General features: G+C 62.0%; 59 protein-coding genes (2 of these 59 cut by a window edge). 9 read left to right on the top strand and 50 right to left on the bottom strand.

The window, feature by feature from the left end:
• The 16 genes from fliQ to IB263_RS02995 all read right to left on the bottom strand — a co-directional run.
• Positions 1-152, bottom strand: partial view of a flagellar biosynthesis protein FliQ gene (fliQ, locus tag IB263_RS03070; RefSeq protein ID WP_034800750.1) — the 5' portion only. It extends 115 nt beyond the left edge of the window; the window shows 152 of its 267 coding nt (coding positions 1-152); it begins with the start codon at positions 150-152; its stop codon lies beyond the left edge, outside the window.
• Between the two features lie 7 nt (positions 153-159).
• The gene (flgD, locus tag IB263_RS03065; protein WP_034800748.1) at positions 160-570 is read right to left on the bottom strand and encodes a flagellar hook assembly protein FlgD; all 411 of its coding nucleotides are present in this window, start codon (positions 568-570) and stop codon (positions 160-162) included.
• A complete protein-coding gene (gene flbT / locus IB263_RS03060; protein ID WP_034800746.1) occupies positions 561-1,010 on the bottom strand; it encodes a flagellar biosynthesis repressor FlbT in 450 nt (149 codons plus the stop codon). Before flbT ends, flgD begins: the two co-directional genes overlap by 10 nt.
• Complete coding sequence (flaF, locus tag IB263_RS03055; protein ID WP_034800744.1) at positions 1,007-1,354, bottom strand: flagellar biosynthesis regulator FlaF; 348 nt, start codon at positions 1,352-1,354, stop codon at positions 1,007-1,009. Before flaF ends, flbT begins: the two co-directional genes overlap by 4 nt.
• 34 nt (positions 1,355-1,388) lie before the next feature.
• On the bottom strand, positions 1,389-2,435 hold the full coding sequence (locus IB263_RS03050) for a flagellar hook-associated family protein (protein ID WP_060516522.1): 1,047 nt from the start codon (positions 2,433-2,435) through the stop codon (positions 1,389-1,391).
• A gap of 2 nt (positions 2,436-2,437) precedes the next feature.
• On the bottom strand, positions 2,438-3,895 hold the full coding sequence (gene flgK, locus IB263_RS03045; RefSeq protein ID WP_113554008.1) for a flagellar hook-associated protein FlgK: 1,458 nt from the start codon (positions 3,893-3,895) through the stop codon (positions 2,438-2,440).
• Positions 3,896-3,918: 23 nt separating this feature from the next.
• Positions 3,919-5,130 carry a flagellar hook protein FlgE gene (locus IB263_RS03040; RefSeq protein ID WP_034800738.1) on the bottom strand — a complete coding sequence of 404 codons (1,212 nt, stop codon included), beginning with the start codon at positions 5,128-5,130 and terminating at the stop codon, positions 3,919-3,921.
• A gap of 91 nt (positions 5,131-5,221) precedes the next feature.
• Positions 5,222-5,893 (bottom strand): transcriptional activator Rem, encoded by a 672-nt coding sequence (gene rem / locus IB263_RS03035; protein ID WP_034800735.1) that lies wholly within the window; start codon positions 5,891-5,893, stop codon positions 5,222-5,224.
• Between the two features lie 269 nt (positions 5,894-6,162).
• Positions 6,163-6,720 carry a transglycosylase SLT domain-containing protein gene (locus tag IB263_RS03030; RefSeq protein WP_034800733.1) on the bottom strand — a complete coding sequence of 186 codons (558 nt, stop codon included), beginning with the start codon at positions 6,718-6,720 and terminating at the stop codon, positions 6,163-6,165.
• Positions 6,671-8,086 (bottom strand): flagellar hook-length control protein FliK, encoded by a 1,416-nt coding sequence (locus tag IB263_RS03025; RefSeq protein WP_192437572.1) that lies wholly within the window; start codon positions 8,084-8,086, stop codon positions 6,671-6,673. The genes IB263_RS03030 and IB263_RS03025 overlap by 50 nt, the downstream gene beginning before the upstream one ends.
• Positions 8,083-9,384, bottom strand: a complete 1,302-nt coding sequence (motC, locus tag IB263_RS03020; protein WP_034800729.1) for a chemotaxis protein MotC — start codon at positions 9,382-9,384, stop codon at positions 8,083-8,085. Before motC ends, IB263_RS03025 begins: the two co-directional genes overlap by 4 nt.
• Positions 9,385-9,389: 5 nt before the next feature.
• The gene (locus IB263_RS03015) at positions 9,390-10,661 is read right to left on the bottom strand and encodes a MotB family protein (RefSeq protein ID WP_192437570.1); all 1,272 of its coding nucleotides are present in this window, start codon (positions 10,659-10,661) and stop codon (positions 9,390-9,392) included.
• The gene (locus IB263_RS03010; RefSeq protein ID WP_060602188.1) at positions 10,658-11,311 is read right to left on the bottom strand and encodes a hypothetical protein; all 654 of its coding nucleotides are present in this window, start codon (positions 11,309-11,311) and stop codon (positions 10,658-10,660) included. The genes IB263_RS03015 and IB263_RS03010 overlap by 4 nt, the downstream gene beginning before the upstream one ends.
• A 451-nt stretch (positions 11,312-11,762) precedes the next feature.
• Positions 11,763-12,737, bottom strand: a complete 975-nt coding sequence (locus tag IB263_RS03005; RefSeq protein WP_034800723.1) for a flagellin — start codon at positions 12,735-12,737, stop codon at positions 11,763-11,765.
• A gap of 377 nt (positions 12,738-13,114) precedes the next feature.
• Positions 13,115-14,056 (bottom strand): flagellin, encoded by a 942-nt coding sequence (locus IB263_RS03000; protein ID WP_064816980.1) that lies wholly within the window; start codon positions 14,054-14,056, stop codon positions 13,115-13,117.
• Between the two features lie 288 nt (positions 14,057-14,344).
• Positions 14,345-15,286 (bottom strand): flagellin, encoded by a 942-nt coding sequence (locus tag IB263_RS02995; protein ID WP_064816979.1) that lies wholly within the window; start codon positions 15,284-15,286, stop codon positions 14,345-14,347.
• 369 nt (positions 15,287-15,655) lie between these two features.
• On the opposite strand from IB263_RS02995, the gene IB263_RS02990 reads away from it, so the two are divergent.
• The gene (locus tag IB263_RS02990) at positions 15,656-17,569 is read left to right on the top strand and encodes a glycosyltransferase family 41 protein (protein ID WP_089043331.1); all 1,914 of its coding nucleotides are present in this window, start codon (positions 15,656-15,658) and stop codon (positions 17,567-17,569) included.
• Positions 17,570-17,781: 212 nt separating this feature from the next.
• Here IB263_RS02990 and fliP read toward each other — a convergent pair whose 3' ends face one another.
• The 14 genes from fliP to IB263_RS02920 form a co-directional block, all read right to left on the bottom strand.
• Entirely contained in the window at positions 17,782-18,519 is a 738-nt protein-coding gene (gene fliP, locus IB263_RS02985; RefSeq protein WP_034796894.1) for a flagellar type III secretion system pore protein FliP, read from the bottom strand.
• Positions 18,520-18,527: 8 nt separating this feature from the next.
• Complete coding sequence (locus IB263_RS02980; protein WP_089043330.1) at positions 18,528-19,022, bottom strand: flagellar basal body-associated FliL family protein; 495 nt, start codon at positions 19,020-19,022, stop codon at positions 18,528-18,530.
• 18 nt (positions 19,023-19,040) lie between these two features.
• Positions 19,041-19,754, bottom strand: coding sequence for a flagellar basal body L-ring protein FlgH (gene flgH, locus IB263_RS02975; RefSeq protein ID WP_034796898.1), 714 nt, complete (start codon positions 19,752-19,754; stop codon positions 19,041-19,043).
• Positions 19,751-20,290 carry a MotE family protein gene (locus IB263_RS02970; protein ID WP_089043329.1) on the bottom strand — a complete coding sequence of 180 codons (540 nt, stop codon included), beginning with the start codon at positions 20,288-20,290 and terminating at the stop codon, positions 19,751-19,753. Before IB263_RS02970 ends, flgH begins: the two co-directional genes overlap by 4 nt.
• Entirely contained in the window at positions 20,287-21,402 is a 1,116-nt protein-coding gene (locus IB263_RS02965) for a flagellar basal body P-ring protein FlgI (RefSeq protein ID WP_043613025.1), read from the bottom strand. Before IB263_RS02965 ends, IB263_RS02970 begins: the two co-directional genes overlap by 4 nt.
• A complete protein-coding gene (gene flgA / locus IB263_RS02960) occupies positions 21,399-21,908 on the bottom strand; it encodes a flagellar basal body P-ring formation chaperone FlgA (RefSeq protein WP_051659364.1) in 510 nt (169 codons plus the stop codon). Before flgA ends, IB263_RS02965 begins: the two co-directional genes overlap by 4 nt.
• A gap of 17 nt (positions 21,909-21,925) precedes the next feature.
• A complete protein-coding gene (gene flgG / locus IB263_RS02955) occupies positions 21,926-22,714 on the bottom strand; it encodes a flagellar basal-body rod protein FlgG (RefSeq protein WP_034796905.1) in 789 nt (262 codons plus the stop codon).
• Positions 22,715-22,725: 11 nt separating this feature from the next.
• Entirely contained in the window at positions 22,726-23,067 is a 342-nt protein-coding gene (locus IB263_RS02950) for a flagellar hook-basal body complex protein FliE (RefSeq protein ID WP_034796908.1), read from the bottom strand.
• Positions 23,067-23,486, bottom strand: coding sequence for a flagellar basal body rod protein FlgC (gene flgC, locus IB263_RS02945; RefSeq protein ID WP_034796910.1), 420 nt, complete (start codon positions 23,484-23,486; stop codon positions 23,067-23,069). Before flgC ends, IB263_RS02950 begins: the two co-directional genes overlap by 1 nt.
• 5 nt (positions 23,487-23,491) lie before the next feature.
• Positions 23,492-23,872, bottom strand: coding sequence for a flagellar basal body rod protein FlgB (flgB, locus tag IB263_RS02940; RefSeq protein WP_034797574.1), 381 nt, complete (start codon positions 23,870-23,872; stop codon positions 23,492-23,494).
• Positions 23,873-24,051: 179 nt separating this feature from the next.
• Positions 24,052-24,606: a hypothetical protein gene (locus tag IB263_RS02935; RefSeq protein WP_060581897.1), complete on the bottom strand. Its 555-nt coding sequence runs from the start codon at positions 24,604-24,606 to the stop codon at positions 24,052-24,054.
• Positions 24,606-25,997 (bottom strand): flagellar protein export ATPase FliI, encoded by a 1,392-nt coding sequence (fliI, locus tag IB263_RS02930; RefSeq protein WP_060522361.1) that lies wholly within the window; start codon positions 25,995-25,997, stop codon positions 24,606-24,608. The genes IB263_RS02935 and fliI overlap by 1 nt, the downstream gene beginning before the upstream one ends.
• 18 nt (positions 25,998-26,015) lie before the next feature.
• Entirely contained in the window at positions 26,016-26,741 is a 726-nt protein-coding gene (gene flgF, locus IB263_RS02925) for a flagellar basal-body rod protein FlgF (RefSeq protein ID WP_034796916.1), read from the bottom strand.
• A 2-nt stretch (positions 26,742-26,743) separates the two neighbouring features.
• The gene (locus IB263_RS02920; protein WP_034796919.1) at positions 26,744-27,523 is read right to left on the bottom strand and encodes a DUF1217 domain-containing protein; all 780 of its coding nucleotides are present in this window, start codon (positions 27,521-27,523) and stop codon (positions 26,744-26,746) included.
• Positions 27,524-27,705: 182 nt separating this feature from the next.
• Here IB263_RS02920 and motA point away from each other — a divergent pair, with 182 nt between their 5' ends.
• From motA to IB263_RS02890, 6 genes are all read left to right on the top strand, one after another.
• Complete coding sequence (gene motA, locus IB263_RS02915) at positions 27,706-28,584, top strand: flagellar motor stator protein MotA (protein ID WP_034796921.1); 879 nt, start codon at positions 27,706-27,708, stop codon at positions 28,582-28,584.
• Positions 28,585-28,588: 4 nt separating this feature from the next.
• A complete protein-coding gene (locus IB263_RS02910) occupies positions 28,589-29,524 on the top strand; it encodes a FliM/FliN family flagellar motor switch protein (protein WP_192437568.1) in 936 nt (311 codons plus the stop codon).
• 60 nt (positions 29,525-29,584) lie between these two features.
• Positions 29,585-30,193 carry a flagellar motor switch protein FliN gene (fliN, locus tag IB263_RS02905; protein ID WP_034796923.1) on the top strand — a complete coding sequence of 203 codons (609 nt, stop codon included), beginning with the start codon at positions 29,585-29,587 and terminating at the stop codon, positions 30,191-30,193.
• A 29-nt stretch (positions 30,194-30,222) separates the two neighbouring features.
• Positions 30,223-31,254 (top strand): flagellar motor switch protein FliG, encoded by a 1,032-nt coding sequence (fliG, locus tag IB263_RS02900; protein ID WP_034796925.1) that lies wholly within the window; start codon positions 30,223-30,225, stop codon positions 31,252-31,254.
• A gap of 198 nt (positions 31,255-31,452) precedes the next feature.
• Complete coding sequence (flhB, locus tag IB263_RS02895) at positions 31,453-32,529, top strand: flagellar biosynthesis protein FlhB (protein WP_034796927.1); 1,077 nt, start codon at positions 31,453-31,455, stop codon at positions 32,527-32,529.
• Between the two features lie 5 nt (positions 32,530-32,534).
• Complete coding sequence (locus IB263_RS02890; RefSeq protein WP_043613045.1) at positions 32,535-32,975, top strand: hypothetical protein; 441 nt, start codon at positions 32,535-32,537, stop codon at positions 32,973-32,975.
• A gap of 106 nt (positions 32,976-33,081) precedes the next feature.
• Here the strand turns inward: IB263_RS02890 and visR are convergent, their stop codons facing one another.
• The 13 genes from visR to IB263_RS02825 form a co-directional block, all read right to left on the bottom strand.
• Positions 33,082-33,828: a transcriptional regulator VisR gene (gene visR, locus IB263_RS02885; RefSeq protein ID WP_060522253.1), complete on the bottom strand. Its 747-nt coding sequence runs from the start codon at positions 33,826-33,828 to the stop codon at positions 33,082-33,084.
• Positions 33,829-33,840: 12 nt separating this feature from the next.
• Positions 33,841-34,581 carry a transcriptional regulator VisN gene (gene visN, locus IB263_RS02880; RefSeq protein WP_034796931.1) on the bottom strand — a complete coding sequence of 247 codons (741 nt, stop codon included), beginning with the start codon at positions 34,579-34,581 and terminating at the stop codon, positions 33,841-33,843.
• Between the two features lie 842 nt (positions 34,582-35,423).
• Positions 35,424-37,100, bottom strand: coding sequence for a flagellar basal-body MS-ring/collar protein FliF (gene fliF, locus IB263_RS02875; protein ID WP_034796933.1), 1,677 nt, complete (start codon positions 37,098-37,100; stop codon positions 35,424-35,426).
• Positions 37,101-37,459: 359 nt separating this feature from the next.
• Entirely contained in the window at positions 37,460-37,852 is a 393-nt protein-coding gene (locus IB263_RS02870) for a hypothetical protein (protein ID WP_034796935.1), read from the bottom strand.
• 73 nt (positions 37,853-37,925) lie between these two features.
• The gene (gene cheD / locus IB263_RS02865; RefSeq protein WP_034796938.1) at positions 37,926-38,480 is read right to left on the bottom strand and encodes a chemoreceptor glutamine deamidase CheD; all 555 of its coding nucleotides are present in this window, start codon (positions 38,478-38,480) and stop codon (positions 37,926-37,928) included.
• Complete coding sequence (locus tag IB263_RS02860) at positions 38,477-38,866, bottom strand: response regulator (protein WP_025425902.1); 390 nt, start codon at positions 38,864-38,866, stop codon at positions 38,477-38,479. Before IB263_RS02860 ends, cheD begins: the two co-directional genes overlap by 4 nt.
• Complete coding sequence (locus IB263_RS02855; RefSeq protein WP_034796943.1) at positions 38,866-39,924, bottom strand: chemotaxis response regulator protein-glutamate methylesterase; 1,059 nt, start codon at positions 39,922-39,924, stop codon at positions 38,866-38,868. Before IB263_RS02855 ends, IB263_RS02860 begins: the two co-directional genes overlap by 1 nt.
• Entirely contained in the window at positions 39,921-40,829 is a 909-nt protein-coding gene (locus tag IB263_RS02850; protein WP_060581896.1) for a protein-glutamate O-methyltransferase, read from the bottom strand. Before IB263_RS02850 ends, IB263_RS02855 begins: the two co-directional genes overlap by 4 nt.
• On the bottom strand, positions 40,826-41,296 hold the full coding sequence (locus IB263_RS02845; protein ID WP_034796948.1) for a chemotaxis protein CheW: 471 nt from the start codon (positions 41,294-41,296) through the stop codon (positions 40,826-40,828). Before IB263_RS02845 ends, IB263_RS02850 begins: the two co-directional genes overlap by 4 nt.
• Positions 41,297-41,301: 5 nt before the next feature.
• The gene (locus tag IB263_RS02840) at positions 41,302-43,593 is read right to left on the bottom strand and encodes a chemotaxis protein CheA (RefSeq protein WP_192437565.1); all 2,292 of its coding nucleotides are present in this window, start codon (positions 43,591-43,593) and stop codon (positions 41,302-41,304) included.
• Positions 43,594-43,612: 19 nt separating this feature from the next.
• On the bottom strand, positions 43,613-43,978 hold the full coding sequence (locus tag IB263_RS02835; RefSeq protein ID WP_025425897.1) for a response regulator: 366 nt from the start codon (positions 43,976-43,978) through the stop codon (positions 43,613-43,615).
• A 4-nt stretch (positions 43,979-43,982) separates the two neighbouring features.
• Entirely contained in the window at positions 43,983-44,276 is a 294-nt protein-coding gene (locus IB263_RS02830) for an STAS domain-containing protein (RefSeq protein ID WP_192437563.1), read from the bottom strand.
• Positions 44,277-44,317: 41 nt separating this feature from the next.
• Positions 44,318-45,934: a globin-coupled sensor protein gene (locus tag IB263_RS02825; RefSeq protein ID WP_192437561.1), complete on the bottom strand. Its 1,617-nt coding sequence runs from the start codon at positions 45,932-45,934 to the stop codon at positions 44,318-44,320.
• Positions 45,935-46,329: 395 nt separating this feature from the next.
• Here IB263_RS02825 and IB263_RS02820 point away from each other — a divergent pair, with 395 nt between their 5' ends.
• On the top strand, positions 46,330-46,572 hold the full coding sequence (locus IB263_RS02820; RefSeq protein WP_156552927.1) for a hypothetical protein: 243 nt from the start codon (positions 46,330-46,332) through the stop codon (positions 46,570-46,572).
• A 51-nt stretch (positions 46,573-46,623) separates the two neighbouring features.
• Here the strand turns inward: IB263_RS02820 and IB263_RS02815 are convergent, their stop codons facing one another.
• From IB263_RS02815 to IB263_RS02785, 7 genes are all read right to left on the bottom strand, one after another.
• A complete protein-coding gene (locus IB263_RS02815) occupies positions 46,624-48,012 on the bottom strand; it encodes an FGGY-family carbohydrate kinase (protein WP_192437559.1) in 1,389 nt (462 codons plus the stop codon).
• 4 nt (positions 48,013-48,016) lie between these two features.
• Entirely contained in the window at positions 48,017-48,331 is a 315-nt protein-coding gene (gene rhaM, locus IB263_RS02810; RefSeq protein ID WP_192437557.1) for an L-rhamnose mutarotase, read from the bottom strand.
• Between the two features lie 7 nt (positions 48,332-48,338).
• A complete protein-coding gene (locus IB263_RS02805; protein ID WP_060522257.1) occupies positions 48,339-49,343 on the bottom strand; it encodes an ABC transporter permease in 1,005 nt (334 codons plus the stop codon).
• Positions 49,343-50,323 carry an ABC transporter permease gene (locus tag IB263_RS02800; protein ID WP_089043323.1) on the bottom strand — a complete coding sequence of 327 codons (981 nt, stop codon included), beginning with the start codon at positions 50,321-50,323 and terminating at the stop codon, positions 49,343-49,345. The genes IB263_RS02805 and IB263_RS02800 overlap by 1 nt, the downstream gene beginning before the upstream one ends.
• The gene (locus IB263_RS02795; RefSeq protein WP_060522259.1) at positions 50,320-51,816 is read right to left on the bottom strand and encodes a sugar ABC transporter ATP-binding protein; all 1,497 of its coding nucleotides are present in this window, start codon (positions 51,814-51,816) and stop codon (positions 50,320-50,322) included. The genes IB263_RS02800 and IB263_RS02795 overlap by 4 nt, the downstream gene beginning before the upstream one ends.
• 266 nt (positions 51,817-52,082) lie before the next feature.
• Positions 52,083-53,072, bottom strand: a complete 990-nt coding sequence (gene rhaS / locus IB263_RS02790; protein WP_060522260.1) for a rhamnose ABC transporter substrate-binding protein — start codon at positions 53,070-53,072, stop codon at positions 52,083-52,085.
• 117 nt (positions 53,073-53,189) lie between these two features.
• The gene (locus tag IB263_RS02785) at positions 53,190-54,002 is read right to left on the bottom strand and encodes a DeoR/GlpR family DNA-binding transcription regulator (RefSeq protein WP_192437555.1); all 813 of its coding nucleotides are present in this window, start codon (positions 54,000-54,002) and stop codon (positions 53,190-53,192) included.
• A 203-nt stretch (positions 54,003-54,205) separates the two neighbouring features.
• Here IB263_RS02785 and IB263_RS02780 point away from each other — a divergent pair, with 203 nt between their 5' ends.
• A protein-coding gene (locus tag IB263_RS02780; RefSeq protein ID WP_034796967.1) for a bifunctional rhamnulose-1-phosphate aldolase/short-chain dehydrogenase crosses the window boundary here: on the top strand, positions 54,206-55,830 show its 5' portion. The gene runs 475 nt beyond the window's last position; the window shows 1,625 of its 2,100 coding nt (coding positions 1-1,625); the start codon lies at positions 54,206-54,208; its stop codon lies off the right edge, out of view.

The following is a 55,830-nucleotide window of genomic DNA, read 5'->3' as shown; positions in this document are numbered from 1 at the left end:
AAGGTCAGCGTCATTTCCTGGACCTGGGTCAGCGCCTGAATGAAGGCGATGACGACGCCGACAACCATGGCGGCGAGAACGGCGGGCCCTGAGGCCACGATCACGGTCCAGATCGCGGCCTGTACAATATCGAGGGCATCCGCCTCATTCATGGAGTTATCACTTCACCTTGACGCCCGGGCCGATAACAAGCTCCTTGCCGTTATCCAGCACCGCAATGATTCCGTCAGAGTATAGTTTCACTTCCTTAACCACGCCAGTGGTCTTGCCGTCTTCGCTGGTGACGGTGCGCCCGATGACGGCGTCCGCCTCGCTCAGCGACGTGCGCTGCAGCAGGCTTTCAAGGTTCTTGTTGGTCTTGATCGTCTGCTCCACCTGCGAGAAGGTCGCAAGCTGGGCGATCTGCTGCGTCGCATCCATCGGCTGCGTCGGATCCTGATTCTTCATCTGGGCGACGAGCAGCTTCAGGAAGCTCTCGTAGTTGAGCGATGCCTTGGCGGCGTCGCCGCCCGAATCCTGGGCCGAAACATTCGGGGTGTAGCCGTTGTTGCTGACGCCGCTTACCGCCATGGTGCGATCTCCTTGCGAATCTGCTCGACTGTTGCCGGCGTGATTTCCTGCGTGTTGAGAATGCGGTCTTCGATTGCATAGAGGCCGCGGATCGCCTTGAGCGCTTCGAAGGCGCGGCCGTTGGTCACCAGCCCGTCGACGCGCTTCAGCTCGGCAAGGATCTCTTCGTTCTTGAAGCAGTTGAGCAGCATGACGATCGACTTGCGGAACATCGCGGTCGATTGCTCGGCGCCTTCCGGATTGATGAGGATCATCTGCGCGATGAAATAGAGCTGCTTCAGCGGCGTCGTTGCGTCTTCGGGCTGCAGCACGTGGTTTTCGAGCAGGAACGTCACATCGTTCAGGAACTCGACCGCGACCTTCCGGTCCACGCGCAGCACCGCGCCGTTTACAAAAATCCGTTCGCCCGACTTCAGCGAGATACGCAGTGTGCTCTTCATTTCAGTCCATCCCTGATGATGGTGGTAATGTCAATTATGCCCTGGAAGTTGGAGGATTCGCGTTTGCGGATCTTTTCCGTCTCGTTGAGTATCCAGATGGCGATCGAAATCAGATTGGCGCGCAGCTCTTCGTTCAGCTGGTTCTCCGGTGCACGCAGATCCTCGATGAAACGGATCCACAGGCGCCGGGTAAAGTAGATGGCCTCGATGGCCTCTCTCGAATACCCTTTCTGCTGTTTCGCTGCTTCCATGAGCGCGATCGAGCGATCGAGTACCTGCCGTTCTCGATTCTTGGAGTCGGCGACGCCGTCCTCCATGATCTCGGCATAGGAAAATTGGTACATTCAGACATCCTTCATGTTTGTCCGGCTCCTCACACTAGAGGAAATTGAGCAAGCTCATCTGCTGTAGTCGCGACGTTAGTGTATAGGACGTTTCCAACTGCACCTTGAGCGTGTTGATCCGGGTCGATGTCTCGATCGGATCGATGCCTTCGAGGTCGGCGACATGCGTGTTGACCAGCTTGAGCTGCGCGTCGATCGAGGTGTTCGCCTTCTTCACCCGCGATTCCGAAATACCGAGCTGGCTGCGCTCTGCATTGAGGCCGGCGATGCCCTGCTCTGCATACTGCAACGCCTCGACACCGATCGCCGCCCGCACCTCGGGGGTCACGTTCTTGTCCATCAGCTCGGCCGTGATTACGCTTGCCATGGCGAACATGCGGAAGCCGTTGGTATTGGCGTTGGTCGAGCTTTCGATGACTTCGCTGGCGCTGATCCGGCTCGTCATGTTCTGGCTGGATGCGTCCGACCAATTTGCATCCCAGCCCGTACCGGTGAACATCGGCTCGACCGTATTCTTGATGAAGTCCTGCATCTGGGTGACGGTGATCTGGTCGTCGGACGTGATGCTGTTGGCGGTCTTGAACGCCGTAAACGCAGCGTCGAAGGCAGTCTTTGCCGCCGACGTAGCGGTGTAGTCGGCGAGAGGCTTGGCGTCGGTATTGATGCCCGAAAACAGGAACTCGCCGTTGAAGGACGTGTTTGCGGCGGCAGTGAAGGTCTGCAGCGCGCCCAAGATCTCGGTCTTCTGGATCTTAAGCTGGCTCGCGGCATCGTTGCCCTTGTAGGTAACGAGCGTGTCGCGCACCTTTTCGGCCGCTTTCGCCATCGTTTCCAGCGCACCCTGCGAGCCGGAGAGGCGCTGGGTTACGACCGAGTTGGTGCTCTTCATCGAGTTCAGCCGGTCGATCTCGCGCTGAAGGTTGAGCGAGCGCGACGCCGTCGCACCAAGCGTCAAGCCGACGTCGTAGTGCCGACCCGTCGTCTGCTCCTGGGTCGCCTTCAGCAGATCCATCTGGTTCTGCTGAATCGTCATGCGCATGGCGGTCTGGATCGCCAGATTAGAAACGTAGGACGTCTTCATGATTACCTCACAGCTTCCATCAAGGCCGCCATCATGGCGTCCACGGTACTCACCAGCTTGGCCGATGCTTTGTAGGATTGTTCGAGATCGAGCAGCAGCGACAGTTCCTCGTCAATGCTGACCCCGGTCTGCTTGCTGAGCGCTTCCTGGGTGCGCGACAGCATAGCGCGCTTGTTGTCGTCGGCGGTCGATGCCGTCTTTCGGGTCTGCTCCAGCCAGCCGACCGACCCGGTCGCGAAGTTCAGCAGGCTGCTGGTTCCGTCGAGACCGGTCGACGGGTCGAACGTCATGTTCTCGCCCATCTTGTTGATGAAGCCGTCGAGAAGGCCCGTGTAGCCGGGGCTCGGATTTGCCGCACCGCCAGGGTTCGACACAACGCCGTTGAAGCCGCCGTCACGCAAAAGAAGCGGGTTGGCCTTGGCCAGAGCGTTGACGGTGATCTTCGATGCCAGTCCGGGAACGACGGTGCCGGCAGCCGGCACACCCGCGCTTCCCCAGGTAAAGAGGCCCGGTTGGTAGGGAACCGGCGGCACCCCGCTGGGGTTGCCTTCCTTGAAAAGCTCGACGAGACCACGGGCGATCTCGTCCAGCTGCGACTGGAACTTCGGCCCAATGTCGTCGCGCAGCTGCACGAGGCTCGCAAGCTTGCCCTTGGCGGTCGTATCTGCGCCACTTCCAGGGGCGATCGGTACGCCGTCGACGAAGATCTTGTTGCCGGTGACGGTGGCGTCATAGGTCGTTGTCGGCGCGAACGTCACCTGGCGCGGAATGTTCTCGAAAAGCACCGTGCCGTCGGTGGTGAAGATCACCGTATCGTTGTTGCCGCGCGTAACGGTGGAGATGCCGACGATCTCCGAAATCTGCTTCAGGATCTTGTCGCGCTGGTCAAGCGCATCGTTCGCATCGCCACCGGATGCAGTCGCCGACTTGACCTCGTTGTTCACCCGCTCGAAGTCCGCAAGCAGGCTGTTCAGCTTGTCGACCTCAAGAGCGATTTCCTTGTCGGCATCTTCGCGCATGTTCTGCACGGTGCCAGAGGTCTTGTTCAGGGAATCGGCAAGGTCCTGGGCGCTGGTGACCGCTGCCGCCGCAATCGTCTTGTTGCCCGGGGTCGAGGCCAGCGTCTGCAGGCTGTTGCGAAACTCCGACAGCAGCTTTGACGGCGCAGTCTCGTAGTTGTTACCGCCGAGAGCCGATTTCAGGAGTTCCAGGCCATCGCGAAGCCGCGCCTGGCCGGAGGCTTCGCCGATGCTGGCGATGCTCTGCTTGAGCAGCGCCTCGTTCTGTGCCCGGTAGATGGATACGACCTGCGCGCCGTTGCCGGTGCTGCCCAAGAGGGCAAGGCGACGCGAATAATCCGCATTGCCCGCATTCGCGATGTTCTTCGACACGATCGCGGTCTGTTGCGCCGTGTTGCTGAAGGCCTGCTGTGCGATGGATATTGCGGAGGACAGCGACATGACGCGGACCGTATCTCTTTCAATTACCGTTTCAGGTTGACAAGCACGTCAAGCAGGTCCGAGGCGGTCTGGAACACCTTGGAGTTTGCCGTGTAGTTGCGCTGCGCCTCGATCATCGAGGTCAGCTCGTTGGCGATGTCGACGTTGGAGTTTTCGAGCGCCTTGGACTGGATGTTGCCGAAAGCGCCAGAGCCGGCAAAACCGGTGACAATAACGCCTGAATCCGCCCCTTGCGAGTAGACGTTGCCGGACTGCGGCTGCAGCTTGTCCGGGCTCTGGACGGTCGCAAGGGCGATCCGGAACTTGGGGATGAGGTTGCCGTCGCCATACTTGACGTAAACGATGCCTTCCTTGTCGATCTCGAAGCCCGACATCTTGCTCGGCTTGCTGCCGTCGATGCCACCGCCGGTGCTGCTGAAGTCGCCGCCGAGCTGCGTGGTCTTGGAGGTGTCGATCGTGATCGCACCAAGGTTGGCGCCGGTGCCGGGCAGGTTGTTGATGGCCGTCGTCGTCAGCGTCGCGGGGACGGCGCCGATGCGCTTGCCGGCCGCGTCGAACGTCATGGTCTGGGTACCGACTGTAGTGCCCGATGTGCGATCGACGACGCTCAGGCCCCAGGCGTTCGGACCTGTCTTGGTGTAGGTGAAATCGAGGATGCGGGTGTTGCCCTGGCTGTCGTAAACAACCATCGAGGTCTTCGATTGATCGTTGACGGCCGCGCCCGACGGCAGGTTTGCTTCCATCGTACCCTTGGTCGAGCCGGCGGCGACCAGGCCCTCGTCCTTGAGCTGGACCGGTACCAGGCCGTCAAAACCGTTTACGACGACGGTCGGATCGACGCCGGCCTTGTACTCGTAGCCCATCAGCGTGAAGCCGGCGGTGTTGACGAGGTTGCCGTTCTTGTCCGGAACGAAGGAGCCGGCACGCGTCAGGAAGTTCTCACCGCCATTGCCCGAAACGATGAAGAAGCCGCCGCCGTTGATCGCAAGGTCGCTCGCCGACGTCGTATAGCTGGTGCCGCCTTGCTGGGAGATGCTGTAGCGCACCTGCGTTTCGACACCGCCGGAATTGTAGTTGCCGCCGCCCGAAGGCAGGATCATCGACGAGAACTCCGTGGAGGCGCGCTTGTAGCCGGTCGTGTTGGCGTTCGCGATGTTTTCGGCGACCGTGCCCAGACGGTTCGACTGGGCGTTCATACCGGACACACCCGTTCTCATGCTGCCATAGAGACTCATATCGGATCCTCATTTCCTTGTTACGGCGACACTAGGAAGCGGGCCTTGCGTGAACCTGTCTTGGTTCAGTGCCCGCCCATCGGCGTGGCGCTCAGTTCCAGTCGATGCAGTAGCCAAGGAAACGCTTCGAATCGATCGGGTCGAAACCGAGCTTCTTGCGCAGTTTCTTGCGCAGTTTGCTGATGTGGCTTTCGACGACGTTTTCCTCGACGTCCTCGTCGAAGATCCCGTAGATCGCGTTGAAGATCTGCGACTTGGAGACGCGACGGCCGCGGTTTGCGACCAAATACTCGAGAATGCGGCGCTCGCGGCGCGGCAGGGCGAAGACATCGCCGTTGATTTCCGGATCGCGGCCGTCGGCAAAAACGCGGATCGGACCAATGTCGGTAAAGTTGGCGATCGCCTTCAGGCGCCGGCGGATCGCAGCGACGCGGGCAAGGATTTCGCGGGGGTGGATAGGCTTGCGCACAACGTCGTCGACGCCGCAATCAAAGAGTGCAAGCGTGTTTTCGAGGGACGGCGTGTCGCTCATCGCGATGACCGGTGCCATCGAGCGATCGCGGATGGCCCGCGGCAGCGTGAAGGTGGTGTCGCCCTGCCCGATCAGGAAGGCTTCCACGGCATCGATATCCGAATCGGCAGCCGCGTTTACCCACTCTCCAAACTCCCTGGGATCGAAACCCGTCGAGGGAATACCTTCACGTCCGAAGAGGGACGTATACCCGTCCTTCACCAGCTCTCTTTCATCAACCACTACGATCATTCGCCCGCCTCCGAATCAGTATGGCTCCGCACTGATTGAGAGGTACGAATCGAGGGATTCATGAACAACTAGAGGAAGTTACTGGGTGGAATTAATAATTGATTAACCATGTTTCGCCGATTTGATCTATATCTAGTAGCACCCGCCTCAAGGCGGCACTAAAATAATGTGGAAAAGTTAACGGACTACGACAAATCGCTTGCGGTCACATTGTCCGCGCATTGTCGCCACAATGCGGCAAATGGAACGCTAATACAATTGATGGTTGCTTATTGGCAAAACTGCGTGGCGTTCGGCGTCCACTTGCCGTAGCCGGTCGCGACGAGATTCGCGATCACCCGGCAGACATATTTCTTCTGCGCCGGGTCGTTGTTCGGGCCTGCGTGATAGCGCGCAACGGCCATTGTCCAGGTCTCGTGCCTCGCATGGAGATTGGCCAGGAAGCGCGCGGCATATTCGACATTCTTGCGCGGGTCAAGCATCTCCTGCGGCGAGCTGAAATGCTCGCCATGGAAGTAATAGTTGATCTGCATGCAGCCGAGATCGATGAGCTTGGCACCCTGTGCCCGCGCGTTGCCGAACTGGGTTAGAACGTCCTGCTCGCTGCTACCGAAATAGGCCTTGCCTTCGATGTTCATCGCGTAGGGTTGAAGCGATCCCTTGCGGCCGGTTTCGGTCAGCCCGACCGAATAGAGGATCCCGGCCGGGATATCGTACTTCGCCGCTGCGCTGATGATCTCGCGCTCGCAGACGCCTGCGTCCGCGCTGGCAAAAGCGCTACATGTAGACGTGACCAGTACGAGAGCGCTCAGTGCCGGCAGCCGCATCGTCCGTCCCGCCATTGCCAACCCACCTTTCCGCCGCCGAAGACTGGCTGTCGTCCTGTCGCTGCTGTCGTCCCTGGCCGTTGCCATCGGCGCGTTCTCGGCCCTGCTGCCCGGCCTGGGCTTGGGCCTGCGCCTGCGAGCCGCCGCCGGACGACGTGTCGCCGCCGGAGTTGAACACGATGTTCACCTGATCGACCGCAAAGCCCTGAGCGCGCAGCGCCTTGACCAAGTCGTTCTGGTCGTCGCGCAACTGCCGGAAGGCGTCGCCGTTCTCGACCTTCAGCTCGACCTGCAGTTCGTCATCCTTCAGGCGCAGCGTGGCCGTGACGAGGCCAAGCTCGATCGGGTGAAGCTGGATCTTCAGGGTGTTGAGCGTTTTTCCGGCCTGCGTCCACGCGCCCGGCTGACCGAGTGCAGCACTTGGCTGCAGGGAAGTGGTGGCCTCACCGGCGATGGCGTCTGCCACGGCGCTGGTGTTCGGGCTCATCGAGATGCCGAGATAACGCCGGGCCTCGAGCACGGTGACATTCTCGACCTTGGCGGAAGCTTGCGAACGGGCAGCGTCGAACGCCGCATCACCGTCCTTCGAGAGGCTCATGGAAACGGCCTGTCCCTTGCCGTCAGCCCGGGCGAAGCGGAAGAGCCGGTCTGGGTCGTTCTCGCCCGCCTGTGCCTCGGCTTTCGCGCCATGCTCGCTGCCACCGGCAACGGGCGCCGCGCCTTCAATCTGGCCATCCGCTGCCTGGCGCGCGGCCGCCGTCTGTCCCTGAGGCTGCGTCGCCTGGGCACCGCCCAGCAGCGTCAGCAGATCGTCCATCGCTGTCGGTGTCTGCTTGGCTTCTGCGCTCTCGCCGCCGGCGTGGACGTCGCCATCGACCGAGGCGCCATCTGCCGTCGCTTTGCCAATGCCTTTCGTCAAGGCGGCAATGCGCTTGGCGAGGTCTTCATCGGCCTCCACTTGAGCCAGATCATCGGACACGGCAGCCGATTTGGCCGGATCGGTCTTGTCGACGGCACGTTTGCCGCCAACGCCGCGCTCGGCCGCCTGGAAATGGTCGCGCAGCGCGTGTTCGTCGAACTGGTCGTTGCGACCAAGGCTGATGCTGCGTGTCACGGCCCTGCCCGCAGCCTTGGCAATATTGTCCTTGTCGATCAAGGCTACCGCCTCCGCGTCGCTGCCGGCAGCGGCGTCGTTGCCGCCTTTGCCTGAACCCGGCTGGTCGTTGTTTCTTTGCCGCCCGGCATTGGCCACGGCATCTTCAAACGCGCCGGCCGATGCACCACCAGCCTGCTCCTTGCCGCCCGCTCGTCCGCTTCCCGTGCCGACAGGTGTCGGGGGCATGCGCAGGGTGTCCTCAGCCCTCATTTGTCTTCTCCCTTCAGGAGAGCGTCGATCTCTTCGATCTTCGATCGTCCTTTCGCCACGAAGCCATCGTGCTTCGGGTCCGCCACCTCGTCAGCGCCGGATGCGGCCACGGTCTCCGGCGCAACCGCCGGGGTCTGCCCGCTACCAAAGGGGCTCATGCCGCTGCCAGTTTCCTCGCTTGCGGCCGACGCGTTCGCCTCAACCGGTCTATCGGGTTTAGACGCAAACGCTTGCGTGAGGCTTTCACCGACAGGTGGCCGGACGACGGCGTCCGCAACCGCCTTTGCAGCGTCGCGCAAGGCGCGGTCGCGCGGCGAAAGCTCCGCATCCGATATCGCCGCCAGGCTCGCCGTCGCGGCAAACACGTCATTGGAAGGCACCGAGGCCAATCCGGCATAGAAGCTGGCAAGCAGTTTCGGCTGCGGCGCGCCGTCTGCGCCGAGCGCCTCGGCGCGTTCAGACGCGAGCTTTGCGAGTTCTTGCTTGCCGGCGATCGCCGCGCGGCGGGCGACGCGAAGGAAGACTTCGCGCTGGCGCGGCGCGTCCATGAAACCCAGGATCTCCGAAATTCGCCCCTGCGCCCCGCCATCGAAATGGGCGACGGCGAGTTCGACGAAGACATCCGCGAACTGGCTGGCATAGGGGGAGGTCAGGTAGCGGCGGGCATAGGTCAGCGCATAGCGGAAGCCCTTGTCCGCGTCGCCCGCCTGAACCGCGAGGAAAACCGAGCGACGCAGGGCAGCCTCTTCGATGATCGTACCCGGGGCCGCGAGACGGGCCCAGTCGTAGTACTTCATCGCGCCCACAGGATCCTGCTGCGATGTCGCGTTGCCGAGGATGAGGTAGAGATAGGGGCCGATGCGGGCGCTGCGGTACTCAGGCGCGGCCTTGGACAGGCTCTCGACGATCAGGCCGCCCTTGCCATTCAGATATTGCGTCAGCGCCTCGGTGACGCGGGAATCGAAGTTCCCGGCCACATCGTGATCCGCAAGGTACTTCAGCGTCTCCGGATTGCCGCCGCTCATGGCATAGACCAGCGCCGCATCGACGTTGCGCGGATCACGGAAGACCGCCGCGTCGGCCGCACGCAGGCGCTTGTCGATGGCGCCCAGCATGAAGCGCTGCATTTCGATCGCCGAATGGTCGCCAAGGACGACCGAGTCCTGCACATATTGCAGCGACCGGATCATCTTGAAAGGTGCGAGCTCCTCGATATCGTTCGCCCTGGCACCCCCGGTTAAAACGGGGGTCGCCAGCACACAGCAGGCCATCAGAGCGGTTCGCAGGCGTCTCAGCATGGCGCTTAACCCGGAGCCGATTGCAAGAGGATCTCGATGCGGCGGTTGCCCGGGGCGTAGGGATCGCCGGGGATCTGCAGCCGCCGGTCGGCGAAGCCGCTGATCTGGCTGACGCGATCTTCCTTCAGGCCACCGCGGACGAGCATGTAATAGGCGCTCTGGGCGCGGGCGGCGGAGAGGCGCCAGTTATCATAAGTGCCATCCTTGAAGGGACGGCCGTCGGTATGGCCGCGGATTGCAACCGCGCCCTGACGCTCAGCCAACAGATGGCCGATCTTTTCCATCGCCAGTACCAGTTCCTTCTGCGGCACGGCCGAGCCGATGGCAAACATCTGCGCATCGGTCCGCTCGCTGATCGTCACCATCAGGCCGCCTTCAGCGGGTGTCACGACAAGTCCCTCGGCCAGCTGACCCGCCTCGCCGGCAAGCTGCTTCTTCAGCTCGGCCTGGAGTTCGGCCGCCTGCTCCTTGGCGTCGGCCTCGGCGGCCTCGGTCTTCGGCTTTTCGCCGGCTGCGGCGTCCGCCGGGTCCTTGCCAGCTCCCGTATCGGTGTCCTTGCCGTCAGCGGCCTGCTTGTCGGCCGCTTCATGCGGCTCCTGCGACGCGTCCGCCTCAGACTTCTTGACGACCGGCGTCGCGCCTGCGGGCTCCGTCGACTTGTCGGCAAGGGCAGCAACGGTTTCGGCCGTGTTGCCGGCGTCCTTCACTTCGACCTGCTTGGTCCAGAAGTCCGGATCGAACGGGTCACGATAGGCTTCGCCGCCATCGGCGCCGGTGGCCGGGCCGGACTGGGCCGCACCGCCCTCGCCCTTGACGCTGATGTTGGCCTGCTGGCCGACCTCGCGCGCAATCTCGGAAAGAACGGAATAGGGGTTTTCGAAGAAGTCGGCGTCGGAGTACTTCGTCTCTTCGCCCGACGTCGCCGTCAGCTGATCGCCGGTTTTGGCCGAGCCACCGGACTTTTCCTGCTCGCCGTCAACCTTCGAACGTTGCTGCGTTTCTTCGCCCTGCGCATCCTTGGCCGGGTCCTTCAGGCCACGTTCGGCAGGCTTCTGGTCGGTCAATTGCACCGGGTTGAAATAGGAAGCGATCGCCGCCTTCGTCTCTTCGTTGGCGGCATTGATCAGCCACATCACGAGGAAGAAGGCCATCATCGCCGTCATGAAGTCGGCATAGGCGATCTTCCAGGAGCCGCCGTGGTGACCATCATGGCTGCCGCTGTGGCGCTTGACGATGATGATCTCGTGCTTGCCGTTGTGGTGGTTTTCGTCGCTCATGCGAGAACTTTCCGAACTGTATCGGCCCAGGCGGCCATGCGCGTCACGAGGATGGTGCCATCCATCTCGACGGCGAGATCGACATCGTCGGATTCGACGTGCCGCAAGGACGGCATGTCTTCTCCGAGCTGGCGCTTCAGCGCCTCGAAGAGAGACGCCGGGCCTTTGACGACGATGGTGCAGCCTTCGCCGGCCACAAGTCCCTGGCGCAGCATCTGCGCCATATCGGCAACGGCGCGCTGCATGAGGGCATCGCCCATGACGGGCGCGAGCACGCGGGCGGCCTGATCGCCGAGTGCGACGGCAAGCCCCTCGGTCATTTCGTCGATGCGCAGCGCGAGACGGTTCGCGGTTTCCTCTTCGAAGCGCCGCGTCAGCGCCTCGAGTTCGGCCGCGTGCGCCGCCTGAAGTTCGGCTATCTGCTTTTCGTGTTCGAAGACGAGTTCGGCGGTCGCCTCGGCCCGCCCTTCGGCGAAGGCGCGCCGGCGTTCGGCGTCGATATCGATTTCCGGCATGGCTGGTCTCGCGCCGAGGCGCTCGCCATCGGCATAGTCGGTATCCAGATCGGGGAAATACTTCGGAGGCATCAGCGACAGCTCGACTTTCGGTGCGCTGAAGTCCTTGAGATAACGGGAGAGCATTGCACTCATGGCCGGCCCCCTGCAGCGGACCTGCGGCAATGCGGCGATCCCCATCTGCTTGAGAGGCGGCGCTCCCTGGCGCGGACTTCCATTGCTCCTGGCACTGCTGACATGTCTCCCTCGGGCCCGACCGTCGGATACGGCAGACCCAGCATTCTTGACGTACATCAGCGTGATCCGGGGTCGGTTGTTCCCGGAGCGATCTGATGCAGGCGGCGGCGCAAAGGTCATTTTGGCCGGCAGTCATCCGACAGGACTGCGAGGGAAGGCTATTCGGTCAAACTTGTGCGAAAATGAATGTGTTGGACCGCGCCAGGGCAATTAGCGCGGTCCAACCGTTTCCACCGGGTGCCGTGACCGACGACGTGGCAGAACTCAAAGTGCCGTTACCCGCATACGGGGTGATGGGCTCAGTTTGGCGGATCGGCGGCCGGTTCCGGCCGCTGTCCGCCGCTGCGCCTTACTGCTGGAACAGGCGCAGGATGTTTTCGGAATTGGTGTTGGCGATCGAGAGCGCCTGGATGCCCAGTTGCTGCTGCGTCTGCAGCGCCTTCAGCCGTGTCGATTCCTCGTTCATGTCGGCATCGACGAGACGACCGACGCCCTTGTCGATCGTATCCATCAGGTTGGCGATGAAGCCCTCCTGCAACTCGATGCGCTTGGTGATGGCGCCGAGCGTGGAGCCGGCGTCCGTCAGCTGGTTGAGGATACGTTCGACGACGCTGATCATATCGGCCATTTCGGCAGGCGTCGTCGATGCGGTCAGCTTGACTTCCGCCGTCGTACCGATTGGCGTCGTCGCCGGTGCGCCGATCAGGTGGTACAGGCGCGCGCCCGCCGTGCCGGGCGGAGAGGTGAGCTGGGAGGCGTCGTAGTTCCTGGTCAGGATGCCTCGGCTCGCATTCTGCTTGTCGATCAGCATCGACTGCGAGGTGTCGAAGTCGAGCGTCGTGACCGACACATTGCCGTTGGCGTCACGGTTGAACGAGGCCACGACGGACTTCGTGCCGACCGGAGCTGTGGCGGCGTTGTAGAGCCAGTTTTCGCTGGAGAAGGATGCGGACTGGGCGGCCGAGATAAGCTGGTTCTTGAGCTCGGTGATTTCCTTGTCGATCTTCAGCTTGTCGACGCCCGGCTCACTCGCCGCGACGAGCTTGCTCTTGATCGCGCTGACGACCTCGATCGACGAATTCATTGCCGCATAGGCCGTGTCGATCTTGGCGGCGCCGAGGCCGAGGGCGTCCTGAACGGTGGAGAGCGCGGCATTGTCGGAGCGCATGGTGGTCGCGATCGACCAATAGGCGGCGTTGTCGGCAGCCGTCTGCACGCGGTAGCCCGAGGAGATGCGGTCCTGGACTTCCGCCATGTCGGAGTTGATCGAACGCAATGTCTGGAGAGCCGCCATGGCGGCGGTGTTGGTCATGATGCTTGTCATTGGTCACCTGTCCCGAATGAATTCCTAAGGACATTCCGGAGTGTTACCGGCAGCGATGGGACTGGCATCATGCGAATCGCCCCTGTTTTGCCCTGGAGGCGACCCTTCGCTCTTAACCAAGATGTAACGATCTCATAGTTAACAAATGGTTAATGCCGTTAGGAAGTCGGTAACAAAGGTGAACAAAAATAAGGGAAGATGGACGAAGCGTTAAGATGCGTACCGTCACCCATGGAACGAATGCCGGCGGCATGCGGCACGCCTAGCGGCCATGGAATACCGGAGCGCAAAACGAAAAAGCCGCACGATCCACGGGGGATGTGCGGCTTCTTTTCGAAGTGACGGGCGAAGATCGCCCGTCATGTTCGGTCGATCGATTAACGGAACAGCGACAGGATGTTCTGCGAGTTGGTGTTAGCGATCGTGAGTGCCTGGATGCCGAGCTGCTGCTGCGTCTGCAGAGCCTTCAGGCGGGTCGATTCCTCGTTCATGTCAGCGTCGACGAGACGGCCAACGCCCTTCTCGATCGAGTCCGAGAGGTTTTCGACGAAGCCCTTCTGCAGATCGATACGGCTGTTGAGCGCACCGAGGTCGGCGGCAGCGTCGGTCATCTGGGTCAGGATGGAGTCAACACCCGACAGAGCCTGCGACAGAGCGCCGCCCGTCATGTTGGTGATGTCGAGCGTCATGACGCTGAAGGTCAGCGCTACGGTCGCACCGGTCGTGTCGGTGTAGGAGATGTTGCTGGAGAGCAGGCCCGTGCCGGTCGTGACGAACGCGCCGGAAGCGTTCATTTCGATCAGCGAGCTCTTGTTGGTGTCGTACTGCAGCGTCGTCAGGCTGACATTGCCCTTGGCGTCGCGGTTGAACGAACCAACGACCGACTTCGTGCCGGCAGCGTTGTTCGGGTCGGTGAAGACCCAGTTTTCGCCGGAGAACGAGGCCGACTTGGCAATGCTCAGAAGCTGGTTCTGCAGCTCCTTGATTTCCTTCTGGATCTTGCTCTTGTCAACGCCCGGCTCGCTGGCGGTTACCAGCTTCTTCTTGATTTCGTCGACGACGTCCTTGGAGTTTTCCATGGCCGACGAAGCAACGTCGGTCTTGGCAGCGCCGAGGCCGAGGGCGTCCTGAACGGCCGAGAGGGCCTTGTTGTCCGAACGCATGGTGGTCGCGATCGACCAGTAAGCAGCGTTGTCAGCCGCGGTGGCGACGCGCAGACCCGAGGAGATGCGCTCCTGGGTGGTTTCCATCGAGGAGTTGATCGAACGCAGGGTGGCGAGTGCGCCCATGGCGGAAGAGTTGGTCAGAATGCTCGTCATTGGCTGAGTGCCCCTTGTTGGCAAAGATGAAATGGAAAGGGACATTCCGGGATTACCGGGAAACGACGGTCAGCCTCATGCCTGCTGACGCTTTAATCTGTTCGGGTCAACCCGTCGTTTCGATGGTTACAACAAACACCATCGTGGTTAACGAACCCTAAAACCCAGAGAAACTTTTCGAAGTTTTATCAGTGCATTGGCGACAAAGAAAAACCGCGCCTCTTGCGAAGCGCGGTTTCGTATCTTGCATCGGGCGCGGACCGTGGCCCGCTCCCTTTCACCCGTCGATTAACGGAACAGCGACAGGATGTTCTGCGAGTTCGAGTTGGCGATCGACAGTGCCTGGATGCCGAGCTGCTGCTGCGTCTGCAGAGCCTTCAGGCGGGTCGATTCCTCGTTCATGTCGGCGTCGACGAGACGGCCAACGCCCTTCTCGATCGAGTCCGAGAGGTTTTCGACGAAGCCCTTCTGCAGATCGATACGGCTGTTGAGCGCACCGAGGTCGGCGGCAGCGTCGGTCATCTGGGTCAGGACGGAGTCGACACCCGACAGAGCCTGCGACAGAGCGCCGTTCGTCATGCTGGTGATGTCGAGCGACAGAACGCTGAAGGTCAGCGATACGGTCGCACCGGTCGTGTCGGTGTAGGAGATGTTGCTGGAGAGCAGGCCCGTGCCGTTGGTGACGTTGGCACCCGAAGCGTTCACTTCGATCAGCGAGCTCTTGTTGGTGTCGTACTGCAGCGTCGTCAGGCTGACATTGCCCTTGGCGTCGCGGTTGAACGAACCAACGACCGACTTCGTGCCGGCAGCGTTGTTCGGGTCGGTGTAAACCCAGTTTTCGCCGGAGAACGAGGCCGACTTGGCAATGCTCACGAGCTGGTTCTGCAGCTCCTTGATTTCCTTCTGGATCTTGCTCTTGTCAACGCCCGGCTCGCTGGCGGTTACCAGCTTCTTCTTGATTTCGTCGACGACGTCCTTGGAGTTTTCCATGGCCGACGAAGCAACGTCGGTCTTGGCAGCGCCGAGGCCGAGGGCGTCCTGAACAGCCGAGAGGGCCTTGTTGTCCGAACGCATGGTGGTCGCGATCGACCAGTAAGCAGCGTTGTCAGCCGCGGTACCGACGCGCAGACCCGACGAAATACGCTCCTGGGTGGTTTCCATCGAGGAGTTGATCGAACGCAGGGTGGCGAGTGCGCCCATGGCGGAAGAATTGGTGATGATGCTCGTCATTAGAGTGTCCCTTGATTACTTTAGACGATTTAGGGGACATACCGGACTTCCCGGTGATGGCGGATCGGCTTCATGCCACTCGGTTCCAACTATCTCGGAAGAAACCAAACCCGTCATGTGAAAGGGACTATCGCGTGCAAAGCTTGCGAATTGATTAAATGCCCAAGGCAGCTTGGGCCGAGATAACTTATACTTAACAAGACTTTAATGCTGCCACGGATGCAGAGATCACAGCCCCGCTGCCGCCAGCAAAGATGTGTCGGACGGTGGTTCGCTCCTGCCTGAGGCAAGCTCCCCCGGGTAAACTCGGCTTCGAACAAGGACTAGCAAGCCGGCGCCGGTCGCCGCGCCTCTTCGACGGAGCTCTTAGTGAACGCCCAAGCCATCTTTTCGACCGCCTCCCGGCAATACCAGAAGGGGCAGTACACGGACGCGCTCAACCAGCTGAATGTGCTGATGGAGATCAACCGCGACACCAAGACCTATGTGCTTCTGGCGAAGGTCCTCGTGAAACTCGGTTTCAAGGCTGAGGCGGCCCGTGCCTACCAGCTCGCCGGTGAAGCCGGCGGCTCGCGGGCGGAAGATTACCTCACCGACGCCATGAAACTCTACTTCGCGAACGGGCAGGAGGACGAGGCACTGAGCATCGGACTGCCGCTTCTGGAGAAGGCCAAGACAGATGCCGAGATCGCCTTCATCATCGCCTCGATCTTCCTCAAGCGCGGCGAAAAGGAAATACTGGGGCTTTTCAAGGCGCCGCTGACCCTGAGCACCAACCGTCTGCACAATGCGCTTGCCTTCAAGCTGTTGACCGCCGAAATCAACGACCTGCAAGATCGTGACGCGCTCGCCAATCTCTTCCGCAACAACCCGAAGAACACCACGCTGCGGTCGGCCCATCTCGTCTATGCGCGTGAGGCCAACGACTATGCCGAGGTCGAGAAGCACGAACGCGACATCCAACGGGCACTGAAAGCCGGGCAGACCGAAATTCTTGCAGCTGAAGCGCCCTACTATCATGCGACCTGGTGTGGCGACGAAAGCTTCAACCGGGTTGCCGGCGCACAGCTCAACCCGTTCCCGAGCAGCCTGACGGAAGTACGCCGCGCCGCGCCGCACCGCTGGGGCGAGCGCATTCGCATCGGTTATGTTTCCGCCGACTTCTGGGACGACCATGCGACGATGAAGCTGCTGAAGGCGGTGTTGATGGCGCACGACAAGACGCGCTTCGACGTCACCCTCTTCTGCCATACCAAGAGCGCGCTTGCGGCGCGCGACCAGGACATACGCGCAAGATGGGGCAGGATCGTCGAGATCGGCCACCTCACCGACGACGAGGCTGCGCATGTCATTCGCCAGGAAAACATCGACATTCTCGTCGACCTGAAGGGGCATACGCTCGAAAGCCGAGTCTCCATCTTCAACCGGGCCGCAGCTCCCGTGCAGGTGGGCTGGCTGGGCTTCCCTGGGACCACCGTCAACGTCGATCTCGACTACATCATCGGCGACCCTTGTGTGCTTCCGGACAGCAGTAGGGCGCATTATTATGAAAAATACTGCCGCCTGCCGGAGACCTACCAGCCCAACGATCCCTACGAGCGCGCCCGGCCCCGGGCGATGTCGCGCAAGGATGTCGGCCTTCCCGAGGATGCATTCGTATTTGCCTCCTTCAACGCAAATCGCAAGATTTCGCTTCAGACGGTCAATCTCTGGATCGACATCCTTCGCCAGACGCCCGGAAGCCTGCTGTGGGTGCTGTGCGACAGGGCGGATGCACGCACAAATCTGCTGGCCAAGTTCAAAAGCGCCGGCATCGATACCAAGCGCATCGTCATCTGCGGCAAGTTCGCCTACCAGAACCACGTCGACCGCGTTCCGCTCGCCGATCTCGGCCTCGACACCTATCCCTATAACGGCCACACGACCACATCCGAACAGCTCTGGGCAGGCCTGCCGGTGCTGTCCTTCAAGGGCACGAACTTCGCTTCACGCGTGAGCGAGAGCCTGCTGAACGCCATCGGCGTGCCGGAACTCGTGGCCACGGGGCCGGAGGACTATGTCAAGGAAGCTGTCGCGCTCTACAACAACCGTGACAAGATCGCCGACTATCGAAAGAGGCTGGACGAGAACCGGTTCCGGATGCCGCTATTCGATGCGGAGCGTTTTTGCCAGCACCTGGAAACGGGCTACGAAATGATGGCCGACCGCGCCAAGCGCGGACTGGCACCTGATCACATCGACGTTCCGGCATTGCCGCCGCGCATCGGGTCGTTCGAACGCTGAACGGCGATCATCCCTGAAAGACAAAAGGCAGCGCCGCGGCGCTGCCTTTTTTGTTGTCCCGTTTCGGGGATCGCAAAGCCCGATGGCGCGGATGATCCGGAGCGCCATGCGCCGAGGGCAAGCGCATCGCGGTTTTCGGGATGCGCGTCTTCTCTTTGAGCTTTTGATTTGTCGCCGTCGCCAGCGCGCCGCGCACTCTCCGTGCGACAGCTCTAACTGAAGGAGCGCACCAGACTGCCGACGAGGAGGTTCCAGCCGTCAATCAAGACGAAGAAGAGAATCTTGAACGGAAGCGAGATTGCCGTCGGCGGCAGCATCATCATACCCATGGCCATGGTGATGGTAGCGACGATCAGATCGATCACCAGGAACGGCAGCATGATCAGGAAGCCGATTTCGAAGCCGCGGCGAATTTCCGAGATCATGAAGGCCGGCACGACCGCGCGCAGATCGACCTTGTCGTCGACGACGACCGTCTGGCCCTTTTCCTTGGCGATGTCGATGAAGAGCTGCAGGTCCTTGTCGCGCGTGTTGGCGAGCATGAAGTCGCGGAAAGGCTCGGTGATCCGGGGGATCGCCTCCGCCTCGGTGATCTGGTTCTTCATCAGCGGGTCGATGCCGTCCCGCCAGGCGCGATCGAAGGTCGGCCCCATGACATAGAAGGTCATGAACAGCGCCAGCGAAACCATGATCATGTTGGATGGCGTGGTCGCCAGGCCCATGCCGGTGCGCAGGATCGCAAAGGCAATCACGAAGCGCGGAAAGCTGGTGACCATGATCAGGATGCCGGGGGCCACCGACAGCACGGTCAGAAGACCGAAGGTGCGGATGATCCACGAGGCGGCAGAGCCGTCGATAGGCGTATTCAGGATATCAGAGGGGAAGCTCTGGGCGCCGGCAATACCGGACATCGCCATCATGGCAACTATAAAGGCGACTAGCCGGACCATTTATCGAATCATTGGATGACGAAGGTTCTGAACATCACATTGGTTACGCGCCCATCGGAGCGCAGGTCAACCCGCTCCTGGATGTCATCCCGGAGATATTGAAAGCCGCGTGGTCCCTGGATTTGTTGCAGGGAAACGGTTTTCAGATAGGCGGCGATATCCTGGTGGATCTGCTCGGCGAGTTTGGGGTCAGGCACGCCGTCGAACTGCAGCGCCACTTCCAGGCGGATCCAGTTTTCAGAGGGGTAGGCAAGGTTGGTGGTGATCGGGTCGAGCTGGACGACGCCGTTCGCTTCGGTCGCTACCTTCGGCAGGCCTTCTTCGCCGGTCGCATTGGCGGCCGGCTCCTTGGTCGCTTCCACCTGCTCCTTCGGAGGCGGTGGTGCGAGCAGGCCGCCGACCAGCCAGCCGCCGCCGCCGGCAAGCAGCGTCAGCACGGCGATGGCCGCGACGGTCAGCACCTTCGACGGCGGCTTCGGAGCGTTGGAATCGAGTTCTTCCATCTTGCCGTTCCCTGCCGATCAGATCGGCGAAAATAGATCCATGAACTGCTGGCCGTAGGGCGGCTGCTGCACTTCGGTCAGGCGACCACGGCCGCCATAGGAGATGCGCGCCTCGGCGATGCGGTCGTAGGAGATGACGTTGTCGGCATCGACGTCCCGCGGCCGGACGATACCGGCGACGTTCAGGATGCGCAGCTCGTGGTTGACGCGCACTTCCTGCGAACCGCTGATCAACAGGTTGCCGTTTTCGAGAACGCCGGTGACAACGGCGGCAACGAGCACCCGCAGCTTTTCCGAACGCTCCGTCGTGCCGTCACCTTCGGTCTTGGTATTCGAGCCGTATTTCAGGTCGCCGGACCAGCCGAAATCGCTCGTCTGAGACTTGCCGCTGGCGCCGACGTTGAAGCCACTCGAGTTCTTGCGGCTACGGTCCGTCTTGTTGTCGAAGGTTGCGCCTTCGTTGATCTTGATGTCGACCGTCAGGATATCGCCGACATTGATCGCGCGCGCGTCCTTGAAGAGCGCTGCCTGCTGGTCGTTCCACAACGAATAGCCATTCACCATCTGGCGCGGCTGCTTCGGATACATGGCGAGCTGCGGCGTCTGCGAATATTGCAGACCGCTGCCGATCGGGCTCATCGACGGCGCGCGGCCGATTTCGTTGAGCGCTTGGTTCTGACATCCCGCAAGGAGGGCGGCCCCGGTCAGTATAGCCGTTAGACGCGTTTTCATGATGGTTCCTTCGAGGTGTTCGGGTCGCTGGCGCTCGAGATGATGTTGGTAAGGATCGCCGCCTTCTCATCGCTCATTTCGCTCAGGATCAGCGATGACTGGCGCGGTGGCAGCTGCATGACGATGGCGGCGGCAATCTCGGGCCTCACCATCTCAAGCTTGCCGGCGGCTGCGTCCGGCTTCATCGTCTTGTAGATGCCGACGAGGTTGAGTTCCGCCTGTTTCAGGAAATCGTTGCGGCGGTTCAGCCAGTCTTCGTATTCCTCGCGGCGCTTTTCGAGCGTGGCGATGCGCTCGTCGATGCTTGCCTGCAGCGTTTCGAGATCCTTGCGCTGCAGCACATAACGCTGGTCGCGCGCGGCGTCGGCGATGTTGGTGCAGAACTGCTGGATCTCGTTCTGGGTCGCGTCGCTTGCGGGCGGCGCCGTGACGTCCTGGGCAAAGGCGCCCGGCATCGAAAGCATGGACGCGACAACCGCCGCAGCGAGCAGCAGCCTGCGGGTCCGGCCGAGAGAATGATTGTCGTTTGCGATCATTGCAGCACGAGCTCCGCCTGGAGGGCACCGGCCGTCTTGATGCTCTGCAGGATGGCGATGATGCCGTCCGGCTTGACGCCGATGTTGTTGAGTCCGGCGACGAGCGAACGAAGGCTCGAACCGTTGAGGATCGCCACCGTGCCGCCGTCGGACTGCGCGTTGATCGTCGTGTTCGGTTCCATCGCCGTCTGCCCGCGCGAGAAGGGCAGCGGCTGCACCACTGTCGGCGTCTCGCTGACTTCCACGGTCAATGTTCCGTAGCTGACCGCCACCTCGTTGACCCGGACATCCTGGCCGATGACGATCGTGCCGGTGCGTTCGTTGATGACGACGCGCGCAGGCACGTCGGTCTCGATGACGATGTTTTCGATGTCGGCCATCAGCCGCGCGAGGTCCGCCATCTTCGGCTTTTCGACGAGAACGGCCTGGCTGTCGCGCGCTTCCGCAATGCGGCCGCCATATTGCTGGGCCGCGTATTTGTTGATCGCTGCGGCCATGCCGACGGCGGTCGAGAAATCAGGATTGCGCAGCTGCAGCACGAGGTTGAAGCCGTCCTTGAACTTCGACGGCAGCTCACGCTCGATGATGGCGCCGTTCGGCACGCGACCGGACGTCGTGACACCCTGGTTGAGGGTTGCGGCGTCGCCCTGCGCGTTGAAGCCGGTGACGACGACGGAGCCTTGTGCGACCGCATAGATCTGGCCGTCCGCGCCCGAAAGCGAAGTCATGACCAGCGTGCCGCCGCGCAGCGACGTGCTGTCGCCGAGCGAGCCTACGGTCACGTCGACGCGGCTGCCGGGGCTGGCGAAGGGCGGCAGGTTCGCCGTCACCAGTACGGCCGCGACGTTGCGCGTCCGGGACTCGCCGCCCTGGGTCGAGATGCCGAGATTTTGCAGCATCGCGCGGATCGACTGGTCGGTGAACGGCGACGAGCGCAGGCTGTCGCCAGTGCCCTGCAGGCCGACGACGAGGCCGTATCCGATAAGCTGGTTGTCACGGCCCGCCTGAAGCGAGGCGACGTCCTTGATCCTGGATGCGCCGAAGGCGGGCGTCAGCGCCATGGAGAACGCGACGGCCAGCGACAGGAACCATTTGCATGCAAGCATTTTCATTTCGCCACCACATGGACAGTGCCGTCGGCCATCACCGTTCCGGAAACGATGACGCCGGTATCGATGTTGCGCGCCCGGATCAGTTCGCCGACGGCGGCGTCCTGGAGCGGCGATCCGGCAGCGCTGATGGTCAGGCCGCCATTGCTGAAGACGAGGCGCACGGTCGAACCGCGCTCGACGGCATATTGCTCGCGAAGCGCGCTCGCGAGGATCACCCGGCCGGGAAGAAGCGTGCGCTTGGTGACCTTGCCGTCGATCTCGCCCAGGGTTCTGATGTAGCCGTCGGCGAGATCAGGGTTGGTGACGTCGACGACTTCGACGCGGCTCGCATCGACGGTTTCGCCCGGATAGATGGTCTGCGTGGGGATCACCGCCGTCAGCCGTTCCGCATAACCTGCCGAAGGCAACAGGAAAGCGGCGGCGAAGAGCGCGCCAGCCACCAGCCGCCGCGCGCTGGCGCGGCCGGCCTTCGAAGCCTTGATGTCTGCGGATCGGCGAAACGTCATGTTTGCCCCCTCTTTCGTTACCTGAGGTTCTTGCTCACCGTGGCCGCCATTTCATCGGCGGCCTGAATGATCTTGGAGTTCATCTCGTAGGCGCGCTGCGCCGAGATCAGGTCGGTGATTTCCTTGACCGGATCGACGTTGGACGCTTCGAGATACTTCTGCTTGATCTGCGCGAAGCCCGGATCGGCAGGCGTACCGACAATCGCGTCGCCGGAGGCCGGCGTCTGCTTGAAGAGGTTTTCGCCCTGCGGCTCGAGGCCCGCCTCGTTGACGAAGTTGGCGATCGTCAGCTGGCCGATTTCCTGCATGGCGGGGTCGTTGCCGATGCGCACCATCACCTGGCCGGAGCTCGTGAAGACGATGTCGGTCGCGTCCTGCGGAACGGTGATGCCCGGAACAACGGTGTAGCCGTCGATCGTCACGAGCTGGCCTTGCGCATTCTTGTTGAAGGCGCCGGCACGGGTATAGACCGTCTCGCCATCGGGCGTTTCGACCTGGAACCAGCCACGACCGATCAGCGCCAGGTCGTACTCGTTGCCGGTCGAAACCATGCTGCCCTGAATGTGAAGGTTGCGTACGGCCGCCGTCTGCACGCCGAGACCGATGATCGCGCCTTCCGGAACGATCGCCTGGTTGGAGCGGTTCGGCACGCCCTGGGCGCGTTCGGTTTGATAAAGCAGATCGGAGAACTCGGCGCGCGCGCGCTTGTAACCCGTCGTGTTGATGTTCGCGATGTTGTTCGCGATGACTTCGAGGTTCAGCTGCTGGGCGTTCATGCCAGTGGCGGCAATGGAAAGGGCCTTCATGTCTCGTTCCTTCAGATCTGCATGCGCGCGATTTCGAGGTAGGCGGTGACCACCTTGTCGCGGATCGCAATCGCGGTCTGCAGCGACTGTTCGGCGCTCATCACCGCATCGACGACCTCACGGGTGTTTGCCTGGCCGCGAATGCCGTCGAGTGACATGCCTTCGGCCTTCTTCATGGCGCCGATGGCGTCGCTTGCCATGTCGCCGAGAACCGAAGCGAAGCTCTGCCCCTGCGGCACGCCCTGGGTGGCGGCCGGCATGCCGAAGATCGACGACGAGGATGACGTGGAGTGGGTGCCGTCGGTCTCTTTGGTGACCGAGAAGGCGCCGAGGGATTTAACTGCATCGATCATTATTGCGAGGCTCTCAACAGGTCGATTGTCTGGGAAATCAGGTCGCGGGACTGCTTGATGGTCTGGAGGTTCGCCTCATAGGCGCGGTTGGCTTCGCGCATATCGGCCATCTCCACCAGGATGTTGACGTTCGGCAGCTTGACCATGCCCTTTTCGTTGGCGGCCGGATTGCCCGGATCGAACTCGATGTTGAAATCCGAATCGTCCGTGCCCTGCCGCTCGATCTCGACCAGCGAGGCGCCGCTTGCGCGGTCCACTTCGGCAGCAAAGCTGATGGTCTTGCGGCGATAGGGATCCGCGCCCGGCGTATCCCCGGTGGAGCGGGCGTTGGCGATGTTTTCGGAGACGATGCGCAGGCGGGTCGATTCCGCCTGCAGGCCGGAGGCCGATACCTTGAGGGCCGAGGTCAATGGATCCATGGTTCTTACTTCCGTACCGCCATTAGCATCATTCGGTGAAAGGCCTTAACAAGGCCGGCGGAGAGCTCGTAGTCGCGCTTGATTTCGCCGGTCTTCATCATTTCCTGCTCGATCGCGACACTGTTGCCGGACTGCTGGATCTGCACACCGTCGACCATGCCGACTTCAGCCACCTGAGAGGCTGCGAGGCCGTCCGTGAAGTGCATCTTGTTGGTCGCCGCCATCTGGATGCCGGCGTCCTGCAGCACGCTTTCGAACGGCTTGACGTCCTTGGCCTTGTAGTGCGGCGTGTTCGCATTGGCGATGTTGCCGGCCACCACGTTCTGGCGAACGGTCAGCCACTGGGCCTGCCGGGACGCGAGTTCGAAAAGCTGAATCGGTTGCATCAAAAGCTCCATGCTTGGTGATGCGAACCTAGGCCGGTAATCTTGCGTGGGACTTTCGTCGGAAAGCGATGCCCAAGGGATCGGGGCCTCTGCTGTCGGAGATCGCCTGCAAAAGACGGAAAGCCGCGTCATCCGTCAGAGATGGCGCGGCGGTCACGGGCAAGGAATGCGGGTCTACGTCAGTTGGCCTGGTACATTTCGCCGGACGAGGTGATCATGACCCAGTGGCCATCCCGCTGCTCGAGCGTGGCAAGACGCGTGTTGTCGGGCAGAACCGAGCCGATGCGCACGATATACATGCCGCTGGCATCCTCGATCAGCGCCCGGCCGTTGGCGACATGCATCAGCTTGAAGCCGGACTTGCCGGGAAAGGGCTGCGACAGCCCCTCTTCGGCAGCCGTACCTTCCGGTCCCGGACCAGCGCCGATGCCCGGCACGGTCGCCGTCGTCAACTGGTCGATGGCGGCCACGGTGTCGCCGTCCGCGTCGGGCATGGCGAGCGGAGAAACCGAGACGACGTTGCGCGCGGCGCGTTCCGGCAGATCACGGGTAGAGCCCTGCCACAAAGGCGGCATGGTGAACTTGTCCTGGTGGAAGAAGGCATACCAGGGAAAGAAGGTCGCGAAAGCGGCAAGCGCCACGCCGGTCGCGGCCAGGAACTTGTCGGTCATCGGCATGCGGCTGCGCTTGCGCTGATGTACCATCTCGTCCGCATCATAATCGGTCATGGTCATCACCTCGCTCTCGCACCCGGCTGATTGCCCATCGCCGCCGCCTTCAGCGCGTTGGCGAGATCGGAAAAGGCATCCTGTGCCGGGCGCTCACCGGCGGTCTGCGTCAGTACCTCGTAGATGACCGGCACCTGCTTGATCGCCATGTCGAGATCCGGATCGCCACCCGGGCGATAGCCGCCGATCAGGCGAAGGTCGCGGGTCTCTTCGAAGCGGTGGATCAGCGCCTTCAGGCGCGAGACCAGCTTCTCCTGGTCGGGGGTCCAGGCCTTGCGCGCCAGGCGCGAGATAGAGGCGAGCGGATTGATCGGCGGATACCGCCCCTCCTCCGCAAGACTGCGCTCGAGCACGATGTGCCCATCGAGGATACCGCGCGTCGAGTCGGCGACGGGATCGTTGTGGTTGTCGCCGTCGACGAGGATGGAGATGATCGCCGTGATCGTGCCGGCGCCCTCGGTGCCGGGGCCGGCGCGCTCCAGAAGGCGCGGCAGTTCGGTGAAGACCGAGGCCGGATAGCCGCGCGCGATCGGCGGCTCGCCGGACGCGGTTGCGACCTCGCGGATCGCGTGGGCGAAGCGGGTGACGCTGTCGACGATCAGAAGAACATTGTCGCCGTTGTCACGATAATGCTCGGCGATGGTGACGGCGGTCAGCGGCGCCATCTTGCGCAGCATCGGGCTTTCGTCGCTGGTCGCGACGACCGCGACGGACTTCGCCAGATTATCGCCCAGCGTATCCTCGATGAATTCGCGCACTTCACGGCCACGTTCGCCGACCAGCGCGATCACCACCTTGTCGAAGGCATCGGCGCGCGCCAGCATGGAGAGCAGCGTCGACTTACCGACGCCCGAACCGGCAAAGATGCCGAGACGCTGGCCAAGGCAGAGCGGCGAAAAAATGTCGATCGCGCGCACGCCGGTCAGGAAGCCCTTTTCGACTCGCTTGCGCGTCATCGACGGCGGCGCGGTATTGGTGATCGAGCGGCGCAGGTCGCCCTGCTGGAGAGGTCCGAGACCATCGATCGGCTCGCCGAGCGCATTGATCGCGCGGCCGCACCATTGGTCGGTCGGCGCGACACGGAAGGCGCCCTTGCGGATGACCGTGTCGTGGATGCCGATCGGATCGCCGGGCTCGATCGGGCAGACGACCACCCGCTCCGGCTCGACCCGAACGACCTCGCCGAGATGGGTTCCGGTGACGCTCTTGTGGGCGACGAAATCGCCGAGCCGGACATGCCGCGACAGGCCAGTCACCGTATAGTGGCCAGGCGAGATCGTCTGGACGTGACCGCCGGGCGCGATCGAGAATTCGGGTTTGGCATAGCGTTCGACCAGGCCGGCAAGTGCCGCCAGAGATGTCGATCCTGTGCTCGTTTTCTGGCCTTCGCTTTGCATGCCGATGTCCGTCACAGATTAGCGGCTGCCGCCAAGCGTCTTGACCGCTTCTTCGAGCGATCCTTCGCTGTCGCGCAGCAGGGCGGTGATGTTGTCGAAGGCGCGGGTGACCATGATCAGCTGCGACATTTCCTGAATGGCATTGACGTTGGACTCCTCGAGGAAGCCCTGCATGACGCCGACATCGAAACGGTCGACGACCGGCTCGACCTGTGCCGCCGGCTGAACGGCGCTGTTGTCGAGACGGATGAAACCCTTGCTGAAATCGGCCTCGTAAAGGCCGAGCGAGGCGACGGCGACACCGTTCTGGTGAAGCGCACCATCGGCGCCGACGGTGATGTCGCCGCCGTTGCCGTTGAGCTGGATCGGCGCGCCGCCGGCGTCGAGCACCGGATAGCCGCGAATGGTGACGAGTTCGCCGGTATCCGTCAGCGTGAACCGCCCGTCGCGCGTGAGCGCCGGGCCGGCGGGCGTCTCGATCTGGAACCAGGCATCGCCCTTGACGGCGAAGTCGAGCGCCGAGCCGGTGCGCGTCAGCGAACCGTTGCTGGTGTTCAGGAACTCCTCGCCCTTGTTGACATAGGCAACCTTGGTCGGCTTGGTGTCGCCGAGCATCTCGTTGAACTTCACCTCGGTGCCGCGGAAGCCGACGGTGTTGGCGTTCGCGATGTTGTCGGCAAGCGTATTGAGGCGCTTTTCAAGCGCCATCTGCGACGAAATCGCGACGTAAAGACCGGTTTGCACGCTCAGTTTCCCCCGAGTTTCAAGCTGTTGATGGACAGGAGAAGATCGGAAGAAATGCCGTAGCCGCTCGATGAGCCGAAGACCGCGAGCGGATCATAACCGTCCGTTGAATTTTTGGTTTCCCAGAGCGCGGTGAACCGGTCGAGAAACTCGGCTACCTTGGTCGGATCCTGGAAGTCCTTGAAATCGAGCGCCTGTTCATAGGTCTCGGCCTGGCGATCGACATTGGTCGCTGCGAATTCGTCGGGCAGCTGCAGCGCCGTGCGCACCACCTGGGCAATCGCCTCATCGGCGATGATGGCGTAGCCGCTGTTGATCGTCGGCGCCATGCGCGAAAAATAAAGGGCAAGCCTGACGCCGGCATTCTCTTCGCCTGCGTCCTGTTCCAAGGTCTGGCGCGTGTATTTTTCTGCGACGCCCTTCTGCGCACGGTCGAAGGATGTGGCGGCCGCGCCGTGGGCGGCAAAATTCAGCGATTCGACGAGCTGCTTGTAACGGTTGTCGGTCAGCTTGTTGGCAAAGGCATCTTCGTTGTCGACGCCTTCGGTCAGCACCTTGCGCATGAAGGCCTTGGCATAGGCCATGTCTTCCAGGCCATGCGCCTTCATCGCGTAATTGTAGAGGCGGGTATCGGCAAAGAAGTCGTCGATCGTTTTGACGTCGCCGATCTTCGACAGATAGTACGCGGTCTCGCGCGCCACATCCGGCTGCTCGGCAACGCGGGCCAGCGACTTCGTCAAGTCGGCCGTAATCAGCTTGTAGCTCGTATAGGTCGTGGTCACGATCGCTCCGCCCCTGCCGGAATGAGACAGGCAGCCCCTGAGCCTGCCCTGACAAATCCTGACCGGACAGCCTTGCGCGAACCTGTTCCGCCAGGTGGCCTTGTCGCCAGGACCGGCCAGCCTCACGCAAGGATGAAACCGTATCCCGTTAGCGGAAAATAAGATCGCGGCAGGTATCGAAAATGAATATCATCATCGGGCTTCTTGTGACGTTCGGCTGTATCCTCGGCGGCTATCTGGCGATGGGCGGCCACATGGAAGTCCTCAACCAGCCCTTCGAACTGTTGATCATCGGTGGCGCCGGCGTCGGCGGTTTCATCATGGCCAACTCCATGAAGGTGGTGAAGGATACCGGCAAGGCGCTCGGCGAAGCCTTTCGCCACAAGGTGCCGAAAGAGCGCGAATATCTCGACACGCTCGGCGTTCTCTATTCGCTGATGCGCGACCTGCGCACCAAGTCGCGCAACGAGATCGAAAGCCACATCGACAACCCCGAGGAATCTTCGATCTTCCAGTCGGCCCCGACGGTTCTGAAGAACAAGGAACTGACCGCTTTCATCTGCGATTACGTGCGCCTGATCATCATCGGCAACGCCCGTTCGCACGAGATCGAAGCGCTGATGGACGAGGAAATCCAGACCATCACCCACGACAAGATGAAGTGCTATCACGCGCTGAACACGATGGGCGACGCCTTCCCGGCGATCGGTATCGTCGCAGCCGTTCTCGGCGTCATCAAGGCGATGGGTGCTATCAGCGAGGCGCCGGAAGTTCTGGGCGCCAAGATCGCGGCCGCCCTCGTCGGCACCCTGCTCGGCGTGTTTCTCTCCTATTCGATCGTCGCGCCGCTGGTCGCCAACGTCAAATCAGTGCGCGAAAAGCAGAACCGCCTCTACATCATCGTCAAGCAGACGCTGCTTGCCTACATGAACGGTTCGGTTCCGCAGGTTGCTCTCGAATATGGCCGCAAGACCATCTCGGCCTACGAGCGTCCGTCGATCGACGCAGTCGAGCAGGAAATGATGAACCCCGGTGGCGGCGGCGAAAGCAAGGCGGCTTGATCTGATGACCTCCAACGTTCACGCATTCGACCGTAAACTTCTGGCGCGCATGACCGGCGCGCTCGGCGACGACCGGGTGATCGGCCGACTGGCCCTCGAACTCGGCCAGGTCTTCGGCGAATTCCTGCCGGATATCTGCCGAGCGGAGACGGGTCTCGACATCACCATCGGCTATGCCGGCCATCGGACAGGAATGCGCCGCGAATTGATCTCGTCGATGGGCACCGGCGTGCTCATCAGCGAGGTTTCGCTGCGTAACTGGTGCACGGACTTTCAGATCGGCTGCGACAGCCCGATCATCATCGCTCTGGTGGAGGCGCTGCTCGGCGCCGAGCCCGCCGGCATCGAAGAGCCGCAGCCGCGCGCGCTCTCCCAGATCGAGATCGACGTGGCCGTGCCGCTGTTCGAGAAGATCGCCGACGTGCTCAGGACCGCCGTCAATGCCCCCGGCGGTTTCGAGCCGATCGTCGAACGCCCGCTCAACAGCGTGGCGCGCGCCAAGCCCGATCCGATGATCGAGGACGTTCACGCCGGCGCCATCGACATGACGATCGGCTTCGGCCCCGTGCTTTCCACCTTCTCGATCATCGTTCCGCAAAGCGTGCTTCTGAAGACAACGATCGTCTTCCCCAAGGGAAGCGGACAGCAGCGCAAGGCGAAGGCCGAGTGGACGGAGCAGCTGGAAGAACAGGTTCGCCGTTCGGCGGTGACGATCGAGGCGCGCATCCGGCTCGAAAGCCTGACGCTCGACACGATCAGCCGCCTGCAACCGGGCGACGTCATTCCCTTCCTCGACGCCCAGGACGTTCGCGTCGACGTCAATGCCAATGGCCGCGACCTCTATGTCTGCGAATTCGGGCGCGCCGGATCGAAATATACGGTTCGGGTCAAGGATACGCACGGATCCGAACAGGACATCCTTCGCCACATCATGAGTTAAATCGGCCTGCCGCGCGCTCGCAGCATGCCTGAGGCAAGCTTCAACTGGAATAGTTCTCACATGGCACCCAAAAAAGCACCCATCAACGAACAGGCCGAAGTCGCTGTCGGAGACATGGAACTCGACCAGGCGATCAATGACCTGCGCGGTGTCCTGAAGCAGGATTCCGACACGCCTGATGCTTTCGGCTCCGAATTCGGCGCCGAAACGCTTGGCACGACCGATTTCGGCAGTGATTTTGGCGCACCGGCCGCTGGCGGCCTCGACGCATTCGGCGGCGATTTCGGCTCCAGCGACTTCGGCGCCGACCTCGGCGGCGCGGCCGCGACGAGCGACTTCGGCGGCACGGATTTTGCCGCGACGTCCTTCGACAGCGCTGATGTGGCCGTCGATACACCGCCCGGCAGCGGCATGAACGCCAATCTCGACCTGATCATGGACATTCCGATCGACGTCCAGATCGTGCTCGGCTCGAGCCGGATGCAGGTTTCGGGCCTCATGAACCTCAGCGAAGGCGCAACGATCGCGCTGGATCGCCGCATCGGCGAGCCGGTGGAGATCATGGTCAACGGTCGCGTGATCGGCCGTGGCGAAATTACCGTTCTCGAAGGCGACGATACCCGCTTCGGCGTCAAACTCATCGAGATCAAGGGCAATAAGAAGTCGTAGGGCCCAATGATTGGGCGAAGGATGAATCCATGATGGATTTCGAAAGTTTCGAGGCTCAGGCGCTATCAAGGCCGCTCAGCCAGACGGACAAGGCAGCGGCCGTTCTGCTTGCCATGGGCAAGGGCGTCGCCAGCAAGCTGTTGAAGTTCTTCACCCAGAGCGAGCTGCAGTCGATCATCGCCTCGGCGCAGTCGCTGCGCGCCATTCCGCCGCATGAGCTCGAAGCGCTCGTCAACGAGTTCGAAGACCTCTTCACCGAGGGTGCCGGCCTCATGGACAACGCCAAGGCGATCGAGAGCATTCTCGAAGAAGGCCTGACGCCGGACGAAGTCGATGGCCTGCTCGGCCGACGCGCCACCTTCCAGTCCTACGAAGCCAACATCTGGGATCGCCTGCAGGAGTGCGACCCGGTTGCCGTTTCCGTCCAGCTTGCCAAGGAACATGCGCAGACGATCGCTTACGTGCTGTCGATGATGCCTTCCAGCTTCGGCGCCAAGGTGCTGCTGCAGCTGTCGGAAGAACAGCGCCCGGACATCCTGAAGCGCGCCGTCAACATGAAGGACGTCAACCCGAAGGCCGCTGCGATCATCGAAAACCGCGTCATGGAAATGATCGGCGAGATGGAAGCGGAACGCAATTCGGCGGGCCCGGCCAAGATCGCCGAGGTGATGAACGAACTCGACAAGCCGCAGGTCGATACGCTGCTCGCCTCGCTCGAATCGCTCAGCACCGCCTCCGCCAACAAGGTACGCCCGAAGATCTTCCTCTTCGACGACGTGCTCTACATGCCGCAGCGCAGCCGCGTTCAGCTCTTCAACGACGTGTCGACCGACATCATCACGATGGCGCTGCGCGGCTCGACGTCGGAACTGCGCGAATCGGTACTCGCCTCGATCGGCGCGCGCCAGCGCCGCATGATCGAGTCCGATCTCGCCATGGGCGATGCCGGCATCAATCCGCGCGATATCGCCATCGCACGCCGCTCGATCACGCAGGAAGCCATCAGGTTGGCTGCGAACGGACAGCTCGAGCTCAAGGAAAAGGACGTGCAGGCGGCCTGAGACCTGCCTCCGTCTGACGAGCCGCACAAAGCGGCCGGGCTACCGCTCCCCAAAGGGTAATTTCTGTTGAGCCCCGGCGAATGCCGGGGCTCAACTCTTGCCTGGTTCCCGCGCTCGGTCCACTACAGGAGGCGCAATGCAGGGCGTATGTCCGCCGGACGCGCGTCGCTGTAGAGGAACCGGGAGCCGTCCTGTCTCATGTCGGACGATCAGGATAAAGACAGCAAAACAGAAGCCCCGTCAGAGAAGAAGATCTCCGACGCCGCCGAAAAGGGTAACGTGCCCTTTTCTCGTGAAGCCACGATGTTCGCATCGACGCTCGCGATCTACATCTTCTTCGTCTTCTTCCTGACCGACGGCGTCGCCACCCTCACCGAGGCGCTCAAGGATATCTTCGAGCAACCGGAGGCCTGGCGGCTGGAAAACGCCACCGACGTCGTGGCACTGATCACCCATCTTATCTGGAAATCGACAGCCCTGGTTGTCCCGGCTTTCGTCCTGCTCATCGTCTTCGGCGTCGGCGCCTCCATCTTCCAGAACCTGCCCGTGCCGGTTCTCGACCGCATCCAGCCTAAGCTCAATCGGGTTTCGCCGATGGCGGGGCTCAAGCGAATCTTCGGCATCCAGGGCCTGGTCGAATTCGGCAAGTCGCTGTTCAAGATCATCATCGTGTCAGTCGTCGTCGTTCTGGTGCTCTGGAACGACTATTTCGCCACGCTCGACCTGATGTTTTCCGATCCGGTCACGATGTTCTCGACGATGGCGAGCGACCTCAACGAGATCATGATCGTCATTCTGCTGTCGACCGCTGTGCTGGCGATCGCCGACCTCTTCTGGTCGCGGCACCATTGGTACACCGAACTGATGATGACCAAGCAGGAAGTGAAGGAGGAAATGAAACAGGCGCAGGGCGACCCGATCGTCAAATCGCGCCTGCGCTCGATGCAGCGCGACCGGGCGCGCAAGCGCATGATCTCGTCTGTGCCGCGCGCCACGCTCGTCATCGCCAACCCGACCCACTATGCCGTCGCCTTGCGTTATGTCCGCGAGGAGAGCGACGCCCCCGTGGTCGTCGCAATGGGCCAGGACCTGGTTGCCCTCAAAATCCGTGAAATTGCCGAGAAAAACGGTGTTCCGGTCTTCGAAGATCCGCCACTTGCACGCTCCATGTTTGCACAAGTCTCGGTCGATAGTGTGATTCCACCGGTGTTTTACAAGGCTGTTGCCGAACTCATTCACCGGGTGCATGCGTCGCAACCAAAACGGATGACATAACTCCGATGAAAAAGTGCGAATTCTCCGAGAAGCGGGAACAGATCGTAGCTGAAGCAATTCGCCCCGTGGCGACCGAACTGCGTCTCATCGACGCCGCCGATTTCATCGCGCTATTACGGTTCGAGTCCTATGCCAGCCTCGCTGACCTCGTCGAATCGGCAGCGGAGCTCTATTTTCTGCCCGGCACGGTCAATTTCGGCCTCGGCGGCAACTACAATCTGGATTGGGACAGCGAGCCGGAAATCGTGCTCGACCTCGAACTGAAACCCCGCGGCGTGACCATCTATGTCCGCCTGTCGCTCGGCAACGAGACGGCCGGGATCGAGATCAGCCACATCAATTTCCAGAACCCCTCGTCCGACCCGGACGAGAACACGGCCTTCCTGGCTCGGAGCCTGGCAGAGGCGAAATTCATCAAGTCCTATGAGTTGCCGCTGGCGAGCTGAAAGCACCGCTCGGACGGGTCTCGTGCGGACGTGCGATTGACGCTGGCAGGTTAAATTCCGTCGGCGCCGCTGCTCAAAAGGCCGGAGCGATCCGTCTAGTTCAGAGTCAGCTGATGTAGCCGAGGCGGATTGCCTTGGCGATCGCCTGGATGCGGTTGACCGAATCGAGCTTCGTCGTCGCCGCGCCCAGATAGGCGTTGACCGTGTGGACCGAAAGTCCCATGCGCTCGGCGATCTCTTCGCTGATGTGACCGTCGCCCGCCATCTGCAGGCAGGCGATCTCGCGGTCGCTCAAGGTTTCCGCCGGTGCGACACGCTTCTCGTCGGCCGCCAGCAGATCGGTCATGATCATGCAGCTGCGGCCGTGCAGATCGACCACCTGCTCGGTGGAGGCATCCACATAGCTGCCTGCGAAGACGACATAGCCGTTGCCCTGGGCGCCGAGCCTGACGGGAAAGGCGATGCCGGAATAGGGAAGCTTGCGGCCCTTCAGGCGATGCGCGAAAGGCGCCAGCTCGGAAAGCTCTGCCGCCTGGTGCTCGCCGGCGCCGTCCCAAAGGACCGGCAGCAGCGACTGGTCGAGATGAGCGACGAGTTCTTCGCCATAGGCATTGACGAGATCATGGGCGTTCGCTTCGGCAGCGACGCCCCAGTTGTCGAGGACACAGGTGAGCTTTCGGGCGCTGCCGGTTCCCTTGCCGTTGAGCCGCAGGACTGCAAAGTGCTTGGCGTTGATCTGACGCTGCATGGCTTGCAGGCGCGTGACCAAGGTGGCCGCTCGCGCGGCGCGGTTGCCGTTCCTCGCGAGCTTCTGCTCGTCCTCGATCCGCCCGCCGCCAAGAAAATGCGTCATCGCGCCCGTCCCTTACACAAGATTGTTGCGCACCGCGTAGGCAATCGCTTCCGACCGCGTCCTGGTCGCAGTCTTGCGCATGACGCTGGTGATGTAGTTGTTGATGGTGTTGCGCGAAATGCCGAGGATCACTGCGATCTCTTCGCTCGTCTTGCCTTCGGCAATCCAGAACAGGCACTCGAGTTCGCGCTCCGTAAGCTCGAAATCGCGGTCATGGCGGACTTCGGCGCGCGTGGTGAAGCTTGCCAGATAGCCCGCCAGCAACGTCACGTCACGCAGGCTCTCCTGCGACAGGATCACGTCTTCCGGGACCAGGAGCATCAGGGAGAAACGCAGGCGCCCGACATTGAAGGTGATCGCGCAATATTCGCGGCTGATGCCGCGCGGAAGCTCGGTATTGTCCGGCAGCGCATGAAAACACGGCTGCAACACTGCGAGGCACTTTTCCAGTTCGGTGGTCTTGGCATGAAGCGCCGTGATCACACCCGAAAGCCGCCGGACGACGTCGAAAGGCCAGTCCGAGCAGACCACATGGTCGAGACCGCTGTCCTGTGACAGATCATAGCGCGCCAACAGATAATGGCTTGCGCCGACATATTCCGTCAGCGCCGAAAGGCCGCTTCCGAGAGCACCGCGCCCGGCGACTTCGCCCAGTCGTCGCAAAAGCTGCTCGCGCGAAAACCCGCCGCCGCGTGCGCGTGTCGGTGCCGTCGGCAAAGGCCAGACAGCAATGTCTGCTTGCGAAATGTCCATGAGTTCAGCCCCTGTGCCGGATCCACATCCCGGAACTGCATTTGCGCTGCCGCCGCCAACAGCCGGCCGAAGCCGAATATCACCACCAGTCGCAGATCAGGACACGAATCAACTGCTAAAAATGTACATCGACGCGAGAAAAAAAACATCGCCCTCTTCTGGCTATTTACTTCGTGCCGCTGGCATGTCGCGATTCGTGATCAGTCACCCCTGCCAACGCCCCTGCGCCACTGCCAGAACCGGCGCGGCATCGCAACACATTGAAAAGCAGAGATTTTTCTCCTGAAAATCCACAATTTCCGCGCCTCAGGCGGGATCCGATGCAGCGTTGCAAGTGGAAAGCACCGGAATTTCATCCCAAAAAAGGACGGTTCTGCGCGTTCAGAGAATTTCGAATTCGCACGATATTATACTTTGTTTTCATAGCTGTTGCTCAAATGCACCAGCCCATTTTCAGACAACGCTCATTTTACAGATATATAAATTGTGAAAGCCATAGAATTAATTTCGGCTATAACAAAGATATATTTCGATTGAACTCTGTATTGCTCGAAACCGTCATAGTAGATGACACAGCACAATGCACGTCATGCGGGCGCGCGGAATCTATAAATTAAGATATCGTTAAAACATTACCATCCGGGATTCCACCGGGACTCACGCGAGCTCCCTTCGAAACTTGAAGCAATTTTGAAGCCAGATGAAAACCGGCGGCCGGACTCCCGCAATATTTGCTCCCAACATCGAAATCCACCGCAAGCGCGATCACAGGCAGCGGGGACAAGAAAAATCCCGCCACGAGGGCGGGATTTGCAAGAAATTCCAAAGCTGTTTTCTGAGTGTCAGGCCGCCTTGTCGAGAGCCCACTTGCGCAGGATCTTCGCCGCGCGCTCTTCGCTGATCTCGACCATGCGGGCCAGGCGCCGTTCCGGCCCTTCCTTGACGCGGCGGTTGAAGCCGCCGCTGTCGTCGCCCATGCTGAGCAGGTCGTCGGTGCTGTCGAAGCCGAAGTCCGAGCCGAAGCCGTCCATGAGCGCGCCACCGGCACCGGCATTGGCCGGAGAGAAGTCGGGCAGTTCGAGGCCGGCTGCTTCGCCCTGGATCTGACCGGCACCGCCACCGAGACCGAGCTGGCGTGCCAGGGGCCGCATGCCCATCCAGACCACCAGGAAGGCGACGACGATGAAGGCGAGCGCGTTGATGATACCGCCGAGATTGCGAGTGAGCGTCTCCATCACACCGGGACCGGCCACCGCCTGGTCGAGCAGCTGCGTCTCGACGAAGTCCATGGCGGTCAGGGTCACGACGTCGCCGCGGTTGGTATCGAGGCCGGCAGCCGAAGCGACGATCTTCTGCATGTCAGCGAGATAGGCGTCGATCTTGGCCTGATCGGCCGGTTCGCCGACCATCGCTGCCAGGCGGCCGCGGTTGACGACGACGGCAACGGAGAGCCGCTCGACCGTATAGCTGTTCTTGACGGTGGCGATCGTCTTGCTGTTGATCTCGTAGTTGGTCTGCTCTTCCTTCTTCTCGGCCTGGTCGCTCGACTGCGGGCCGGCACCGCCCTTCGGGGCGGCCTGAGGAATGTTCTGCTGCACCGTCGCTGCATTGTCCGGTTGCTGTTGGCTGGACTTCTGCTCTTCCTTGGTCACGCGGGTAGAGCGTTCGACCCGCGATTCCGGATCGAACACCGTTTCCTGGATCTGCTGCGTGTCGGTGTTCAGACGTGCCGTGACGCTCGAACGGAAGTTGTCCATGCCGAGGAACGGAGCGAGCGCGTTGTCGATCTTCTTCTCAAGCTCGGTCTGGACGTTCTGGACGACGCCGAGCGACTGGTTGAGGGCGCTGTTGGCCGGATCGTCGCCCGATGCGAGAAGCTGGCCGGTCGAATCGAGCACGGTCACGTCATCGACGTCGAGCCCCGGTACGGACGAGGCGACGAGATGACGGATCGAAGCGGCGGCGCTGCGGCCGACCGTGGCGCTGGCGCGAATCATGACCGAGGCGGTGGGGTTCTGGTCTGCCTTGCGGAAGCTGCCGCGCTCCGGCATCACGATGTGGACGCGGGCGGCGGCGATACCGGAAATCTGCTGGATGGTGCGGCCGATTTCGCCTTCGAGGGCACGCACGCGGGTCACTTCCTGCATGAAGGAGGTGAGGCCGAGCGAGCCGACATTGTCGAAGAGTTCATAACCGGCATTGGCGCTGCTCGGCAGGCCACGCTCGGCGAGCAGCAGGCGCGCCTTGCTGGTCATGCCAACGGGAACCTGCAGACTGGCGCCGTCAGCCCCGACATTGAAGTCGATGTTGGCCTCGGCCAGCGCGATGCTGATCTGGGTGACATCGCTGCGTTCGAGCCCGACATAGAGCGTCTCGAACGAGGGTCTGTTGACGTAAATTCCGGCCCCGAGCACCATGCCGACCGCGACAATGCCAGCCGCCGCCAACGCGATCAGCTTGCCTTGCCCGAGACTGCTCAGGTTCTTCGTGAACGTCGAGAGTTGATCCAACAGACTCATTCTGTTTCCGCACCCAGTATCGCAAGGTCAACGGGCCGATCATCGGCCGAGCGCCCTGCGCAGTTCCAACATTCGGGTTTTCTGGGTATCGACATGCCGAGTATCGACTTCCAATGCGCGCGAATCCACCAGTCCCGATCCGGACCGTAGGAAACGAAACTTGCGCGAACTTGGCTTGATGCGCCCGACCGAAGCGGCGGAGGCGCCGCCGCAAAACTTATCCACTGGGGCGAAACGGACCGTCGGACGAAGCCAAACCTGCGCACAAAGTCGCGTCCGCGTCAGAATTCGGTACATCAAGCCATTGATTTTAAATGGATGTTTCTTGAACCCGCGTCCTGCGAGGCTCTCTGGGAGCGTCAGAACGCTTCGAAATCACCGGCCGCCTTCGTCAGCGGTTGGGAGTGGCCGTGGCGCAACATGCCGTTGCCAAGTGCCTTTTTCATATCGGCAAGCTTTACCAGATTGACGGCCGTGGTGACGTCGACCATCCAGGCGTCCGGGATCGATGCGGTAATCGTGTCGATGAACTCGGCCAGCCCGCGGGTCTTCTGCACGGCAAGGTCGATGCCCTGCAGCACCATCATCTTGTCGGGATTGGCAAGCGCATCGGCGCCGTGGTCACCGGCCAGTTGCGGCTCGATCCGCTCGATCAGATAGGCGACGTCATGCAATTCGGTGACGATGCGCATCAGCACTTCGGGGAGCGCTTCTTCCACGTGCGGCATGTGGCCCAGGTAGTCGGTCTGCATGTGTATGTCTCACGTGGCTCGGGGCTGCGGTAGAAGTCGTATTTCAGGCCTGCGAGGCGTCTGCCTCGCAGCATCAGAAGAATTCGATGGAGCTTTCGGCCGGCTTCGGCGCGACGATCGGGCGTTCCTCCAGTTGCACCGTGCGCTGCGTCTCGACGCCGGTCAGGGCGTATTGCCGGGCGCGGCCAGACGACGGCCAGTATTCGAGCTTGCGGCCGTGCTCGCCGCCGGTGCTCTCGCCGACGATGCGGATGCCCTCGTCGAGCAGGAACTGGCGCGCGAAGGCGGCGTTCTGTTCGCCGACATTGGAAAACCGCGCGATCGTCTTGGCGCCGCCGAAGATCTTGGCTTCGAGACGATCTCGCCGGGCGCCCTGTTTCAGGAGACCGTTGATGAGCAATTCCATGAGGTGGACCCCGTAGCGGGTCGCGTCGCCGCCGGACATGGGCGACGTCGCGGAACCTGGCAGCAGGAAGTGATTCATGCCGCCGACGCCGGCCACGGGATCGCGCATGCAGGCTGCCACACAGGAACCGAGAATGGTCGACAGCACGATGTTCGGATCGTTGAAGACCTTGTACTCACCCTGGATGACATGCACGCGCTTGCCGGCGGCTTCCATGTTCATTTGAGCGCCCCGAATACGGCTTCGATCGCAGCCTTCATCTTTTCGATGGTGAAGGGCTTGGCCAGAACGTTGTTGGCACCGAGGGCCGCTGCCTTCTGAACCAGGGCACGGTCGCCCTGGGCCGTCAGGATGATGAAGGCCGCCTTCTTGGTCGCCGGGTTCGAACGGACAGCCTGCAGCAGGCCGAGCCCGTCCATCTTCGGCATGTTGAAGTCAGAGATCACGAGGTGGTGCGGGTTTTGAGCCATGATCTTCATGCCCTGCTCCCCGTCACCGGCGGCGGTGATCTGCTTGAAGCCGAGCTGCTGCAGGGCGTCACCCAGGAGCAGGCGGCTCGTCACCTGATCGTCGACGATCAGAACTTTGATTTTTTCGGCGATGGACATTATTCGCTTCCTTCCTTGCGGAGCGCCGCTGCTTTCAGGACCTCCTCCCCGATGGATCCGAGGGGGAGCTGGGTTTCAACGGCGCCCAATTCATAGGCGACTCTCGGCATGCCGTAGACGACACATGTCTTTTCGTTCTGGCCGAAGGTCTTTGCTCCGGCATGCCGCATTTTCAGGAGACCGGAGGCGCCGTCGCGCCCCATGCCGGTCAGAATGACACCGATTGCATTGCGTCCGGCAAGCTCGGCGACTGAATCGAACAGCACGTCGACCGAAGGCCGATGCCCGTTGACCGGGTCGCGGTCCACCAGGCGACAGCAGGGTGCCGTCGGGTTGGCGACCTGCAGATGGCGCTCGCCACCGGGCGCCAGGTAGACCTTGCCGATTTCGAGCCGTGCGCCGTCCGTCGCCTCCTGCACCGCCGGCGCGCAGAGACGGTTCAGCCGCTCGGCGAAGCTCTTGGTGAAGGTGTGCGGCATGTGCTGCGTGATGACCGTCGGCGGGCAATTGGCCGGGAACTTCTGCAGCACCGTGATCAGGGCTTCAACGCCGCCTGTCGAGGCGCCGATGGCGATGATCTTGCGGCCGGCCCGGTACTCGGACGCCGTATTCGCATTGGCCGGAGCCGGCGCCGCGACCTTATTGCCGGTGATGATGAACTTGCGCTGCGAGCGGGCGGCCGCCTTTACCTTGTCGACGAGACCGGCAAAGGGATGGGGATCGCCCGGATGCGGCTTGCCGACACAATCGAAGGCGCCGATCTCGAGTGCTGCGATCGTGGCTTCAGCGCCCTTGTGGGTAAGCGTCGAGACCATGATGACCGGCATTGGCCGAAGCCGCATGATCTTGTCGAGGAATTCGAGGCCGTTCATGTTCGGCATTTCGATGTCGAGGGTGACGACATCGGGATCGAGTTGCTTGATCGCCTGGCGCGCTTCCATGGCGTCGGCCGCCTGGCCGACGACGGTCACGTCTGGATCCGCGTTGAGCACGGCTGTAATCAGGCCACGCATTGTGGCGGAGTCGTCAACGACGAGAACGCGAGCGGGAGTGGTCATGCCCGTCCTCCATGAAATTTGCCGGTGTGGCGGTAGGTGGTGATGCCGATGTTGTCGAAGTGCGCCTTCGCGTCACCGGACACCCGTTCGGAATGGCCGATATAAAGGTGACCGTCGGTGTTCAGCATGCCGGCGAAGCGCGACCAGATCTTCATCTGCGTCGGCTCGTCGAAATAGATGACGACGTTGCGGCAGAAGATAACGTCGAACGGCCCCTTGAACGGCCATTGCGCCATCAGGTTCAGTTCGTTGAAGGTGATCAGCCGCTTGACCCGATCGTCGACCTGCCACTTGAAGCGGCCGCCGCTGTTGACCTCGGAGAAATATTGCTTGCGCATGGCCGGATTGACGGTTTCGAGCGCGGTTGCGTCGTAGGCACCGGCGCGGGCGAGCGCCAGGATCTTCGGGTCGATGTCGGTTGCCAGGATCCGGAAGTCGTAGTCGGCCGCATTCGGCAGCAGCGACAGAACCGTCAGCGCAATCGAATAGGGCTCCTGGCCGTCCGAGCAGGCGGCCGACCAGATGCGCACCCGGCCGCCGGCCTTAGCGCGCGCGATGAGCTCCGGCAGCACGTCGGTCTTCAGGTGCTCGAAGTGATGGTTCTCGCGGAAGAACCGCGTGAAGTTGGTGGTCAGATGCGAAAGCATGTCGCGCCGCGCAGCCGCACCGGCGGGCGAAGCGACCAGCTGGCAATATTCGCGGAAGCCCTTGAGCCCGAGATTGCGGATATGCTTCGACAGCCGCGAATAAACAAGCGACGCCTTGGTCTCGTTGAGATAGATGCCGGCATCCGCATAGATCATCGCAGCGATCTCGGTAAGATCGCGGCGGGTCAACGGATACTCGCCGCTCGCCAGGCACTCGTCCGGCGACAGTTTCTGTTCAGCGATGGGCTGACTTCTCATGCGGCTTCCCTTTCTTCCTGCGGGAAGATCGCTTCGAGTTCAATGAGACAGATCATCCGGCCTTCGATCGCAAGCACACCGCGCGCGAAGCTCTTTTCGAACTCCGACGAGATGACATCCGGCGTCGGCTGGATCTTGTCGTCTGTAATCGTCAGGATGTCGGAGACGGCGTCGACCAGAAGGCCGACGACCTGGCTCTTGACCTGCGCGACGATGATGACGTGACGCACGGTCGGGTCGGCCGGTGTCATGCCGAGCCGGGCCGAGAGATCGACGATCGGCAACACCGCACCGCGAAGGTTGATGACACCGAGCACATAGGATGGCGCATGCGGCATGGATGTCGCAGGCGTCCAGCCACGGATCTCGCGCACCTGCATGATGTTTACGCAGAATTCCTGATCGCCGACGCGGAAAGCGATCAGCTCCCGTCCGTCCGTGGTCAGATTTTTTGCGGCATAGGTCATTGTCATTATCCGACTGCAGCCAGTGACATTTCAGGTTTAAGCGAATGCCCGCGCGAGGCGGCGACGATCGCGTCGACATCGAGGATGAGCGCCACGCGGCCGTCGCCGAGAATGGTCGCCGCGGCGATGCCCGGCACGTGGGTGTAGTTGGCCTCGAGGCTCTTGATCACCACCTGGCGCTGGCCCTGGATCGCATCGACCATCAGGGCGCGCTGGCCGCCACCTTCCGACTCGACGAGCAGGGCGACGCCTTCGACCGGGTTCGCCTGGATGGCACGGAAATTCAGGATCCGGCCGACGTCGACGAGCGGGCAGAAGGAGTTGCGGATCGAGATCAGCCGCTGGTTGGAGCCGAAGGAATGGATCGCTGCGGCTTCCGGCTGCAGCGTTTCGACGATCGCAGTTAGCGGCACGACGAGCGTCTGGTTGGCGACGGTGACCACCATGCCGTCGAGAACGGCGAGCGTCAACGGCAGGCTCATGGTGAAGACCGAACCGTGGCCCGGCTTCGAGGAGATGTTGATGCGACCGCCGAGCGCCTGGATCGAGCGCTTGACCACGTCCATGCCGACACCGCGGCCGGAGATGTCGGAGATCTTGTCGGCCGTCGAGAAGCCGGCGTGGAAGATCAGGTTGTCGATCTCTTCGTCCGAGAGGTTGGCGTCGGCGGCGATCAGGTCGTTGTCGATCGCCTTCTGGCGCACCTTCTCACGGTTGATGCCGGCACCGTCGTCGGCAAGCTCGATGACGATGCGGCCGGAACGGTGCTTTGCCGTCAGGCGCACCGTGCCCTCGGCGCTCTTGCCGGCGGCAAGGCGCTTCTCCGGCGTTTCGAGGCCGTGGTCGACCGCGTTGCGGATCATGTGGGTCAGCGGCTCGGCGAGCTTGTCGATGACCGTCTTGTCGACTTCGGTGTTCTCGCCTTCGGTGATCAGGCGGACCGACTTGCCGGTCATGTCGGCGATTTCGCGAACGATACGCGACATACGCTGGAAGACAGGCTTCACCGGCTGGGCGCGGATCGCCATCACCGAATCCTGGATCTCGCGGGTGAGCTGCTGCAGCTCTTCGAGGCCCATGTTGATCGAGGACGTGCCGTTGGTGTCGTTCTCGACGACGCTCTGCGAGAGCATCGCCTGGTTGATCACGAGTTCGCCGACAAGGTTGATCAGGCGGTCGACGCGATCGAGATCGACGCGAATGGTCGGCGTTGCAGCCGATGCAGCGGCCTGCTGGGCGGCAGCGCTCTGGGCGGCGGCGCTGGCCGCGGGAGCTGCCTTCTCAGCCGGTGCGCGGGCGGCGGACTTCGCCATCTGCAGCACGTTGCTGGCCGTGCCGGCGGCTGAAACCGCGGCGTCGCGATCCTGCTGTTGGGAGGCAAGCTGTTCTTCTTCCTCGACGACACCGACCGATACCGCCGGTTCGTCGTCAAGGATCGACAGGTCGAAGGGAACGGGCTGCATCGGCAGCTCTTCGCCCGACTGCGTCGCCTCGTCTTCGACCAGCGAAATTTCCAGGTCGCAATCCCACTCGGCGAATTCGAAAACCGTGCGGATCGCGTCCTCGCCCTTGTCGGTCTTGAGCGAGATCTTCCAGAAGAAATAGGCGCTCTCCGGGCTCAGCCGATCGAGCGTCGGCAGTGCGCCCATGTCGCAATGGATGCTCATCTCGCCAAGGCGCGAGAGGTCGCGCAGAAGCAGCGTTGCCTCGTTGCCCTTGGCGTAGAGATCGGACTTCGGCTTGAAGACGATCTCATATGTGGGCATTTCCATCAGCGGCGGCTCTTCAGCCGCGTCGAAGTCATCGAAGGAGAAGGCGACCGGCTGGAAGCCTTCGTCGTTGACCGGCGGCGGAGCCACGGCAGCGACGGGCTTGGCAACCGGTTCGGCCGGCGCTGCCGACGCCTGTGGAACTTCGCCGTTTGCGAGCGCCTCGAGTTCCTTGATCAGCTGGCGGCTGCGCGCCTCGTCGACGCTGCCGCCATCGCGCGCAGCGTTGGTGAGGTCGGCGAGTACGTCGGCCGACTTCAGCATCACCTTCAGAACTTCCGGTCCGGGATCGAGCCTATTGGAACGAACGCAATCAAGGGTCGTCTCGAACACGTGCGCGAAGGAGACGAGGTCGTCCAGCCCGAAGGCGCCGGCGCCACCCTTGATGGAGTGCACCGCACGGAAAACGGCATTGACCGTTTCCGGGTCGCGGTCGCCATCATTGAGCTTCAGCAGACCCGATTCCAGTTCGGCGAGTTGTTCCTCGCATTCCTGGAAGAAGATCTCTTTGATTTCGTTCATATCCATTGGAGGCTATCCCCGGACTTCAGGCCGTTACGCGCTCGATTGCATCGATGAGTTTGGTCGGGTCGAACGGCTTGACGATCCAGCCGGTTGCACCCGCCTGACGCGCGCGGTTCTTCTTCTCCGCGTCGCTTTCGGTGGTCAGTACCAGGATCGGAATGGCGCGGTAGCGATCGTTCTTGCGCACGCCTTCGATGAAGCCGAAGCCGTCAAGACGCGGCATGTTGATGTCGGTGACGATCACGTCCGGATTGGCTTCTTCCAGGACCTCAAGACCCTCGACGCCGTCCTCGGCCTGAATCGTTTCGAAACCGGCATTGTTCAGCGTGACCAGCAGCATGTTTCGGATCGTCCGGGAGTCGTCGACCGTCAGAACTCGCTTCTTCATTTTCTCAAATCTCCTTTGCCATCAGGTGGTCGATCTCGACCCCGATGAGCTGTGTCGTTTTCTCGAAAGCGTCCGACACCTTGCTGAAGGTGAAAGACAAATGTTCCTCTTCCCAGGTCTTGGCGCCGGCCATCAGCACCTGGACACAAAGCGTCCCGACCCGCTCGACCGCGGAAGCGTCGATCACGATATCGCTGCCCTTGAGCGCGAGCAGCTTCTCGTGCAGTGCCGTTGCCTCATTCAGGTCCAAAACCGGAGCGAGGCTAAGCTTCTTCTGGGCGGTCTTCTTGCTGGCCATTCCTGTCTTCCTCGACTGCTAACTCTCTACTGCCCTTGATATCAGCGCTGCCAACCGGCGAGCTGCCGCTGCAGCCCGTCGTCAAACAACGGTGCGGCCGACTCTTCGGCAACGACGGCGGATGTGTGACGGAAGGGCTCGCGGCCGGCACGCGCCGATGCGGCCGGATGGCGACGCTCCAGGCGGAACTGGCGGATGGTCTCGCCGAGCTCGACGATGACCGTATGAAGATCGTCCGACGAACGGACGGTTTCGCCGGCCAGCGCGGCACTTGCCTCGACACCCCTGGAGATCGTGCCGATCTCGGTCGCGACGCCGCGGAGGTCGCCGACCTGCTGCTCCGCCTCGCGGGCGATGCCGGAGACGGCGGAATTGATCGACGTGACCTGCTCGACGATGCTGCTGATCGCGTCCTGGGTGCGGCCGACAATCTCGACGCCGGTCTCGACCTGCGCCTTGGTGCCGGAAACGAGCTGCTTGATTTCGCGCGCCGCTTCGCCGGAGCGCTGTGCCAGCGCACGCACTTCCTGAGCGACGACGGCAAAACCGCGACCGCTGTCGCCGGCGCGCGCCGCTTCGATGCCGGCGTTTAGCGCCAAAAGATTGGTCTGGAAGGCGATCTCGTCGATGACGCCGATGATCTGGCCGATCTTTTCGGCCGACGCCTCGATGTCGGCCATGGCGGAAATCGCCTGGCCGGCGATCTCGCCGCTGCGCTCGACGGCAATGCGGGTCTCGTTGGCCTTCGTTTCCGTGGCGCTGATCCGGCCCGAACCGGTCGCCATGCGTCCGGCCATGTCGGAGAGCACGACAAGCTGCCCGGAAAGCGCGTCGGCTTCAGCGCTCGCCTTGTCCGTGAAGGCTGTCGCGCCGTCGCGCATGCGGTCGACCAGTACCCCGGCAGCCTGGCTGCGCTGATCGGAGGCCTGAAGACTTTGCTGGATCTGTTCGAGTGCCGCGTTCAGGCTCGCCACGATCGGCTGATAGGCTTCGACCGCCGTTTCCGGCAACCGCGCGCCGAGATCACCCTGACTCACGCCTTCGGCAAAGTCGCCGAAGAGTGCCTTGACCTCCAGCTCGTCGGCGCTGCGCTGCTCGGCGAGCTGCCGCTGGTGCTGTTGGCGGAGGGCGTTGAAGCGGAGCGAAACGCCGATCTCGCTGTCGACGAAGGTCGTGCGCACCAGAGCGGCGACGAGCTCGCAAAGTTCGCGGCGGCGCGCCTTGCCCATCGGCAGGAAGGATCGCGGCCAGGCGTCTTCGATCAGTCCGACGATGAGATGTTCGAGCACGACGGCATGGCTTGCCATCTGCCAGCGCGGGTCGAGGCCCATGCGGCTTGCGGTGTCTGCGAGCACCTTGATGCGCTCGGCATAAAGCCCGTCAAAGCGTGCGTCGGTCAGCACGTTCCAGTGCGACGACTGAAGATCCTGAAGGCGGTCGATCTGGCGGTCGCTGTCGAAATGGCGGGCGGCGTCCGGATAGGTCTGGAGGCGCTGGAAGAGGTCGCGAAGCGCCTGATCAATCCGGGGAGAAAGCTTTTGCCTGTGATCGCGGACGCGGTTGCAGCTCTCGTCGTCGAGCCCGGCAAAGCGCAGGCGCTCCAGCAGGCTGCCTGCCTGGCCCTTTTTTGCCTGTTCTGACGATGCTTCCTGCCTCAACGCTGATCCCCGGTGCTGCACGTTCGGAACTTGCCTGGGGAGCATCAGGGAGAGCCACGGTCCACCGGACGTGCACGCCACATCGATGAGATCAGCCTCCGCCGAAAAGCGTCTGCTGTCGTTCATCCCGCAAGTAAATTCGGTGAAGAATGGATACCGGACCGGAACCGGTACGGCGGGGCGGCATCATGCCTTGAGGAGACTTGTGAATTATCCCATTCCGACGTGTGGGACCATGTTTATGGTTAATTCCTTGCTTGAAGGTTAACGGTCCCTCGCCTCTAATCGGAATCACTAAAATTCACAGGGTGTTTTCACGCGCCGTTTTTGCGCTGCAACAAAACTGTAATAAACACGCCTGAAACCAACAGGTTCTCAATCACAAGAGTTTAGAATTGTACTTCGACTTGCGCTCGCGTATCGAAGCGAAAGTGAAGTGGGCGCTGCATGCGCGAAGAAACCTTCGCATCACGCAAAGCGACATCATGACGATGCGCTTACAGGAAACGAACAATGATTGTTCTTGGCATTGGCGCCGCACTCACAGCAATCCTGACAATGATGGCAGTATCGATCGTGCTCAACATCGAGCACAACCGGTCGGCAAAGCGCAGCTCTGTGTTTTGATCGGGCTTTAGCCCGTCTCTTACTGACACAACCAGGCATCTCTGCGGCCGGGGGCGGATGTTCTACGGCCGCTTTTCTTTGTACACATGGTCCTGCGTCGCCTTTTGCCATGCCTGCGCATAGGCGGCGAGGCTCTCCGCGATCTCGCCCGCAAGCGGCTCGACCCCGGTCCTGACCGCGGATCCCTTAACCAGACACGCAGCACCGAGGCTCGTACCCGTGATATTATGGGGATCGGCAAAGACCGGCCGGCCCGTCGCTGCGGCGAGCATGCGCAGATAGGTCCTGTTGGAAGCAAAGGGCCCTTCGACGACGATATCGCCGCGCGCGCCGATCAGGTCGAGACAGGTGGCTGTCATCAGCGCCAGATGGAACGAGACGACGACAAAGCGTTCGGCGGGGCCAAGCTCCCGTTCGTCCGTCGTCCAGATCGCTTTTGCGGCCGGAAAGGGACCGGATCCCTCGGGAATGGACGGCAGCAGCATGTGGCCGGCCCCGGCCACGGCCTCTTCCGTTCGCGGCGACACAGGGGGCGCCCCCTCCCCCAACAGAAGCTGGAAGGCGCGGCCGCCCATGAAGCGGGCGGAGGGTACGGGATCGCCAAGCGCGTTGACGTTGATCAGCGTGTCGCGGTGTTCATCGAGCACCTTCGCCTCGGCACCGACCGCAAGCATCACCACCCAGGTGCCGGTTGAGATCACCGAGAAGGGCGAGGTACGTGTCAGGAGATGCGGCAGCAGCGAGGCGTTGGAATCGTGAATGCCGCAATAGACGGGGGTGCCTGATGCAATGCCCGTTGCCGAACAAAGCTCTGGCAGTAGCGTTCCGGCAATATCGCTCGCCTTCAACACCGGTGCGAAGAGGGGCGTCCAGCCCTGGCTTTCGACAAGAGACGAGAATGTCCCTGCCCGTGGGTTCCAGAGATCCGTGTGGCAGCCGAGCGAGGTCAGTTCGTTACAGAGCGTACCTGTCAGTCGATAGGTCCAATATTGCGCATAGGTGAGGACCGAGGCGACCCTGGCGAAGTCGTCGGGAAAGGTCTTCTGCTGCCAATAGAGCTGGGCGCCGACATTGAGGCCCATCGGCAGGCGCGCGGAGCCGGTCTCGGAAAAGGGCGGCCTGACATTATCATACTCGGCGGCGAGGCTGTCGGGACCGGCGTGCTCATAGTCCAACACCGGAAGCGCCAGGTTGCCTGATGCGTCGAGCACGACGGCGGTCGCGCCGTGGGTGGTGATCGAGATCGCCTCGAAGACGTGTTCGGCATGGAGTGACGCGAGGCTTTCGAGCAGGAAGGCCCAGAGACGCTCGACATCGAAATGCGGATAAGGACCATCAGTCAGCACCGCATTCGCCGTCTTGCGGACAGCGATCTCCTCGAAACGGTCGAGATCAACGGCTGCGACCTTGGCATTGGTCTTGCCGATATCGATAACGCCAACAACCCGCATCTTATCAGTCCAAATGGAAAACGGTCGTCAGCGGCACCGCCACCGGTTCGTTATCGCCATGGGTTTCCATGATATCGGCCATATAGGCCCACCATTTCTGCATGATGGGATAGGACGGCAGGTCGGCCATGCGGTGATCGTCAGTCCGCCAGAGCACACCGAAAAGCAGACTGGTCTCCTCGTCCAGATGGATGGAGTAGTCGGAGACGCCGGCCTCCTTCAGCAGGGTGGCCAGTTCCGGCCAGATGGCATCGTGCCGCGCCCTGTATTCGGCGGCCATGCCTGGGTTCAGGCGCATGCGGAACGCGTATTTTTCCATCGGATCCTCAATGTGCGAGACGCTGACGGGCGCGCCGCCAGAGAATGGGGAGCGCGATCACCGAGATCAGCAGCAGGCCGATGAAGATCGACATGACGATGCCCGGCACGTTGAGCAGGCCGAAACCGAAGGTCACCATACCCATGATCAGGGCGGCCAGCACGACGCCCGGGATGGTGCCGGAGCCACCGAGAATGTTGACGCCGCCGAGTACCACCATCGTTACCACCTCCAGCTCCCAGCCGAGCGCGATCGACGGGCGCGTCGAGCCGAGGCGCGAGGTCAGGCAGATCGAGGCAAGCCCGGCCATCAACCCGGTCAGGAGGAAGAGGATGAATTTGATGCGCGCAACGCGGATGCCGGAGAAGAGCGCCGCCGTCTGATTGTTGCCGATGGCATAGACCGCGCGGCCGAAATTGGTCTTGTGCAAGACGACGCCGTAGACGACCGCGAGGGAAACGAAGAGCGTGAACTCGAAGGAGAACACCCACCAGACATAGCCTTGGCCGAACCACGAGAAGCTGTCGGGATAACCGGTGAAAGCCTGGTCGCCGAGGATGATGAAGGAGAGACCGCGGAAGAGGCTCATGGTGCCGATGGTCACCACGATCGAGGGCAACCCGAGACCGGTGATCAAGAGGCCGTTGATCGCACCGCAAAGAAGCCCGACAGAGAGACCGATCACCACCAGCGCCGGCGTGTCGAAGCCAAGTTGCACGGCATAGCCCATCGCCGTCGAGGCGAGCGCGATGATCGAGGCCACCGACAGATCGATCTCGCCGGAAATGATCACCAGCGCCATGGCGAAGGCAATCATCGCCTTTTCGGTGAAGTTGAAGGTCGCGTCCGAGAGGTTCCACGGGTCGAGGAAGTAGGGCGAGGCCAGCGAGTTGCCGAGAAAGATGAGGCAGGCGACGACAAGCAGCAGGCTTTCCCAGCTCTTCAGCAGGCGCGCGCCGCGGCCTTCCAGCCGATCGGGGATATGTCGTGGGGTAAGGTGGGTCTCGGCCATCAGACAGCCTCCGCCTTTCTCAAGATGACGCGGCCCTTGCGCCGCTCGGCGCGAGCGTTGACGGCAACAGCGACAATGATGACCATGCCCGAAATCGCCAATTGGGCGAAGGGCGAGATATTGATGACCGGCAAGGCGTTCTTGATCACGCCAAGGAACAGCGCACCGAGCACCGCGCCTGCTACCGTGCCGATGCCGCCGGCGATCGATATGCCGCCGATGACGCAGGCTGCGATGATGTCGAGTTCGAAGCCTGCGGCGATGTCGACATAGGCGACGGCATAACGCGACACCCAAAGATAACCCGAGAGCCCGGCAAGCGCGCCGGATAGGCAATAGGCCGAGAAGCGGGTGCGGCCGACATCGATGCCGGTATAGACCGCCGCGTGCGGATTGCCGCCGACCGCATAAAAGGCGCGTCCGAGCGCCGTGCGGCTCATCAGCAGGAAAACGAGCGCGATCATCACCAGCGAGAGCCAGGAGAGAACCGGGAAACCAAAGAGCTCGTCGCGCGGCAATGCCTTGAAGGCGTCGCTCATCTGGTGGGCATTGATCCACTTGCCGCCGCTCAAGAGAAAGATCAGGCCGCGATAGATGGTGAGCGTGCCGAGGGTTACGACGATCGGCGGAATGTCAAGCTTCCAGACGAGCGCGCCGTTGATCATGCCGAGCAAAGTGCCGAGCGCAACTGCCGCAAGGATGATCAGCGGGATCGGCAGGCCCGGAAAGGCGGCGTTCAGCATCGCCGCCACCATGCCCGAGAGCGCGAGGTTGGCGGCCATCGAAAGATCGATGCAGCGCGTCAGGATCACCGCCATCTGGCCAAGCGCCAGAATGATCAGGATCGACGTGTCGTTGTAGACGCGCCCGAGGTTCGCGGGCGCGACGAAGGGCGGGAAACGCCAGGTGATCAGCGCCAGCAGCACGGCGATCGCGCCGACCAGCAGCAGTTCGCGATTCCTGAGGATGTTTGCCATCACGCGGCCTCCTGAATGCCGGCTGCGGCACGCACCAGCTTTTCCGCCGTCAGTTCGGCGCGCTCGAAGCGCCCGGCGATCCGCCCCTCGCGCATCACGATGACGCGGTCGGACATGCCCATGATCTCCGGGATTTCCGAGGAGACCATGATGACGCTCAGGCCCTGTGCCGCCAACTCGCTCATGAAGGCGTGCACGGCGGCCTTGGAGCCGATGTCGATGCCTTTGGTCGGCTCGTCGAGAATGATCACCTTCGGCTTCGTCGCCAGCCACTTGGCGATAACGACCTTCTGCTGGTTGCCGCCCGAAAGCGTACCGACATCCTGATCGAGCGAGGCGGCGCGCAGGTCGAGGCGCGTGGTGTATTCGCGGGCGAGCGCGAACTCGTTGGCAAGCTTCAGGAAGCCCGAGCGCGAGGTGCGCGACAACGACGGCAGCGTGACGTTCTGAAAGATCGGCAGGCCGATGATCGCACCCTGGCGGCCGCGCTCTTCGGGCACATAGACGATGCCAGCCCGGATCGCTTCGGACGGGCTGCGGATCACCAGCACCTCGCCATCGAGCCGGACGGCACCGGCCGATGGCCGGGTGACGCCGATCAGCGACTGCATGAACTCGGAACGGCCGGCGCCGACCAGGCCGTAGAAGCCAAGGATCTCGCCGCGGCGAAGCTCGAAGTTGATGTCCTCGAACTCGGTCGGGTGGCGGTAGCCGGAGACCGTGAGCACCGGTTCGCCGATCGCCACATCCTTCTTCGGGTAAACCGAACCGACAGCGCGGCCAACCATGAGGCGCACCAGTTCGTCCTGGCTGACATCGGCGATCAGCCCTTCGTCGACCATCGTTCCGTCGCGAAACACCGTGTAGCGGTCGGCGATGCGGAAGATTTCATCGAACTTGTGGCTGATGAACAGGATCGCCTTGCCGTCTGCCTTCAGCCGTTCGACGAGGGCATAGAGTTCGTGGATTTCCTTGTGCGACAAGGCGGCCGTGGGCTCGTCCATGATCACCACCTGCGCATCGATCGACAGCGCGCGGGCGATCGCGACCAGATGTTTCTTGGCGATACCGAGATCGCGCAGGCGGATGGTCGGATCGAGATCGGCACCGGCGCGCGAAAGCAAGGCACGCGCATCGGCATTGAGCTTCTTCCAGTCGATCAGCCCGAAGCGATTGCGCGGGGCGTGGCCGAGGAAAATGTTCTCCGCGACCGAGAGCTCATCGAAGAGCACGGTTTCCTGATGGATCGCGGTGACGCCGGCGCGTGCGGCCGCCAGCGCCGTCGGGAAATGAACCTCCTGATCACCGACGGAGATCGTGCCCTCGTCCGGTTGGTAGATGCCGGTCAGGATCTTCACCAGCGTCGATTTCCCGGCGCCGTTTTCGCCGATCAGCGCGGTCACCGACCCCGGATAGAGCGCCAGCGAAACATCAGAGAGCGCCTTCACCCCGGGAAAGGACTTCGAGATCCCTTCGAGCGCAATGGCGGGCTTCATCCGCGATGTGAGCGTATCCTGCAGCAAGAGACAGTCCACCATTCAGTCGTTTCGATAACGCGAAGTCGTTCGGGCCTCGTATGCCCTCGTATCCGCCCGCGCGGGTTGCCCCTCACCCTAACCTTCTCCCCGCATGCGGTGAGAAGGCTCGGGCATGCCGCTCTCTTCCCTCCTCGTCGGGAAGGGGGGCAAACCGTTGCCGCTTGTCCCTTCTCCCTGCAAGCGGGGAGAAGGGACCGGCAGGCGGATGAGGGGCTTTCGCCGGATCAGAAGATCTTGGCGAATTCCTCGACATTCTTGGCATCGTAGACGAACGGGTCGGCCATCGCGCCTTCGTTGTTGTCGTCGAGCTTGACGGCACCCATGCGGCCCATCTTCAGTTCAGCACCCGGCTTGGCTTCGGCACCGTTGATCAGGTCGTAGGCGACCATCGTTGCGGAGTAGCCGAGGTCGATCGGGTTCCAGATCGCGAAAGACTTGGAGGCGCCCGACTTCACGTGGCCGGCCATTTCCGAGGGAAGGCCGAGACCGGTGACGTTGATCTGGCCGATCTTGCCGGCGTCGGTGACGGCCTGGGCGGCGGCAACGATACCGACCGAGGTCGGCGCGATGATCGCCTTCAGGTTCGGATAGGACTGAATAAGGCCCTGCGTTTCGCGATAGGACTTGTCGGCGAGGTCGTCACCATAAACGGTCGCGACGACATTGATGCCCTTGTAGTTGCCCTGGACCTTCTTCATCTCGGCGATCCAGGTGTTCTGGTTGGTCGAGGTCGCCGTTGCTGAAAGCACCGCGACATCGCCGCCCTCAGGCAGGTTGTCGGCGGCGAGCTTGATGATCATGTTGCCGATCAGCGGGCTCGACGACGGGTTCAGGTGCATCAGGCGGCCATCCTTGGCGACGCCTGAGTCCCAGGAGATGACCTTGATGCCGCGATCCATCGCCTTCTTCAGCGCCGGAACGAGGGCGTCGGTGTCGTTGGCGGAAACGGCGATGGCGTCAACCTTCTGGGCGATCAACGAGTTGATCACCTCGATCTGGCCTTCGGCGGTCGTCGTCGTCGGGCCGGTATAGATCACCTCGACGTCGCCCAGCTCCTTGGCGGCTTCCTGCGCGCCCTTGTTGGCGGCTTCGAAGAAGCCGATGCCGAGCGCCTTGACCACGAGCGCGATCTTCTTGTTTTCCGCATGCGCGGCATTGGCCATCAGCGCCAGCGAAACGGCGGCCGTGACCATCAGTGACTTCAGGATTTTCATGCTCATTTCCTCCCAATGACCGGCACGCGACAAGCGTCACCGGCGCGATTTCCTCCATTGGCGATGCCCCGGCCCCTCCGGCCGTGAGCGTCACCTTCCCCTCTCCTCGCCCACCCCTCAGGCGGACGAGGACATGTTCTCCGCATCTGTGCCGGCTCTCGAGCTGGCAACGACCAGCCGCACACCGGCATTTTCAAGCATCGAGGCATGCCTGTCCTCGATGCCCGAATCCGTAATGACAGTGGCGATCCGCTTCAGCCCGCAAAGGATGAGGCTCGACCGCTTGTGAAACTTCGAGGAGTCCACCAGCACGACGAGTTCGTCGGCCTGGTCGATCAGTTTCTGCTCCGCCTGGATCAACAGCGGATCCGCCTCCATCAGGCCGAGCGGGCCTAAGCCCTGTGCCCCCATGAACATGCGGCGCGCATAGAAATTGCGCGTCACGTCATTGTCGAAGGGGCTGAGGATGATGTTCTGCTCGCGGTAGATCGTGCCGCCCGACAGCATCACCGTGTTCTTCGAATGCTTCAAAAGATGCTCGGCGATCGGGAAGGAATTGGTGAAAACCTGCATTCGCCGATTGCTGAGGAAATGCACCATCTGAAAGGTCGTGGTGCCGCCATTGATGATGATCGGCTCGCCATCCTCGCAGAGCGCCACCGCCTCCTTGGCGATCGCCTGCTTTTCGCGGGCGTGCAGGCCCTCGTTGACCTTGAACGGACGACCGGCAAGGCCGACGAATTGTGGCGGATTGATCGCCTCGGCGCCGCCGCGCACCCGTCGCAGCTTCTTCTGCACGTGGAGGGCTGCAATATCGCGCCGGATCGTCGCCTCGGAACTGTCGGTCAGATCGACCAGCTCCTGGACGGTGACGACGGGTTTTTCCTGAACCGCCGACTGAATGATCCGGTGTCTTTCTTTCTCGTGCATGCGTTCCTCCGATGGCGTTCATGCTTCCATCACGATCGACCATTGTCAATCACAAACAATCATATTTTTTCATTGTGCAGCGCAATATGCGCGAACTTGATCGTTTTTGATTGACTTTAACGCTCAAGTCCTGTGATCTGATGCCAACCACATCTCTGCGCGGTCGCCAAGCCGCGCGATATCAGACCGGGAGGAAATTCGAGATGCTCGACAAGCAGCAGGGTGCGCGACTTGCAAACCTTTGGGACGAGGCAAAGGCTGCCGGCATGAGCGAATCCGAGCGCCTGCTCTATCGCTCCAACCTGCTCGGCTCCGACAAGCGCATCACCAACTACGGCGGCGGTAACACCTCGGCCAAGGTGATGGAGAAGGATCCGCTTGGGGGCGGCACGGTCGAGGTGCTCTGGGTCAAGGGTTCGGGCGGCGACGTCGGAACGATCAAGCTCGACGGTTTTGCCACTCTCTATATGGACAAGCTCAACGCGCTGAAGTCGATTTATCGCGGTGTCGCGTTCGAAGACGAGATGGTCGGCTACCTGCCGCACTGCACTTTCAACCTCAATCCACGCGCCGCCTCGATCGACACGCCGCTGCATGCCTACGTGCCGAAGAAGCATGTCGACCACATGCATCCCGACGCAATCATCGCGATTGCCGCGGCCAAGAACAGCCGCGAGCTGACGGCAAAGATCTTCGGCGACGACATCGGCTGGCTGCCGTGGAAGCGCCCGGGCTACGAGCTCGGCCTGTGGCTGGAAAAGTTCTGCCTGGAAAACCCGCGCGCACGCGGTGTGGTGCTTGAAAGCCATGGCCTCTTCACCTGGGGCGACACGGCGAAAGAAGCCTACGAGACGACGGTCGAGATCATCAACAAGGCGATCGCCTGGTTCGAGGCCGAGAACACCAAGCCTGCTTTTGGCGGCGCGGCGAAGCCGGCGCTCGACGCGGCCGCCCGCGCCGACGTCGCCCGCAAGCTGATGCCGGTCATCCGCGGGCTGATCAGCGCCGACGAGAAGAAGGTCGGCCATTTCGACGACAGCCAGGCCGTGCTCGATTTCGTCACGTCGAAGGATCTGAAGCCGCTGGCCGCTCTTGGCACCAGCTGCCCCGACCATTTCCTGCGCACCAAGATCCGGCCGCTGGTGGTCGATTTCGATCCGGCCAGTCCCGATGTCGACAAGACGCTGGCAGCGCTGCCCGAAGCGATCGCCGCCTATCGCGCCGACTATGCGGCCTACTACGAGCGCTGCAAGCACGAAGACAGCCCCGCCATGCGCGACCCGAACGCGGTCGTCTATCTCGTGCCCGGCGTCGGTATGATCACCTTTGCCAAGGACAAGGCGACCGCCCGCATCTCCGGCGAGTTCTACGTCAACGCCATCAACGTCATGCGCGGCGCCTCCGGCGTTTCCACCTATGTCGGCCTGCCGGAACAGGAAGCCTTCGACATCGAATACTGGCTGCTGGAGGAAGCAAAGCTGCAGCGCATGCCGAAGCCGAAGAGCCTCGCCGGCCGCATCGCGCTCGTTACCGGCGGCGCCGGCGGTATCGGCAAGGCGACGGCCAACCGGCTGATGCAGGAAGGCGCCTGCGTCGTGCTCGCCGATATCGATGAGACCGCGCTTGCGGCGGCCGAAGGCGAACTGTCCAAGCGCTACGGCAAGGATTTCGTCCGCTCCGTCAGCATGAACGTCACCAGCGAAGCTGCGGTCGAGGGCGGTTTTGCCGACGCTCTGCTCGCCTTCGGCGGCCTCGATATCCTGGTCTCCAATGCCGGCCTCGCCTCGTCAGCCGCCATCGAAGACACGACGCTGGCGCTCTGGACCAA

The sequence above is a fragment of the Ensifer sp. ENS03 genome (assembly GCF_014852035.1).
Taxonomy (GTDB): domain Bacteria; phylum Pseudomonadota; class Alphaproteobacteria; order Rhizobiales; family Rhizobiaceae; genus Ensifer; species Ensifer adhaerens.
The sequence above is the reverse complement of the archived record's forward strand: the minus strand, read 5'-3'. Positions and strand labels throughout refer to the sequence as shown.

Excerpts from the sequence above, each read along its gene's own strand:
- IB263_RS02830 (WP_192437563.1), bottom strand. The coding sequence starts at position 44,276 with ATGGCCAGCAAGAAGACCGCCCAGAAGAAGCTTAGCCTCGCTCCGGTT.
- IB263_RS03050 (WP_060516522.1), bottom strand. The coding sequence starts at position 2,435 with ATGAAGACGTCCTACGTTTCTAATCTGGCGATCCAGACCGCCATGCGC.
- IB263_RS02785 (WP_192437555.1), bottom strand. The coding sequence starts at position 54,002 with ATGCACGAGAAAGAAAGACACCGGATCATTCAGTCGGCGGTTCAGGAA.
- fliF (WP_034796933.1), bottom strand. The coding sequence starts at position 37,100 with ATGAGTCTGTTGGATCAACTCTCGACGTTCACGAAGAACCTGAGCAGT.
- flaF (WP_034800744.1), bottom strand. The coding sequence starts at position 1,354 with ATGTACCAATTTTCCTATGCCGAGATCATGGAGGACGGCGTCGCCGAC.
- fliN (WP_034796923.1), top strand. The coding sequence starts at position 29,585 with ATGGCACCCAAAAAAGCACCCATCAACGAACAGGCCGAAGTCGCTGTC.
- visR (WP_060522253.1), bottom strand. The coding sequence starts at position 33,828 with ATGACGCATTTTCTTGGCGGCGGGCGGATCGAGGACGAGCAGAAGCTC.
- rhaM (WP_192437557.1), bottom strand. The coding sequence starts at position 48,331 with ATGGAAAAATACGCGTTCCGCATGCGCCTGAACCCAGGCATGGCCGCC.
- fliI (WP_060522361.1), bottom strand. The coding sequence starts at position 25,997 with ATGCAAAGCGAAGGCCAGAAAACGAGCACAGGATCGACATCTCTGGCG.
- flgB (WP_034797574.1), bottom strand. The coding sequence starts at position 23,872 with ATGCAACCGATTCAGCTTTTCGAACTCGCGTCCCGGCAGGCCCAGTGG.
- IB263_RS02965 (WP_043613025.1), bottom strand. The coding sequence starts at position 21,402 with ATGAAAATGCTTGCATGCAAATGGTTCCTGTCGCTGGCCGTCGCGTTC.
- fliP (WP_034796894.1), bottom strand. The coding sequence starts at position 18,519 with ATGGTCCGGCTAGTCGCCTTTATAGTTGCCATGATGGCGATGTCCGGT.
- visN (WP_034796931.1), bottom strand. The coding sequence starts at position 34,581 with ATGGACATTTCGCAAGCAGACATTGCTGTCTGGCCTTTGCCGACGGCA.
- IB263_RS02815 (WP_192437559.1), bottom strand. The coding sequence starts at position 48,012 with ATGCGGGTTGTTGGCGTTATCGATATCGGCAAGACCAATGCCAAGGTC.
- IB263_RS03025 (WP_192437572.1), bottom strand. The coding sequence starts at position 8,086 with ATGAGGGCTGAGGACACCCTGCGCATGCCCCCGACACCTGTCGGCACG.
- flhB (WP_034796927.1), top strand. The coding sequence starts at position 31,453 with ATGTCGGACGATCAGGATAAAGACAGCAAAACAGAAGCCCCGTCAGAG.
- IB263_RS02860 (WP_025425902.1), bottom strand. The coding sequence starts at position 38,866 with ATGTCCATCGCCGAAAAAATCAAAGTTCTGATCGTCGACGATCAGGTG.
- flgC (WP_034796910.1), bottom strand. The coding sequence starts at position 23,486 with ATGGATCCATTGACCTCGGCCCTCAAGGTATCGGCCTCCGGCCTGCAG.
- IB263_RS02805 (WP_060522257.1), bottom strand. The coding sequence starts at position 49,343 with ATGGCCGAGACCCACCTTACCCCACGACATATCCCCGATCGGCTGGAA.
- IB263_RS02995 (WP_064816979.1), bottom strand. The coding sequence starts at position 15,286 with ATGACGAGCATCATCACCAATTCTTCCGCCATGGGCGCACTCGCCACC.
- IB263_RS03005 (WP_034800723.1), bottom strand. The coding sequence starts at position 12,737 with ATGACAAGCATCATGACCAACACCGCCGCCATGGCGGCTCTCCAGACA.
- cheD (WP_034796938.1), bottom strand. The coding sequence starts at position 38,480 with ATGAACATGGAAGCCGCCGGCAAGCGCGTGCATGTCATCCAGGGTGAG.
- IB263_RS03000 (WP_064816980.1), bottom strand. The coding sequence starts at position 14,056 with ATGACGAGCATTCTGACCAACTCTTCCGCCATGGGCGCACTCGCCACC.
- flgA (WP_051659364.1), bottom strand. The coding sequence starts at position 21,908 with ATGACGTTTCGCCGATCCGCAGACATCAAGGCTTCGAAGGCCGGCCGC.
- IB263_RS02970 (WP_089043329.1), bottom strand. The coding sequence starts at position 20,290 with ATGATCGCAAACGACAATCATTCTCTCGGCCGGACCCGCAGGCTGCTG.
- IB263_RS02870 (WP_034796935.1), bottom strand. The coding sequence starts at position 37,852 with ATGCAGACCGACTACCTGGGCCACATGCCGCACGTGGAAGAAGCGCTC.
- IB263_RS03010 (WP_060602188.1), bottom strand. The coding sequence starts at position 11,311 with ATGAGTGCAATGCTCTCCCGTTATCTCAAGGACTTCAGCGCACCGAAA.
- motA (WP_034796921.1), top strand. The coding sequence starts at position 27,706 with ATGAATATCATCATCGGGCTTCTTGTGACGTTCGGCTGTATCCTCGGC.
- IB263_RS02795 (WP_060522259.1), bottom strand. The coding sequence starts at position 51,816 with ATGAAGCCCGCCATTGCGCTCGAAGGGATCTCGAAGTCCTTTCCCGGG.
- flbT (WP_034800746.1), bottom strand. The coding sequence starts at position 1,010 with ATGAAGAGCACACTGCGTATCTCGCTGAAGTCGGGCGAACGGATTTTT.
- IB263_RS03015 (WP_192437570.1), bottom strand. The coding sequence starts at position 10,661 with ATGAGCGACGAAAACCACCACAACGGCAAGCACGAGATCATCATCGTC.
- flgG (WP_034796905.1), bottom strand. The coding sequence starts at position 22,714 with ATGAAGGCCCTTTCCATTGCCGCCACTGGCATGAACGCCCAGCAGCTG.
- flgH (WP_034796898.1), bottom strand. The coding sequence starts at position 19,754 with ATGAAAACGCGTCTAACGGCTATACTGACCGGGGCCGCCCTCCTTGCG.
- IB263_RS03030 (WP_034800733.1), bottom strand. The coding sequence starts at position 6,720 with ATGCGGCTGCCGGCACTGAGCGCTCTCGTACTGGTCACGTCTACATGT.
- motC (WP_034800729.1), bottom strand. The coding sequence starts at position 9,384 with ATGCTGAGACGCCTGCGAACCGCTCTGATGGCCTGCTGTGTGCTGGCG.
- IB263_RS03040 (WP_034800738.1), bottom strand. The coding sequence starts at position 5,130 with ATGAGTCTCTATGGCAGCATGAGAACGGGTGTGTCCGGTATGAACGCC.
- IB263_RS02910 (WP_192437568.1), top strand. The coding sequence starts at position 28,589 with ATGACCTCCAACGTTCACGCATTCGACCGTAAACTTCTGGCGCGCATG.
- flgK (WP_113554008.1), bottom strand. The coding sequence starts at position 3,895 with ATGTCGCTGTCCTCCGCAATATCCATCGCACAGCAGGCCTTCAGCAAC.
- IB263_RS02890 (WP_043613045.1), top strand. The coding sequence starts at position 32,535 with ATGAAAAAGTGCGAATTCTCCGAGAAGCGGGAACAGATCGTAGCTGAA.
- IB263_RS02845 (WP_034796948.1), bottom strand. The coding sequence starts at position 41,296 with ATGACCTATGCCGCAAAAAATCTGACCACGGACGGACGGGAGCTGATC.
- IB263_RS02980 (WP_089043330.1), bottom strand. The coding sequence starts at position 19,022 with ATGGAAGAACTCGATTCCAACGCTCCGAAGCCGCCGTCGAAGGTGCTG.
- fliG (WP_034796925.1), top strand. The coding sequence starts at position 30,223 with ATGATGGATTTCGAAAGTTTCGAGGCTCAGGCGCTATCAAGGCCGCTC.
- IB263_RS02840 (WP_192437565.1), bottom strand. The coding sequence starts at position 43,593 with ATGGATATGAACGAAATCAAAGAGATCTTCTTCCAGGAATGCGAGGAA.
- IB263_RS02850 (WP_060581896.1), bottom strand. The coding sequence starts at position 40,829 with ATGAGAAGTCAGCCCATCGCTGAACAGAAACTGTCGCCGGACGAGTGC.
- rhaS (WP_060522260.1), bottom strand. The coding sequence starts at position 53,072 with ATGAAAATCCTGAAGTCACTGATGGTCACGGCCGCCGTTTCGCTGGCG.
- rem (WP_034800735.1), bottom strand. The coding sequence starts at position 5,893 with ATGATCGTAGTGGTTGATGAAAGAGAGCTGGTGAAGGACGGGTATACG.
- IB263_RS02950 (WP_034796908.1), bottom strand. The coding sequence starts at position 23,067 with ATGATCGATGCAGTTAAATCCCTCGGCGCCTTCTCGGTCACCAAAGAG.
- IB263_RS02855 (WP_034796943.1), bottom strand. The coding sequence starts at position 39,924 with ATGACCACTCCCGCTCGCGTTCTCGTCGTTGACGACTCCGCCACAATG.
- IB263_RS02935 (WP_060581897.1), bottom strand. The coding sequence starts at position 24,606 with ATGACCATGACCGATTATGATGCGGACGAGATGGTACATCAGCGCAAG.
- IB263_RS02835 (WP_025425897.1), bottom strand. The coding sequence starts at position 43,978 with ATGAAGAAGCGAGTTCTGACGGTCGACGACTCCCGGACGATCCGAAAC.
- flgD (WP_034800748.1), bottom strand. The coding sequence starts at position 570 with ATGGCGGTAAGCGGCGTCAGCAACAACGGCTACACCCCGAATGTTTCG.